At 69.1% G+C, this 56203-nt stretch carries 52 protein-coding genes and 1 tRNA gene (1 of these 53 running past the window's edge); 19 read left to right on the top strand and 34 right to left on the bottom strand.

Annotated features, from left to right (window positions below):
- The 4 genes from AC07PR_RS27940 to AC07PR_RS27925 form a co-directional block, all read left to right on the top strand.
- Window positions 1-90: the final stretch of a hypothetical protein gene (locus AC07PR_RS27940; RefSeq protein ID WP_377158016.1), read on the top strand. It extends 363 nt beyond the left edge of the window; only the last 90 of its 453 coding nucleotides appear in the window; the start codon falls outside the window, past its left edge; it ends in the stop codon at window positions 88-90.
- A 157-nt stretch (window positions 91-247) separates the two neighbouring features.
- Entirely contained in the window at window positions 248-694 is a 447-nt protein-coding gene (locus AC07PR_RS27935) for an Ohr family peroxiredoxin (protein ID WP_495137191.1), read from the top strand.
- 128 nt (window positions 695-822) lie between these two features.
- Window positions 823-1293, top strand: coding sequence for a MarR family winged helix-turn-helix transcriptional regulator (locus AC07PR_RS27930; RefSeq protein WP_377158018.1), 471 nt, complete (start codon window positions 823-825; stop codon window positions 1291-1293).
- A 138-nt stretch (window positions 1294-1431) separates the two neighbouring features.
- On the top strand, window positions 1432-3225 hold the full coding sequence (locus tag AC07PR_RS27925; protein WP_431101452.1) for a glycoside hydrolase family 15 protein: 1794 nt from the start codon (window positions 1432-1434) through the stop codon (window positions 3223-3225).
- 72 nt (window positions 3226-3297) lie between these two features.
- On the opposite strand, the gene AC07PR_RS27920 is transcribed toward AC07PR_RS27925, so the two are convergent.
- Window positions 3298-4062: an SDR family NAD(P)-dependent oxidoreductase gene (locus AC07PR_RS27920; protein ID WP_483108683.1), complete on the bottom strand. Its 765-nt coding sequence runs from the start codon at window positions 4060-4062 to the stop codon at window positions 3298-3300.
- Between the two features lie 171 nt (window positions 4063-4233).
- Here AC07PR_RS27920 and AC07PR_RS27915 point away from each other — a divergent pair, with 171 nt between their 5' ends.
- Entirely contained in the window at window positions 4234-5178 is a 945-nt protein-coding gene (locus AC07PR_RS27915; RefSeq protein WP_495137190.1) for a LysR family transcriptional regulator, read from the top strand.
- A 30-nt stretch (window positions 5179-5208) separates the two neighbouring features.
- Here AC07PR_RS27915 and tehA read toward each other — a convergent pair whose 3' ends face one another.
- The 3 genes from tehA to AC07PR_RS27900 form a co-directional block, all read right to left on the bottom strand.
- Entirely contained in the window at window positions 5209-6195 is a 987-nt protein-coding gene (gene tehA / locus AC07PR_RS27910) for a dicarboxylate transporter/tellurite-resistance protein TehA (protein WP_495137189.1), read from the bottom strand.
- A gap of 151 nt (window positions 6196-6346) precedes the next feature.
- Window positions 6347-7975 (bottom strand): 2Fe-2S iron-sulfur cluster-binding protein, encoded by a 1629-nt coding sequence (locus tag AC07PR_RS27905; RefSeq protein ID WP_495137188.1) that lies wholly within the window; start codon window positions 7973-7975, stop codon window positions 6347-6349.
- Between the two features lie 126 nt (window positions 7976-8101).
- Window positions 8102-8653, bottom strand: coding sequence for a carboxymuconolactone decarboxylase family protein (locus AC07PR_RS27900; RefSeq protein ID WP_377158028.1), 552 nt, complete (start codon window positions 8651-8653; stop codon window positions 8102-8104).
- Window positions 8654-8755: 102 nt separating this feature from the next.
- Here AC07PR_RS27900 and AC07PR_RS27895 point away from each other — a divergent pair, with 102 nt between their 5' ends.
- Window positions 8756-9652 (top strand): LysR family transcriptional regulator, encoded by an 897-nt coding sequence (locus AC07PR_RS27895; RefSeq protein WP_495137187.1) that lies wholly within the window; start codon window positions 8756-8758, stop codon window positions 9650-9652.
- A 175-nt stretch (window positions 9653-9827) separates the two neighbouring features.
- Here AC07PR_RS27895 and AC07PR_RS27890 read toward each other — a convergent pair whose 3' ends face one another.
- The gene (locus AC07PR_RS27890) at window positions 9828-10655 is read right to left on the bottom strand and encodes a ferritin-like domain-containing protein (RefSeq protein ID WP_483108678.1); all 828 of its coding nucleotides are present in this window, start codon (window positions 10653-10655) and stop codon (window positions 9828-9830) included.
- 161 nt (window positions 10656-10816) lie between these two features.
- Here AC07PR_RS27890 and AC07PR_RS27885 point away from each other — a divergent pair, with 161 nt between their 5' ends.
- Window positions 10817-11830, top strand: a complete 1014-nt coding sequence (locus tag AC07PR_RS27885) for an extracellular catalytic domain type 1 short-chain-length polyhydroxyalkanoate depolymerase (protein WP_495137186.1) — start codon at window positions 10817-10819, stop codon at window positions 11828-11830.
- A 19-nt stretch (window positions 11831-11849) separates the two neighbouring features.
- On the opposite strand, the gene AC07PR_RS27880 is transcribed toward AC07PR_RS27885, so the two are convergent.
- The 4 genes from AC07PR_RS27880 to fba form a co-directional block, all read right to left on the bottom strand.
- Complete coding sequence (locus tag AC07PR_RS27880) at window positions 11850-12995, bottom strand: hypothetical protein (RefSeq protein ID WP_495137185.1); 1146 nt, start codon at window positions 12993-12995, stop codon at window positions 11850-11852.
- 7 nt (window positions 12996-13002) lie between these two features.
- On the bottom strand, window positions 13003-13899 hold the full coding sequence (locus AC07PR_RS27875; protein ID WP_495137184.1) for a phosphoribosylaminoimidazolesuccinocarboxamide synthase: 897 nt from the start codon (window positions 13897-13899) through the stop codon (window positions 13003-13005).
- 98 nt (window positions 13900-13997) lie between these two features.
- The gene (locus AC07PR_RS27870; RefSeq protein WP_377158037.1) at window positions 13998-14423 is read right to left on the bottom strand and encodes a gamma-glutamylcyclotransferase family protein; all 426 of its coding nucleotides are present in this window, start codon (window positions 14421-14423) and stop codon (window positions 13998-14000) included.
- Window positions 14424-14509: 86 nt separating this feature from the next.
- On the bottom strand, window positions 14510-15574 hold the full coding sequence (gene fba / locus AC07PR_RS27865; RefSeq protein ID WP_377158039.1) for a class II fructose-bisphosphate aldolase: 1065 nt from the start codon (window positions 15572-15574) through the stop codon (window positions 14510-14512).
- 374 nt (window positions 15575-15948) lie between these two features.
- Here fba and AC07PR_RS27860 point away from each other — a divergent pair, with 374 nt between their 5' ends.
- The gene (locus tag AC07PR_RS27860) at window positions 15949-16968 is read left to right on the top strand and encodes an ATP-binding protein (RefSeq protein WP_431101440.1); all 1020 of its coding nucleotides are present in this window, start codon (window positions 15949-15951) and stop codon (window positions 16966-16968) included.
- Window positions 16969-17039: 71 nt separating this feature from the next.
- Here the strand turns inward: AC07PR_RS27860 and AC07PR_RS27855 are convergent, their stop codons facing one another.
- The 3 genes from AC07PR_RS27855 to AC07PR_RS27845 form a co-directional block, all read right to left on the bottom strand.
- Window positions 17040-17834 (bottom strand): substrate-binding periplasmic protein, encoded by a 795-nt coding sequence (locus AC07PR_RS27855; protein ID WP_495137183.1) that lies wholly within the window; start codon window positions 17832-17834, stop codon window positions 17040-17042.
- Window positions 17835-17862: 28 nt separating this feature from the next.
- The gene (gene pyk / locus AC07PR_RS27850; RefSeq protein ID WP_431101438.1) at window positions 17863-19293 is read right to left on the bottom strand and encodes a pyruvate kinase; all 1431 of its coding nucleotides are present in this window, start codon (window positions 19291-19293) and stop codon (window positions 17863-17865) included.
- A gap of 321 nt (window positions 19294-19614) precedes the next feature.
- Window positions 19615-21933 carry an NADP-dependent malic enzyme gene (locus AC07PR_RS27845; protein WP_377158045.1) on the bottom strand — a complete coding sequence of 773 codons (2319 nt, stop codon included), beginning with the start codon at window positions 21931-21933 and terminating at the stop codon, window positions 19615-19617.
- 402 nt (window positions 21934-22335) lie between these two features.
- Here AC07PR_RS27845 and pstS point away from each other — a divergent pair, with 402 nt between their 5' ends.
- Entirely contained in the window at window positions 22336-23388 is a 1053-nt protein-coding gene (gene pstS / locus AC07PR_RS27840) for a phosphate ABC transporter substrate-binding protein PstS (protein ID WP_495137182.1), read from the top strand.
- A 4-nt stretch (window positions 23389-23392) separates the two neighbouring features.
- Here pstS and AC07PR_RS27835 read toward each other — a convergent pair whose 3' ends face one another.
- The 9 genes from AC07PR_RS27835 to def all read right to left on the bottom strand — a co-directional run bounded on the left by AC07PR_RS27835 (window position 23393) and on the right by def (window position 31629).
- A complete protein-coding gene (locus AC07PR_RS27835) occupies window positions 23393-24955 on the bottom strand; it encodes a M48 family metallopeptidase (RefSeq protein ID WP_495137181.1) in 1563 nt (520 codons plus the stop codon).
- Window positions 24956-25048: 93 nt separating this feature from the next.
- Window positions 25049-26254 (bottom strand): phosphoglycerate kinase, encoded by a 1206-nt coding sequence (locus AC07PR_RS27830; RefSeq protein ID WP_495137180.1) that lies wholly within the window; start codon window positions 26252-26254, stop codon window positions 25049-25051.
- 176 nt (window positions 26255-26430) lie between these two features.
- Window positions 26431-26760, bottom strand: coding sequence for an AzlD domain-containing protein (locus AC07PR_RS27825; RefSeq protein WP_377161605.1), 330 nt, complete (start codon window positions 26758-26760; stop codon window positions 26431-26433).
- Window positions 26757-27530, bottom strand: a complete 774-nt coding sequence (locus AC07PR_RS27820; RefSeq protein ID WP_483108671.1) for an AzlC family ABC transporter permease — start codon at window positions 27528-27530, stop codon at window positions 26757-26759. Before AC07PR_RS27820 ends, AC07PR_RS27825 begins: the two co-directional genes overlap by 4 nt.
- A 101-nt stretch (window positions 27531-27631) precedes the next feature.
- Window positions 27632-28411 carry a head GIN domain-containing protein gene (locus AC07PR_RS27815; protein ID WP_495137179.1) on the bottom strand — a complete coding sequence of 260 codons (780 nt, stop codon included), beginning with the start codon at window positions 28409-28411 and terminating at the stop codon, window positions 27632-27634.
- A 135-nt stretch (window positions 28412-28546) separates the two neighbouring features.
- A complete protein-coding gene (locus AC07PR_RS27810) occupies window positions 28547-28987 on the bottom strand; it encodes a hypothetical protein (RefSeq protein ID WP_495137178.1) in 441 nt (146 codons plus the stop codon).
- Between the two features lie 173 nt (window positions 28988-29160).
- Entirely contained in the window at window positions 29161-30006 is an 846-nt protein-coding gene (gene htpX / locus AC07PR_RS27805) for a zinc metalloprotease HtpX (protein ID WP_377158055.1), read from the bottom strand.
- Window positions 30007-30148: 142 nt separating this feature from the next.
- On the bottom strand, window positions 30149-31105 hold the full coding sequence (gene fmt, locus AC07PR_RS27800) for a methionyl-tRNA formyltransferase (RefSeq protein ID WP_495137336.1): 957 nt from the start codon (window positions 31103-31105) through the stop codon (window positions 30149-30151).
- An 11-nt stretch (window positions 31106-31116) separates the two neighbouring features.
- Window positions 31117-31629, bottom strand: coding sequence for a peptide deformylase (def, locus tag AC07PR_RS27795; RefSeq protein WP_495137177.1), 513 nt, complete (start codon window positions 31627-31629; stop codon window positions 31117-31119).
- A 227-nt stretch (window positions 31630-31856) separates the two neighbouring features.
- Between def and AC07PR_RS27790 the strand changes: the two genes are divergently transcribed.
- The 3 genes from AC07PR_RS27790 (at window position 31857) to AC07PR_RS27780 (ending at window position 34755) form a co-directional block, all read left to right on the top strand.
- Window positions 31857-33017, top strand: a complete 1161-nt coding sequence (locus tag AC07PR_RS27790; RefSeq protein ID WP_495137176.1) for a LysM peptidoglycan-binding domain-containing protein — start codon at window positions 31857-31859, stop codon at window positions 33015-33017.
- A gap of 55 nt (window positions 33018-33072) precedes the next feature.
- The gene (gene dprA, locus AC07PR_RS27785; protein ID WP_431101427.1) at window positions 33073-34191 is read left to right on the top strand and encodes a DNA-processing protein DprA; all 1119 of its coding nucleotides are present in this window, start codon (window positions 33073-33075) and stop codon (window positions 34189-34191) included.
- Window positions 34192-34302: 111 nt separating this feature from the next.
- Entirely contained in the window at window positions 34303-34755 is a 453-nt protein-coding gene (locus AC07PR_RS27780; RefSeq protein ID WP_377158062.1) for a Smg family protein, read from the top strand.
- Between the two features lie 89 nt (window positions 34756-34844).
- On the opposite strand, the gene AC07PR_RS27775 is transcribed toward AC07PR_RS27780, so the two are convergent.
- The 4 genes from AC07PR_RS27775 to yajC all read right to left on the bottom strand — a co-directional run bounded on the left by AC07PR_RS27775 (window position 34845) and on the right by yajC (window position 40720).
- On the bottom strand, window positions 34845-37223 hold the full coding sequence (locus AC07PR_RS27775) for a DUF1631 family protein (protein WP_377158063.1): 2379 nt from the start codon (window positions 37221-37223) through the stop codon (window positions 34845-34847).
- A gap of 33 nt (window positions 37224-37256) precedes the next feature.
- Window positions 37257-38291, bottom strand: a complete 1035-nt coding sequence (gene secF / locus AC07PR_RS27770) for a protein translocase subunit SecF (RefSeq protein WP_483108665.1) — start codon at window positions 38289-38291, stop codon at window positions 37257-37259.
- A 36-nt stretch (window positions 38292-38327) separates the two neighbouring features.
- On the bottom strand, window positions 38328-40235 hold the full coding sequence (secD, locus tag AC07PR_RS27765) for a protein translocase subunit SecD (RefSeq protein WP_483108664.1): 1908 nt from the start codon (window positions 40233-40235) through the stop codon (window positions 38328-38330).
- 155 nt (window positions 40236-40390) lie between these two features.
- Window positions 40391-40720: a preprotein translocase subunit YajC gene (gene yajC / locus AC07PR_RS27760; RefSeq protein ID WP_067278751.1), complete on the bottom strand. Its 330-nt coding sequence runs from the start codon at window positions 40718-40720 to the stop codon at window positions 40391-40393.
- A 217-nt stretch (window positions 40721-40937) separates the two neighbouring features.
- On the opposite strand from yajC, the gene AC07PR_RS27755 reads away from it, so the two are divergent.
- Window positions 40938-41603, top strand: a complete 666-nt coding sequence (locus tag AC07PR_RS27755; RefSeq protein ID WP_483108663.1) for a GntR family transcriptional regulator — start codon at window positions 40938-40940, stop codon at window positions 41601-41603.
- Window positions 41604-41779: 176 nt separating this feature from the next.
- Here the strand turns inward: AC07PR_RS27755 and AC07PR_RS27750 are convergent, their stop codons facing one another.
- Entirely contained in the window at window positions 41780-42373 is a 594-nt protein-coding gene (locus tag AC07PR_RS27750) for a hypothetical protein (protein ID WP_495137175.1), read from the bottom strand.
- A 122-nt stretch (window positions 42374-42495) separates the two neighbouring features.
- The gene (locus AC07PR_RS27745) at window positions 42496-43455 is read right to left on the bottom strand and encodes a DMT family transporter (RefSeq protein WP_483108661.1); all 960 of its coding nucleotides are present in this window, start codon (window positions 43453-43455) and stop codon (window positions 42496-42498) included.
- A 99-nt stretch (window positions 43456-43554) separates the two neighbouring features.
- Here AC07PR_RS27745 and AC07PR_RS27740 point away from each other — a divergent pair, with 99 nt between their 5' ends.
- On the top strand, window positions 43555-44451 hold the full coding sequence (locus tag AC07PR_RS27740; protein ID WP_377158071.1) for a LysR family transcriptional regulator: 897 nt from the start codon (window positions 43555-43557) through the stop codon (window positions 44449-44451).
- The gene (locus AC07PR_RS27735; RefSeq protein WP_495137174.1) at window positions 44448-46052 is read left to right on the top strand and encodes a glycine betaine ABC transporter substrate-binding protein; all 1605 of its coding nucleotides are present in this window, start codon (window positions 44448-44450) and stop codon (window positions 46050-46052) included. Before AC07PR_RS27740 ends, AC07PR_RS27735 begins: the two co-directional genes overlap by 4 nt.
- 34 nt (window positions 46053-46086) lie before the next feature.
- Here AC07PR_RS27735 and AC07PR_RS27730 read toward each other — a convergent pair whose 3' ends face one another.
- From AC07PR_RS27730 to AC07PR_RS27710, 5 genes are all read right to left on the bottom strand, one after another.
- Window positions 46087-47205, bottom strand: a complete 1119-nt coding sequence (locus AC07PR_RS27730; protein WP_495137173.1) for an HDOD domain-containing protein — start codon at window positions 47203-47205, stop codon at window positions 46087-46089.
- Window positions 47206-47330: 125 nt separating this feature from the next.
- The gene (locus AC07PR_RS27725) at window positions 47331-48062 is read right to left on the bottom strand and encodes an ABC transporter ATP-binding protein (RefSeq protein ID WP_483108659.1); all 732 of its coding nucleotides are present in this window, start codon (window positions 48060-48062) and stop codon (window positions 47331-47333) included.
- 1 nt (window position 48063) lies between these two features.
- Window positions 48064-49890: a branched-chain amino acid ABC transporter ATP-binding protein/permease gene (locus AC07PR_RS27720; RefSeq protein ID WP_495137335.1), complete on the bottom strand. Its 1827-nt coding sequence runs from the start codon at window positions 49888-49890 to the stop codon at window positions 48064-48066.
- A 25-nt stretch (window positions 49891-49915) separates the two neighbouring features.
- On the bottom strand, window positions 49916-50950 hold the full coding sequence (locus AC07PR_RS27715) for a branched-chain amino acid ABC transporter permease (RefSeq protein WP_483109325.1): 1035 nt from the start codon (window positions 50948-50950) through the stop codon (window positions 49916-49918).
- Between the two features lie 246 nt (window positions 50951-51196).
- Window positions 51197-51754 (bottom strand): GAF domain-containing protein, encoded by a 558-nt coding sequence (locus AC07PR_RS27710; protein ID WP_377158077.1) that lies wholly within the window; start codon window positions 51752-51754, stop codon window positions 51197-51199.
- Between the two features lie 314 nt (window positions 51755-52068).
- Here AC07PR_RS27710 and AC07PR_RS27705 point away from each other — a divergent pair, with 314 nt between their 5' ends.
- Window positions 52069-52305: a hypothetical protein gene (locus AC07PR_RS27705; RefSeq protein ID WP_067278790.1), complete on the top strand. Its 237-nt coding sequence runs from the start codon at window positions 52069-52071 to the stop codon at window positions 52303-52305.
- A 21-nt stretch (window positions 52306-52326) separates the two neighbouring features.
- Here the strand turns inward: AC07PR_RS27705 and AC07PR_RS27700 are convergent, their stop codons facing one another.
- Window positions 52327-52887, bottom strand: a complete 561-nt coding sequence (locus AC07PR_RS27700; RefSeq protein ID WP_483108658.1) for a thymidine kinase — start codon at window positions 52885-52887, stop codon at window positions 52327-52329.
- Window positions 52888-53421: 534 nt separating this feature from the next.
- Between AC07PR_RS27700 and AC07PR_RS27695 the strand changes: the two genes are divergently transcribed.
- Genes AC07PR_RS27695 through selD form a run of 3 tightly spaced genes read left to right on the top strand, consistent with a single transcriptional unit; the run spans window position 53422 to window position 56041 of the window.
- Window positions 53422-54306 carry a ProQ/FINO family protein gene (locus AC07PR_RS27695; RefSeq protein ID WP_495137172.1) on the top strand — a complete coding sequence of 295 codons (885 nt, stop codon included), beginning with the start codon at window positions 53422-53424 and terminating at the stop codon, window positions 54304-54306.
- Between the two features lie 8 nt (window positions 54307-54314).
- Window positions 54315-54938 (top strand): tRNA-uridine aminocarboxypropyltransferase, encoded by a 624-nt coding sequence (locus AC07PR_RS27690; protein WP_495137171.1) that lies wholly within the window; start codon window positions 54315-54317, stop codon window positions 54936-54938.
- Window positions 54939-54964: 26 nt separating this feature from the next.
- Entirely contained in the window at window positions 54965-56041 is a 1077-nt protein-coding gene (gene selD / locus AC07PR_RS27685) for a selenide, water dikinase SelD (protein WP_377158084.1), read from the top strand.
- A gap of 85 nt (window positions 56042-56126) precedes the next feature.
- On the opposite strand, the gene AC07PR_RS27680 is transcribed toward selD, so the two are convergent.
- Window positions 56127-56203: transfer RNA gene (locus AC07PR_RS27680), tRNA-Met, on the bottom strand.

Genomic DNA, 56203 nt, shown 5'->3' with positions numbered 1-56203 from the left:
GACGCGCAGCTGCAGAAGGAGTCGGGCAACCGCTTCGAGTTCCGCGAGATCGGCAGCTCGATGCTGCTGCAGGAAATGAAATTCAAGTAGTCCGTCGGAGATCGCCGCACGCCGGATCGGCGCGCGGCATCTCGGCGCTTGACGTTCCTCCTCGCCTCAACTACATTAATTCCATCGCATGCGATTGAAGCGCATCCGATAGACAGTCCAACTTCCCTCAGCCTCTCCTGACTTCTAGGAATCCATCATGACCAAGATCGACAAAGTCCTCCTGACCGGCAAGACCCACACGCAAGTGGCGGGCGGCGGCTCCAAGGCCAGCCGTCACGACTACAAGGTGAACATGACCTTGACCGCCCCCGGCGCACCGACGCACCAGTTCGACGCCATCGTGCCCCATCCGACCGCGGAACAACTCTTCGCCGGCGCCTGGTCGGCCTGCTACACCGGCGCGATCGGCCTGGCCGCCGGCGCCCGCAAGCTGACCCTGCCCGACGACATGGCCGTCGACATCGAGGTGGACCTCGGCATGACCGGCAACGCCTACTTCCTGCAGGCCCGCCTGAACGTGCGGCTGCCCGGCCTCGATCAGGAAGTCGCCGAGGCGCTGGCCCGCGAAGCGGACCAGACCTGCCCCTACTCCAAGGCGGTGCACGGCAACATCGACGTGGCGTTGACGGTGACCACGGCCTGAGTCGACTTCGCTGCCCATATATATCGCATGCGATCAATACGCATGCGTTATTCATGGGCATCGAAGGCACGATAAAGTCGCATGCGATGGACGCGCCGCGTCCACGCATCCGACCACGAGGGATTTCGATGTCCGCAGCCAAGAAGCCGCCTGTCGAGGCGTTCCCGCTCGCCGAGTACCTGTGCTTCGCCGTGTACTCGGCCAACCTGGCCTTCGGCCGGGCGTACAAGCCGATGCTGGATCAGCTCGGACTCACCTACACGCAGTACATCGCCGTGGTGGCCCTCGCCGAGGAGGACGACCAGACCGTCGGCAGTCTCGGGGCCAAGCTGTTCCTCGAGTCCAACACCCTGACGCCGATGCTCAAGAAGCTCGAGGCGATGGGTTACGTCGAGCGGCAGCGCGACTCGGCGGACGAGCGCATCGTCCGCGTGCGCCTGACCCGCAGCGGCCGCAAGCTGCGCGACAAGGCGGTGGAATTGAATTCCCCGCTGCTGGCCGCCACCGGTCTGTCGCCCGACGAGTTCGCCCGTGTGCAGAAGAGCATCGCGGCATTGCGCGACAGCCTGATCGCCTCCACCGGAGAGGCCGAGGCCTGATTCCAGGCCGCCCACATTCTGTTTCCATCGCCTACCGCCCTCGTGGTGGCCGCCTCCCCCTTCACGGGAACGGTCTTTGCCTCCTGCCCGGTTCCCGTCCGTGCAACATCGCAAGAACGACGAACAAAAGGAGGACCGATGGAAGCCGCCTCTCTGAAACTGGGCCTCGTCGGCAACTGCGCCGTCAGCGCATTGATCGACGACCGCGCCCGCGTCGTCTGGTGCTGCGCCCCGCGCTTCGACGGCGATCCCGTCTTCCACGCGCTCATCGACTCTCCGGACGGCATCGGTCCTGACGGCACCTTCCAGATCGAGCTGGAAGATTTTTCCCGCAGCGAGCAGTCCTACGATCACGGCACCGCCGTGCTGCGCACCCGCCTCTACGACACGCACGGCAACGGCATCGAGATCACCGATTTCATGCCGCGCTTCTTCCTCAACGACCGGCCCTACCGGCCCATGATGCTGGTGCGGCGCATGCGCCCGATCCAGGGCCATCCGCGCATCCGCGTCATCCTGCGGCCCGTCATCCAGTGGGGTTCCGCCCATCCGGCCCGCACCCGCGGCAGCAATCACCTGCGCTTCGTCGGCCCGGAAGGCACCATCCGCCTGACCACCAACGCGCCGCTCACCTACGTGCAGGAGGAGACGCCCTTCGCGCTGGACATGCCGATGAGCTTCATCTTCGGCCCCGACGAGACGCTCGATCGCGCGGTCGAGGACACCGCCCGGCTGCTCGAGGAAAAGACCATCAGCTACTGGCGCGACTGGACGCGCCGCCTGGCCATCCCGCTCGAATGGCAGGAGGCCGTGATCCGCGCCGCGATCACGCTGAAGATGTGCCTCTTCGAGGAGACCGGCGCCATCGTCGCCGCGATGACCACCAGCGTGCCCGAGGCCCCGCACACGCAGCGGAACTGGGACTACCGCTATTGCTGGCTGCGCGACGCGTTCTTCGTCGTGCGCGCGCTCAACAGCCTGTCCGAGACCGGCACGATGGAGGACTACCTGCGCTGGATGCGCAACATCATCGGCCAGTCCAAGGACGGTCACGTGCAGCCGCTCTACGGCATCGGGCTGGAGGCCAAGCTGACCGAGTACATGGTCCCGCACCTGCGCGGCTACCGCGGCATGGGCCCGGTGCGCGCCGGCAACCAGGCCTACGAGCATTTCCAGCACGACGTCTACGGCAACATCGTGCTGGGCTCGGCGCAGTCCTTCTTCGACCACCGCCTGCACCAGCGCGCCGGCATCGACGAGTTCGCGCTGCTGGAGCGCGCCGGGGAGCAGGCCTTCGCCATCCACGACAAGCCCGACGCCAGCATGTGGGAGCTGCGCACGCGGGCCCGCGTCCACACCTCGTCGGTGCTGATGAACTGGGCCGCCTGCGACCGCCTGGCCAAGATCGCCAACGTGCTCGACCTGCCGGAGCGCGCCGCGCTCTGGACGGAACGCGCCGCGCTGATCAAGCAGAAGATCCTCGACAACGCCTGGAGCGAACAGCGCCAGGCCTTCGTCGAGAGCTTCGGCGGCAAGGACCTCGACGCCAGCGTGCTGCTGATGACCGAGGTCGGCTTCATCGATCCGATGGATCCGCGCTTCATCAAGACCGTCGATGCCTTGGAGGCCTCGCTCTGCGACGGCCCCTACATGCGCCGCTACGAGGCGCCGGACGACTTCGGCAAGCCCGAGACCTCGTTCAACATCTGCGCGTTCTGGCGCATCGACGCGCTCGCGCGCATCGGACGCGTCGAGCAGGCGCGGGAGCTGTTCGAGGCGCTGCTCGCCTCGCGCAACCACCTCGGCCTGCTGTCCGAGGACACCCACCCGGTCACCGGCGAGCTCTGGGGCAACTTCCCGCAGACCTACTCGATGGTGGGCATCATCAACGGGGCGGTGCGGCTGTCACGACCGTGGGAATCCAAGATCTGACGCGCCACGCCACACCGGCGTGAGCGCCGCGGACCGGTCGCGGCGCGGCCGCGCGGTCCGCCCCGTCGCGGCTCAGGCCTGCACCATCCCGCCGTCGACGAACAGCTCAATGCCGGTGACGAAGGACGAGGCGTCCGAGGCCAGGTAGACCGCCGCCTTCGCGATGTCCTCCGGCTGGCCGATGCGGCCGATCGGCAGCTGGGAGGTCAGGTAGTCCAGCAGGCCCTGCTGGTTGGCCGGATCGGGGCCGGCCAGCTCCACCAGACCCGGCGTGTGGATCGGGCCCGGGGACAGCGTGTTGATGCGGATGGCACGGCCCTTCAGGTCCAGGATCCAGCTGCGCGCCAGGTTGCGCACCGCCGCCTTCGTCGCGCTGTAGATGCTGAAGTTGGCCGTGCCCATCGAGCTCGTCGTCGATCCGGCCAGGATCACCGACGCGCCGTGGCTCGCCTTGTCCAGCAGCGGCAGCGCCTTCTGCACGGTGAAGATCACGCCCTTGACGTTGCGCTCGAAGGTCTCGTCGACGTGCTGCTCGGTCAGCTCGCCCAGCGGGGCCATCGTGCCGCCGCCGGCATTGGCGTAGAGCACGTCCAGGCGGCCATGGCGCTCGCCGACCTCGGCGTACAGCCGGTCGAGATCGGACAGCTTCGTCGAGTCCGCCTGCACGCCGATCGCGTTCGTGCCGATCGCCGCCACCGCGGCGTCGAGCTCCGGCTTGCGACGACCGGTGATGTAGACGACCGCGCCTTCCGACGCGAAGGCCTTTGCCGCCGCCAGGCCGATGCCGGTGGTGCCGCCGGTCACGACCGCGACCTTGCCTTCAAGTTGCTTGCTCATGTTTCGCTCCATTCAGGAAGTGGTGAAGAGGTGAGCGAAGCTTAAGAATTCGTCCTCGTCGAATAAAGTCGTCGATCACTACTTCTTTTTTCCAGATCCTGAATAATCGAGCCATTCAAGCGTCGACGTCTGTGCGCATCGACGCGCCAACACAAACGAAAGAGCCTTTCGATGGACCAGTTGCTTGCCTTGCGCGTCTTCGTGCGCATCGCTGAATCGGGCGCGTTCTCGAAAGCGGCGGACGCGATGAACATCCCGCGTCCGACCGTGACGAAGCTGGTGCAGGACCTGGAGCGCCACCTCGGCACGCGGCTGCTGCAGCGCACGACGCGGCGCGTCAGCGTGACGCCCGAAGGCGCGGCGTACTACGAGCGCGCCCGGCGCCTGATCGACGACCTGGCGGAGATGGATGAGCTGGCCGCCCGATCACGCGCGCAGGCGCGGGGCCGGCTGCGCGTGGACATCGGCTCGGTGCTGGCGAACATGATCCTGATCCCCGCCCTGCCCGACTTCCGCGCGCGCCATCCGGAACTGCACGTGGACCTGGGCGTCAGCGACCGGCCCGTCGACCTCATCGGCGAAGGCGTCGACTGCGTGATCCGCGGCGGCGAGCTGGCGGACAACACGCTGGTGGCGCGCCGCATCGCCGACCTCGACTGGGTCACCTGCGCGAGCCCGGTCTACCTGAAGGCGCGCGGTGTCCCCAAGCATCCATCCGAGTTGATCGCGCGGACCCATGGACCCGAAGATCGCGCCCGCGTGCCCGGACATGCGATCGCGGGCTACTTCTCGTCGCTGACCGGCCGGGCGTTTCCGCTGGAGTTCCACCGCGGCGACGAACACCTGTTGATCGCCGGCGAGGCGGTGATGGCCGTCAACGAGAGCACCGCGCATCTCAGCACGCTGCTGTCGGGTGCGGGGCTGGGACAGACCTTCCGCTTCGCGGCGGCGCCGCATCTGGAGACCGGCGCGCTGCGCACGGTCCTCGACGACTGGACCCGGCCGCGCCATCCGCTGCATGTGGTCTACCCGGCGTCGCGGCACCTGAGCGCGAAGCTGCGGCTGTTCGTCGACTGGGTCGCGGAGGTGTTCGCGCCTTTCGACGACCGGCGCTGAATCAGACTTCCGGCGCGGCGACCCCGTGGCTCAGCGCGTCGGCGTGCCGCCGGACGGCGTGGCCGTCGCCGGCGCTGGGGCCGGTTTCGCGCGCAGCGCCCACAGCACCGACGCGATCGACAGCCCGACGATGACGACGTTGCTCATCGCGAAGAGCACCGGCGCGAGCGTCGTGAAGATCGAATCGTCGCCGCGCTCGGCGAAGCGCATCGTGCCGGTGGAGATCGCCGTCGCGCCGAAGGTGAAGGCCCAGTACGACAGCGTGAACGGCTGCCGGATCCACGGCATCAGCCGCAGCACCATCAGGGCCTGCACGATCGCGTAGCCCAGCAGCATGCGGGCGAACACGTCCGGCGGACCGACGGTGACCGCGGCGTAGGCCAGCAGCGAGACGGCCGGCGGCGCCATCTGGATGCCGACCGTCGGCCGCAGCGCCAGGGGCATCGGCTCGACGGTCAGCAGGCGGGCCAGGATGATGGACTCCTGGACGATCCAGGCCAGCACGCCGGCGCCGAAGAACAGCTGGCCCCAGGTCGGCCAGCCGAGCGCCGACATCCCGATCGCGGACACCAGGTTGGCGCCGACCGTCGGCAGGTAGAGCACCGGCGTCGTGGCCTTGTCGTCGCGCCCCCCGCGCCATTGCCCGCCGTGGCGCCACAGCCCGAAGAGCAGCGACGCCACCGCGCCCGCGAGGATCAGCACCGTCCCCACGCCGTGCGCATGCGGCAGCACGCCGATGCCAGCGAGCATCGTCGCCACCGGCACCAGGGCGATGAAGCAGCACTGGATCGGATGCGCGGCCTCGGCCTTCGCCGCCTCGCGGACCGCGATCCACTTGATCGCGAATCGGATCAGCAGCACCGCCCACACCGCCACGGCGATCGCCATCACGGACTCGCCGATCCAGGCGGGGAAGCCCCACAGGCGCGCCGCCACGCGCCAGCCGTTGCCCAGGCCCGTCAGGCCCAGCACCATGCTGAAGTAGGAGGCGGGGACCGCCCATCGGGAAAGGTTCATCGGGGTGCTCCTGCGCGCGCGACGACCGGGGGAGCCGTCGGACGAGCGGACTGTAGGAGCGGACCCTCGGGGGATCAACAGGGCGCTGTTGGCAGCGCCCTCCAAAGGCGGCGGGGAACGGGCCCGGCGTGCGATCTGCGGAGTCGGCGGGTCAGAGGTCGAGCGTCAGCGCCTCGCCGGCGGTCCGCGACACGCAGACGCACATCAGCTGCTGCTCCGTCTTCTGCGCGTCGGTGAGCACCTCGTCGCGATGCTCGGGCGTGCCGGCGACGACACGCGTCGCGCAGGTGCCGCAGTTCCCGATGCGACACGACGCCGGCACCCGCACGCCCTGCGCCTCCGCGGCCTCGAGGATGGACCGGTTGGCGGGGACGACGATGTCCCTGCCGCTGCGGACGAGGTGGACGACGAACGCGCGGTCGTCGGGCCTGGCGGTGTCGACGCTGAATTTCTCGAAGTGCACGCGTCCGGTGGGGACGCCGGCGGATGCGGCCGCCGCCGAGACGGCGTCGATCAGGCGGGACGGGCCGCAGACATAGACGTGATCGGACTCGCCGAGGGCGAGCATCAGCGTCGCGACATCGAGGCGATCGCCCGCGTCCTTCGCATGCACCGTGACGCGATCGCCGAATGCCTCGATCAGCTGACCGAGGAACGGTGCCTCCGCGCGGGATCGGACCGCGTAATGCAGCTCGAAGGCCTCGCCCCGCGCGGCGAGCGCGTGGGCCATCGCCTTGATCGGCGTGATGCCGATGCCGCCGGCGATCAGGACGGCCTTGTGTGGCACGTCCACCAGCGCGAACGCGTTGCTCGGCAGCCCGCAGTTCAGACGGACACCGAGCGCGAAGTCCTGATGCCCGGCCGCCGACCCGCCCTTGCCCTCGGGTTCGTGCAGCACGGCGATCTCGTAGGCATCGGTACGATGCGGGCTCGACGCGATCGAGTAGCTGCGCGTCGACAGCGTGCCGTCGGCCAGCCGCACCGGCACATCGAGGTGGGCGCCCGCGACGACCGCCGGCAGCGAAGAGCCGTCGGCGGATCGCAGCTCATACGCGCGGACCGACGGCGTCAGCTGACGCACGCCGCTGATCGTCAGCGCGAGCGGGCCGTCGCCGAGCGCGAGCGGCTCAACCGGCCTGGCGGGCTCCGCACTCGCGGCGATGGCCGCCTTGGCTTCGCTCAACTGCGTCTTCAGCTTCTGCACCTGCGCGCGCATCGGCGCCATCAGCGTCGCGACCTCGGCCTCCGTGAAGCGCGGCGTGATGTGCTGCGGGCAGTTCCAGTCCCAGCCTTCGATGCGGATGAGGAAGGCGCGCTCGACCGTCGCGCCGTAGGCCGGGTCGCTCACGGCGGCGATCGCCGCGTCGCCCTGCGCGCTGTCGCCCGCCTCGACCAGCTCCACGCGACCGAGCAGCTTCAGCCGGCGGCGATTCGGATAGTCGACGACGATCATCGAGATCCGATCGTCCTTCCGCAGATTGCCCACGCTCAGATACTGCACGTTGCCGCGGAAGTCCGCGAAGCCGATCGTCTTCGCGTCCAGCACCTTGAGGAAGCCCTTCGGACCGCCGCGATGCTGCACGTAGGGCCAGCCGGTCTCGCTGACGGTGGCCTGGAAGAAGTGATCGGCGTCGGTGAGGAACTGCGACTCGCGCGGCGTCAGCACATCGCCGCGGTCGCTCATCGTGTCGAGGAACGCGTACTGCTCGCGACTCCCTCTCTCCGACTGGACCTCGCGGACTGTCGGCGTGAACGTGATGTCGGAATAGGCGCGTCCCATGATGAGCTCCCGATGAGGATGACGATGACGACGGCTGTCGCGGTGGAGGGGGCGGTGGCGGTGGCGATGGCGATGACGGCGGCAACGGCGCCGGCCGTGGCCGACGTTCCGCGCGAGCGGCGCCGCTTACGCCGCCGCCGGCAGTTCGAGCTTCACGCTCGGGAAGTCGATCTCGACCAGGCTGGCCTTGCCCAGGATGTTGGTCAGGAAGTTCATGCCGACGTGCGTGATGATCTCGACGATCTGCGCCTCGTCGACACCGGCGGCGCGGACCTGGGTCAGCTCCAGCGCGGAGATCTCGCCGCGCTTCTCCATCAGGCTCTGCGCAAACTTCAGGATCGCGGCCGAGGTGTCGTCGTCGCTGGTGCCGGCGCGGGCGGCGGCGATCTCTTCGGCGGACAGCCCCGTCTTGCGGCCGATCGCCGTGTGCGCCGACACGCAATACTGGCAGCCGTTCTGCTGCGCCAGCGCCAGCGCGATGCGCTCACGGTCCAGCGGATCGAGGCTGCCACCGTTGGCGACGCCGTACAGGCCGAGGAAGGCCTGCAGCGCCGTGGTCGAATTGGCGAAGACCTTGAGAAAGTTGGGGACCATGCCAAGCTGGCCCTGGATCGCGTCCAGCAGCGCCTTCTGCTCGGGCGTGGCGGTGGACGACTCGACGACGTGGATGCGGCTCATGGAAGTTCTCCGGTGGGTTGAAGGTGAACGAATGGTGGCCTTCATGCCCCGCGGAGAGAATCGGCGCGCCGGGGAAATGACTCTTTCTGGATCAGAAACGATATGGACAAGCTCGATGCCATGGCGATCTTCGTGGCCGTCGTCCAGGACGGCGGCTTCTCCGCGGCGGCGCGGCGGCTCGGCGTGTCCGCGCCGGTCGTCACGCGCGCGGTGAGCGAGCTCGAGGCCGCGATGAACGTGCGGCTGCTGGTACGCACGACGCGCGTCGTCAAGGTCACCGAGGTCGGCGAGCGCTATGCGCAGGACTGCCGCCGGGTGCTCGGTGAGTTGCAGGACATCGAGCAGGCAGCCAGCGGATCCCACGGCGCGGTGCGCGGGAAACTCGTCGTCAGCGCGTCGGTGATGTATGGGCGGCTCAAGCTCAACGAGGTCGTGCTCGACTACCTGAAGCGTTATCCGGAGACCGAGGTCGAGTGCCGCTTCCTCGATCGCAACGTCAACCTGCTCAACGAGGACGTCGATGTCGCGATCCGCATCGGCGACCTGCCCGATGCGTCCTTCCATGCGACACCGCTCGCGACGGTGCGGCGCGTGGTGTGCGCGTCGCCGGCCTATCTCAAGCAGAACGGGACGCCGAAACAGCCGACGGATCTCGCGAAGCACACAGTGATCTCGGCGCTCGGCGTGGAGCCGGGAACGGAATGGAAATTCCGCGAGGGGTCAGGTGTTGACGCACCGAGCGTCGCGGTCGCCGTGCGGGCGCGGCTGGCCACCAACAGCAACGACCATGCGATCCTGGCCGCGACTGAAGGACTCGGGATCACGCGCGTGCTGTCTTACATGGTCGACACGCAACTCGCGTCCGGCGAACTCGTGGAGGTGCTCGCGAAGTTCGCGCCACCGGCCGTGCCCGTGCAAGCGCTGCAGCATCAAGGGCTGCGGGCGTCGCGCAAGGTGCGGGCGTTCATCGATCTGGCGGTGGAACGCTTGCGGCGCTGATCACGGGAGCGATTGCGCAAGGCTTGGCGCGGGAATGACTGCGCAACGCCAAGCGCGGGCTCTCCACGGGGCATGGGGGATCCCTCCAGGACCCCCAAGCCCCATTCCGGCCCCAGTGAGGCCCAGGCATGCGGGCCTTGGCATCTGCATCTGTCGCGGGGGGCGGGGGGCGGGATCAGGTCAGCAGCACACGGCGGCCGAGCGCGGCGAGGGGACGCTCGACGACGCGCTGCACGCCGGGCCGCAGCAGCAGCGGCTTCAGCGTCATGCGCACGGCCAGGCCCATCGGCAGATTCGCACTGACGAGTTGGATGGCGTCCTTCGTCAATTGCTCGGCATTGGCGATGGGCGCGGGCCCGCCGTCCACACCGCCGGTGCGCAGGCGCCCGTTGACCGCGTGCCTCAACGCGATCGAAGCGTCTTCCTTACGCAGTTCCAACGCGCGACGCACAAGCGCGGCCAGCACCTGTCCGCGGTGAAGGCCCTCGATCTCGCGGTACTTGCGGAAGAAGGCGAAGAAGTTCTTGTAGTGCTGCACCTCGTCGCAGCGGATGCGCCAGAACAGGTCGCGCAGCACAGGCTCGTCCGTGGCCTCGTGCAAGGCCTGGTAGTAGGTCGTCGTGCCCATCTCGACGATGCAGCGCGCCACCATCTCCTGGCCGCGCGTGGGCTCGAGCTCGTCCATGGTGCACAGCCGCGCGTACTCCTCGAAGAAGCCGGCATAGGCCGATTCCCAGTCGAAACCCGGCCACACGTGCCGCACATAGGCCTTCAGCGCGGCACCGTGCTGCAGTTCCTCCGGCTCCCAGTGGTCGCGCAGCCAGGCGCCGACCTCGGCATCGTCGGCGAAATGCTCGATCAGGTTGCGCGTGTACATGTCGCTGCCGCTCTCGATGAACGAGGCGCTGCAGACCAGCAGGAAGAGCGCATCGTGCTCGCGCACGCGCGCAGGCTCGATGCGGGAGAGGTCCAGGTCTTGCAGGGACCAGCGGGTCGGTGACATGGGGGCGATCATGGCGCGACCTGCGGCAATCGGTGTGCGTGCAATTCGAGAACACCCAGGATCCATGGGGCATTGCAGCCCTTCATCGTTGTTTCAAGGGGTATGAGGAAGAGCACCGACACCGTCAGGCCTCAGAATGTGTCGGTCCACCCTCCCCCTCGATGCCCAAACGCTCGTCCACCGCCGCCCTGCGCAAGGCCTGGAACAAGGGCCTGCGCGCCGTGACGGGCCAGGTCATGCGCGCGGCGACCAAGGCCGCCCGCAGCGCCGCGCCTGATGTGATGCCCGGCCTGAAGAAGACGCCGCCGCATCCATCGCCCGGTCTCGGGGACTGGCTGTCCGGGCTGGCAACCGCGCGGGCGGGCATGCGGCGCTTCAAGCTGTTCCGGCCCGCGGGCCTCACGCCGGGCGAACGCCCGCCGCTGATCGTGATGCTGCACGGCTGCGGCCAGGATCCGGCCGGCTTCGCGCGCAGCACGCGGATGAACCGGCTCGCGGCGCGTGAGCGCTTGCTGGTGCTTTATCCGGAGCAGAGCCGGCTCGCCAATCCGCAGCGCTGCTGGAACTGGTTCGACACCGAGTCCGGTCGCGCGCAGGGGGAGGCCGCGCTGATCCTCGCCGCCATCGATCAGGTCTGTGCACTCCACGGCGCCGATCGCGAGCGCGTCGCGCTGGTGGGGCTGTCCGCCGGCGCGGGCATGGCCGCCTTGCTGGCGACACTGCATCCGGAGCGCTTCCGCGCCATCGCGATGCATTCGGGCGTACCTCCGGGACTGGCGAGCTCAGCAACGACGGCGCTGCGTGCCATGCGCGGCCAGGCGGAGGCAGCCGCGGTGGACGGCGGTGCGACCTGGCCGCCGTTGCTCGTCATCCAAGGCAATCAGGACCGCATCGTGGCGACGCCGAATGCGTTCGAGGCCGCGCGCCAGTGGGCACTGGCCGCCGGAGCGGCGACGGTGCAGGACCGTCGGGTGCAACGCGGCAAGCGGCTGCCGATGACGATCGTCGACTTCAAGCGCGGAAGCGCCGTCGCGGCGACGCTCGTCGAGATCGACGGCCTCGCGCATGCCTGGAGCGGCGGGCCCGCGAAGGAGCCGTTCAGCGATCCCAACGGCCCGGACGCGACGGCGATGATCTGGCGCTTCATCGCGAAGCGCTTCGCGTCCCCGCGCTGAGTGCGCGGGGACGGCCCGCTCAGGCCTGAAGCGCGCTTGCCGCGATCAGCTCACGCCATTGCTGCTGCTGTTCGGCGAACTGTCGCCACGCCTCGTCCGCCAGCGCCTGGTGGCGGTCCGCGTCCGCCGTCTCGCCGAGCAGCTGGAAGGTCTGCGCCAGCCGGCTGTGCGTGATCGCGCGGTCGTCGAGCTCGCAATCGGGATCGAGCTCGATCTCGGCCTCGCGCGCCTGATGCAGCGCGTGCTCGTGCTGTCCGAGGTTGGCCCGGCACCAGGCCAGGTCCGACAGCAGGCTGCTGCCCAGGCGCTCCAGCCCCAACGACATCGCCTGCGGCAGATGCTCCTCGTAGAGGCGTCTGGCCTCGTCGAAACCGCCCTGCATCGTCAGCACCTGCGCGCGCAGCACCGGCGTGAGCTCCGCCATCATCTGCGCGCCGACCGCCTCGTCGAAGTGGTGCATCGAGTCCACCGTCAGCAGCAGTTCGGGACCGCGCGGCGCCAGGCCCGACAGGCTCTCGCGCCGCAGCTGCGACGCGCGCATGCCGGCCATGTTGAACATCAGCGCGGACAGCGACGCGTCGTCCCCCTCGACCGACGCGTGACGCCGCGCGCGGATGTACCAGCGCTGCGCGGCTTCGATGTCGCCGGCGTAATGCCAGCCCACGCCCATCGCCATGGCCACGCGCGCCAGCGCCACGTTGTGCTCGGGCAGCGCCTCGTCGAGACAGCGCTTCGCATGCTCGACCAGCGCCGCGGGGTCGTGGCGGATGAAGGCCAGCTGCGCCAGCCAGGCCGAGGCCAGCACGCGCACCTCGACCAGCGCGGGCGTGGTGCCGGCGATCGTGTGCGCCCGCTGGATGCGGTCCCAGGCCTGCTGCGCGACGAAGCCGTTGTAGTAGCTCATCAGGCCTTCGGCCATGTGCAGCCAGGCCCCGATCTCCGGATGCGGGTGCTGGAAGGAGAGCTGATGCAGCGCCGTCAGCGCCTCGCGCGCCTCGGCCACGGCGCCGTGCCGCGCCAGCAGCATCGCGCGCTTGGCCCGCGCGGCCGCCGAGGCCATCGGCGAGGTCGCGGCGGCGATGTCCTTCTCCAGCTGCTTCAGCAGCCGGGACTTGATCACCTGGGGGGCGGCGGCGGCGGAAGGCGGGGCTGAAGCGTCGTGCATGCCGGCCTCAGCGTGTCAGCCGTTCGAGCGCTTCCTGGTACTTCGCGGACGTGTTGACGATCACGTCCTCGGGCAGCGCCGGCGGCGGCGCGACCTTGCCCCAGGGCTGGCCGTCCACGGTCGCCTGCTCCAGCCAGTCGCGCAGGAACTGCTTGTCGTAGCTCGGCGGGTTGCTGCCGACCGCGTAGCTTTCCGCCGGCCAGTAGCGCGAGGAATCGGGCGTCAGCACCTCGTCCATCAGCGTCAGGGTGCCGTCGGCGTCGAGGCCGAACTCGAACTTGGTGTCCGCGATGATGATGCCCTTGGTCAGCGCAATGTCCGCGGCGCGCTGGTACAGCCGGATCGCGATGTCGCGCACGCGCTCGGCCATCTCGCGGCCGATGATCTGCGCGCAGCGCTCGAAATCGATGTTCTCGTCGTGGTCGCCCATCTCCGCCTTGGTCGCGGGCGTGAAGATCGGCTGCGGCAGCTTGCTGGCGTTCTGCAGGCCGGCGGGCAGCTCGACACCGCAGACCTTGCCGCTGGCCTTGTATTCGGACCAGCCGCTGCCGGCCAGGTACCCGCGCACCACCGCCTCGATCGGCAGCGGCTTCAGGCGCTTGACCAGCATCGCGCGGTCGCGGACCTGCGCCTTCTCGGCCTCCGTCACCACCGACAGCGGATCGTCGCCGGTCAGGTGGTTGGGAACGATGCCGTCCAGCTTGTCGAACCAGAACAGCGCCATCTTCGTCAGCAGCGCGCCCTTGCCCGGGATGGGCTCGCTCATGATGACGTCGAAGGCCGAGATGCGGTCCGACGCGATCATCAGGATGCGGTCTTCGCCGACCGCGTAGTTCTCGCGCACCTTGCCGCGTGCGATGAGAGGAAGGGAGGTGATCGACGAGGTGTGCAGGGCGGCGGTCATGGGTGTGCAGTCGGTCGGAACAGCAAAGCGAGGATTCTAGAGGCGGCGTGGGAACCCCACCCGCCCCAGGGCGCCGCCGTCATCCGCTTTCATGCGCTTCAGATCGACGTGAATCCGACGTAGCGCGACACGAAGCGCGCCTTCCCCTCGCGCTCGAAGCGCGCCTCGTCCCAATCGCCGTCGTCCAGCGACGCGACAAGCGCCGGCTTGAACAGGTAGGTCCAGGCCCGCCGCCAACTGCCGTCGGCCAGCGTCACCAGCACCTCGTGGCGTTCGTAGTCGTCGCCCTCGAAGCGGTCCAGCCGCTCCCACGCGGCGTCGGGCACGTCGAGGTAGAGCCGGCCGACGACATGGTGGCCGGTCGCCGGGATCATCGCGGGGTAGTCGTGACCGCGGACCGGATGGCGCGCGTGGTCGGCCAGCGTGGCCGATACGGGCGTCGCGGCCGGCTCGGCGTCGGGCCCGCAGACGCGGGCCATGATGTCCGGCCACATCAGCGTGCCGTAGGTGAAAGCGTGCGCCATGGCCGGGCTCCCGAAAGACGAGGGCGGATGTGAAAGGACCGGCGCGAGGCCGGTCCGGTTCGGTTCAACGCGCTTGCGTCAGGCGCTTACTGGACGACCTGCGCCAGCTCGCCGCGCTCGTAGGCGGCGGCCACGTCGACCAGACTGCGCGGCTTGATCTTCGGGGCCTGGCCTTCGCAGCCGAACTCCAGGTAACGCGCCTTGCAGACCAGCTTGGCGGCCTCGCGGGCCGGCTTCAGCCATTCGCGGGCGTCGAACTTGTCCGGGTTCTCGAACAGGAACTTGCGCACCGCGCCGGTCATCGCCAGACGGATGTCGGTGTCGATGTTGATCTTGCGCACGCCGTGCTTGATCGCTTCCTGGATCTCCTCGACGGGCACGCCGAAGGTCTCCTTCATCTGGCCGCCATACTGGTTGATGATCGCCAGCAGTTCCTGCGGCACGCTCGACGAGCCGTGCATCACCAGATGGGTGTTGGGGATGCGCTTGTGGATCTCCTTGACCCGCGAGATCGCCAGGATGTCGCCGGTGGGCTTGCGCGAGAACTTGTAGGCGCCATGGCTGGTGCCGATGGCGATGGCCAGCGCGTCCAGCTGCGTCGCCTTGACGAAGACCGCGGCCTCTTCCGGGTCGGTCAGCATCTGGCTGTGGTCCAGCTTGACGTCGGCGCCGATGCCGTCTTCCTCGCCCGCGTCGCCGGTTTCCAGGTTGCCCAGGCAGCCCAGTTCGCCCTCGACGGTGACGCCGACCTTGTGCGCCATCTCGACGACGCGGCGGGTCACGTCCACGTTGTAGTCGAAGCTGGCCGGCGTCTTGCCGTCGTCCATCAGCGAGCCGTCCATCATCACCGAGCCGAAGCCCAGGTTGATCGCGCCTTCGCAGATCTTCGGGCTGGTGCCGTGGTCCTGGTGCATCACCAGCGGGATGTGCGGGTAGGCCTCGACCGCGGCCTGGATCAGGTGCTTGATGAAGGCTTCACCAGCGTACTTCCGGGCGCCGGCGCTGGCTTGCAGGATCACCGGGGCGCCGACCTCGTCGGCGGCGGCCATCACGGCCTGCACCTGCTCCAGGTTGTTGACGTTGAACGCTGGAATGCCGTAGCCCTGTTCGGCTGCGTGATCCAGCAGCTGGCGCATCGAGACGAGTGCCATGAGAGTTCTCCGAGATAGTGAAAAATCCTGGGCCGCGGGCCAGCGCCGAACCTCGCCGTAACCGCGCCGTAACTGGTCGGGATTCTAGCCAGCCCCCATGACCGGCTCTGTAACGAACCTGGGGCTCCCCCTGAACTGGTGCCATACCAGCACCCGTCAGGGCCGCCGGCGCCACCGTCCCGGGGGCTGTCGCGGGCGCAGACCGCATCTGCGCAAGCGCACTCCCCCCGGACAGGGGTCTGTGCGCTTGCGCGGCGGCGGAAGCGGCCGGTAGGCTGTCGCCCGGGCGTCCCGCCCCGTCGGAGCAAGCGCCGTGCCTTGCCCCGCCGCCGGCGGCGAGGACCGCCCGCGCGACCGCCGCTTCCAGGAACTTCATGACCCGCCTCGCGATCGATCAGCTGACGCTCTGGATCACCGCCGCCGCCAATGAGCACTCGCTCGACCTCCCCGCCTTCGTCGAAGAACGCACCGGGGCCAGCCACCGCGCCACGTTGGCCGCGCTGCGCCGGCTGGTCGACGCCCACTGGCTGACGCGCTCCGGCACCGCCCGCCGGCCGGTGTTCGGACCCGGCGCGCTGCGGCAGGTGGCGCGCAGCTACACGCTGCACGGCCTGATGGAGGACGTGGTCTGGCAGCGCGACTACGCGCCCCATTTCGCGCTGCCGCGCCACGTCGCGCGGATGATCCAGCACGGCTTCACCGAGCTGGTGAACAACGCCATCGACCACAGCGGCGGGACCAGCGTCACCGTGTCGCTGCGCCAGACGCCGACGCACGCGCAGCTGCTGGTGTCGGACGACGGCTGCGGCGTCTTCGACAAGATCCGCGACACCTATGAGCTGACCGATGCGCGCCACGCGATGCTGGAGCTCAGCAAGGGCCGGCTGACGACGCAGCCGCAGGCGCACACCGGGCGCGGGCTGTTCTTCAGCTCGCAGTTGGCGGACGTCTTCGACATCCACGCCAACGGCAAGGCGTTCCAGCGCCGCGCCTGGGAAGGCAACGCGTGGAAGGACGGCAAGGGCCTGCCGCGCCAGGGCAGCTCGATCTACATGGCGATGTCGCTGGACAGCACGCGCACGCTGGAGCAGGTGCTCGAGCAGTGGAGCGTCGACGGCACCGGCATCGCCTTCGACCAGACGCGGGTGATGCTGAACCTGGTGGTCGTCGCGGGGCAGATGCTGGACTCGCGCGCCCAGGCCAGGCGCGTGGCGGCGCGGCTGCCGCAGTTCAAGCGGGCGGAGGTGGACTTCGACGGCGTCACCGATGTGGGCCACGCCTTCGCGGACGAGCTGTTCCGCGTCTTCGCGCGCGCGCACCAGGAAGTGGAACTCGTGCCCCTGAACATGACACCGCGCATCGCCGCGCTGGTGCAGGCCGCGCGCAACGCCTGAGGCCGGCCACAACGCCGCGGGCGCCGCTTCGCCGTCGCCGCGGCGTCCAGTCCGCCGTCCAGGAACCGCGCTCAGAGATCGCTGTCGACCAAGGCCTGGATCGCGGCTCGCCTGCGGGCGATCGCCTCGTCCAGACGCGGCAGCAATGCGGCGGGTTCGCTGCCCTTGGCGGCGCCGAACAGGATGCCCTCTTCCACCACAGGCTTGGGCAGGACCAGGAACTGCGCCCCATTGCGCAGCGCGCGCAGCCGCCGCTCCAGCGCGGCAGCGCTGCCGCGGTGGGTCGCGAGCATCGCGTCGCAGCGCCCCGCCGTCAGCATGCGCACGCGGCCCCCGAGATCGTTGCCGCCGCCCTCGACGCGGAACAGCTGCTGCTGGCGCGCCTCCTCGAACGCGGCGCCGTAGGTCGAGCCGCGCGGCACGCACAGCGCGCGGCCGCGCAGGTCTTCGAGCTTGTCGAACCGGATCGGCTTCGCCTTCGGCACGACCAGCCAGCCGCGGCTCACGAAGGCCGGCTGGCTGTACGCGAACAGCCTGTCCCGCGCAGGGCTGCGCGACAGCCCGAAGACCAGGTGCTGACCGAGTTGCGCGCCCAGCAGCGCGCGCGGCCAGGGCAGCAGCAGCAATTCCCATTGCAGGTCGGCCGCCTCGGCGATCTGCTTGAGCAGCGGCAGGACGAAGGGCTTGTGCGTCTGCTCGCTGATCGCGAGCCGGACCGGCTCCCGGCCGTCCACGACGACCCCTGGAGCGGCATCGGCGCCGGCACCGCCGACGCCGCCCGCGCCACCTTGCGCGAGCACGGTCCCGACCGTCATCGTCGCGCCGGCGCCGACGATCAGGAGATCGCGGCGGCGCAGCGGGGTCACGGCGCGGCTCCGGATGTCCGCTGCCCCGTCAACCGACGCGGCAGACCTTCAGCATGTTGGTGCCGCCCGGGTAGCCCATCGGCTCGCCGCAGGTGATCGCATAGGTGTCGCCGGGCATCAGCACGCCGCGTTCGATCAGCAGGTCCTCGGCAGCCTTGAGCGCCTCGTCGCGATCGTTGAAGTTGGGCATCAGCAGCGGCGTCACATTGCGGTACAGCGCCATCTTGCGCAGCGTCAGGACCTGCGAGGTCAACGCGTAGATCGGCACGTGGATGCGGTGGCGGCTCATCCACAGCGCCGTGGAGCCGGACTCCGTCAGCGCCACGATCGCCTTGCAGCCCAGGTGGTGCGCGGTGAACAGCGCGCCCATCGCGATCGACTGGTCGATGCGGCCGAACTGGCGGTTCGCGAAGTCGGTGTCCAGCGTCACGAACTCGGCGTTCTCCGCCTCCAGCGCGATCGCGGCCATCTGCTGGATGGTCTCGACGGGGAAGCGGCCGGCGGCCGTCTCGGCGCTCAGCATCACGGCATCGGTGCCGTCGAGCACGGCGTTGGCGACGTCGGACACCTCGGCGCGAGTCGGCACCGGGTTCACGATCATCGACTCCATCATCTGCGTCGCGGTGATGCAGACCTTGTCGAGCTCCAGCGCCATCTTGATCATGCGCTTCTGCAGCGCGGGCACGGCGGCGTTGCCGACTTCCACGGCCAGGTCGCCGCGGGCGACCATGATGCCGTCGGAGGCCTTCAGGATCGCTTCCAGGTGCGGGATCGCTTCGTAGCGCTCGATCTTGGCGATCATCCCCGGCTTGTGGCGGAAAGGCTCGCCGGCGACATTGGCCAGTTGGCGGGCCATTTCCATGTCGGTGGCGTTCTTGGGGAAGCTCACCGCCAGGTACTCGCACTGGAAGGACATCGCGGTCTTGATGTCCTCCATGTCCTTGCCGGTCAGCGCAGGCGCCGTCAGGCCGCCGCCCTGCTTGTTGATGCCCTTGTTGTTGGACAGCTCGCCGCCCTGCTTGACGACGGTGTGCACCTGCGAGCCGCGCACCGCCTCGACCGTCAGCACCAGCAGGCCGTCGTTGAGCAGCAGCGTGTCGCCGGGCTTCACGTCGCGCGGCAGCTCCTTGTAGTCCAGGCCCACGACCATCTCGTTGCCAGGCTCGGTGCGGTCAGCGTCGAGCACGAAGGGCGTACCGTTCACCAGCTCGATCTTGCCGTTCTCGAACTTGCCGACACGGATCTTCGGACCCTGCAGGTCGGCCATGATCGCGACCTGCCGGCCAGCCCGCGCCGCCACCTCGCGCACCATGCGGGCACGGTCGATGTGATCCTGCGCCTTGCCGTGCGAGAAGTTCAGCCGCACCACGTCGACGCCGGCCTGGATCATTTTTTCCAGGACCTCGGGCGACGACGAAGCAGGACCGAGGGTGGCGACGATCTTGGTGGCACGGGACATGTCTTGTCTCTGTCTGAAATTTAGTTACAGCGGTCGATTATGAGCCGCAAGAACGACCTCGGAACAGTTTCCACGAGTTACGACACAGTTTCCAACGGCATCGGTCGCTGGGACCGAGCCTGGGTCGCCAAGACCGAGCCTCGGTGGCATGACCACCCCCCGCGACTCGGCACTCGCGAGGGGCGCCCAACTCGGTCCGCTCACCTTCGGCTCGCTGCCCTCAGACAGTCTGCGCCCAGTCAGTCATGGAAGCGCGCTCCGCGCGCCCTCGCTCAGCCTCCTCGCCGGGGGTGGCCATGCCACCTCCATGCAAGGATCAGATCAGGCCTTCGCGGCCTTGACGTCGGCCACCGCCAGCGCCGTCATGTTGACGATGCGGCGCACCGTCGCCGACGGGGTCAGGATGTGCACCGGACGCTTGGCGCCCAGCAGGATCGGACCCACCGTGACGCCCTGGCCGCCGACAACCTTCAGCACGTTGAACAGGATGTTCGCGGCGTCGAGCGTCGGCAGCACCAGCAGATTGGCGGAGCCGGAGAGCGTCGATTCGGGCAGGAAGTTGTTGCGCACGTCCTCGGACAGCGCCGCGTCGCCGTGCATTTCGCCGTCGCATTCGATGTTCGGGTAGGCGGCGGCGAACAGGTCGCGGGCGCGACGCATCTTGACCGCCGACGCGCGCTTGCTGCTGCCGAACATCGAGTGCGACAGGAACGCCACCTTCGGCGGCAGGCCGAAGCGCTGCAGTTCCTCGGCGGCCTGCCAGGCGATGTCGGCAAGCTGCTCGGCGGTCGGATCCTCGTTGACGAAGGTGTCGGCGATGAAGAGCGTGCGCTGCTCCAGCATCAGCGCGTTCATCGTCGCGAAGTTGGAAACCTCCGGCTTCAGACCGATCAGGTTCTGGATGTGCTCCAGGTGCGAGTCGAAGCGACCCACCGTGCCGCAGATCATGGCGTCGGCATCGCCGAGCTGGATCGCGAGTGCGCCGATCGTCGTGTTGGAGCGGCGCACCGCCGACTTGGCCATCTCCGGCGTGAAGCCGTTGCGGCCCATGACCTGGTGGTAGGCCTCCCAGTACTGGCGGAAGCGGTGGTCGTTCTCAGGGTCGATCACCAGGGCATCCTCGCCCAGCTTGATCCGCAGGCCGGCGCGCTTCAGGCGCATCGCGATGACTTCGGGGCGGCCGATCAGCGTGGGCTTGGCCAGGCCTTCGTCGAGCGCCACCTGCACGGCGCGCAGCACGCGTTCATCCTCGCCCTCGGCGTAGATGACGCGGGCCGGATGGGCCTTCGCCTCGGCGAAGACCGGGCGCATGAACATGCCGGTCTGGTAGACGAAGCGCGAGAGCTGCTCGCGGTAGGCGGCCATGTCCTTGATCGGACGCGTGGCGACGCCGGACTCCTCGGCCGCCTTGGCCACCGCCGGCGCGATGCGAAGGATCAGACGGCTGTCGAAGGGCTTGGGGATGATGTAGTCGGGACCGAAGGCCAGGTCTTGCCCCGCGTAGGCGGCGGCGACTTCCGGCGGCGTCTCGGCCTTGGCCAGCTCGGCGATCTCGCGCACGCAGGCGAGCTTCATCGCCTCGGTGATCTTGGTCGCGCCGCAGTCCAGCGCGCCGCGGAAGATGTACGGGAAGCACAGGACGTTGTTGACCTGGTTCGGATAGTCCGAGCGGCCGGTCGCGACGATGCAATCGGGGCGCGCTTCCTTCGCGAGCTCGGGACGGATCTCCGGCTCGGGGTTGGCCAGCGCCAGGATGATGGGCTGACGCGCCATGGTCTTGACCATCTCGGCGGTCAGCACGCCGGCGGCCGAGCAGCCCAGGAACACGTCCGCGTCCTTGACGACGTCGGCCAGCGTGCGCGCCGACGTGATCTGGCAGTAGCGGCGCTTGGACTCGTCGAGCTTGCCGGCGTCGGCGCGCTCGCTTTGGACCACGCCCTTGGAGTCGACGACGAAGACGTTCTCGCGCTTCACGCCCAGGCCGACCATCACGTCCAGGCAGGCGATGGCCGCGGCGCCGGCGCCCGACACCGCCACCTTCACCGCGCCGATGTCCTTGCCGACGAGCTCCAGGCCGTTGAGCAGCGCCGCGCTCGAGATGATCGCGGTGCCGTGCTGGTCGTCGTGGAAGACGGGGATGTTCATCCGCGCGCTCAGCTGCTTCTCGATGTAGAAGCACTCGGGCGCCTTGATGTCCTCGAGGTTGATGCCGCCCAGCGTGGGCTCCATCGCCGCGATGATCTCGACCAGCTTGTCCGGGTCGCGCTCGGCGAGCTCGATGTCGAAGACGTCGATGCCGGCAAACTTCTTGAACAGGCAGCCCTTGCCTTCCATCACCGGCTTGGCGGCCAGCGGGCCGATGTCGCCCAGGCCCAGCACCGCGGTGCCGTTGGTGATGACGCCCACCAGGTTGCCGCGCGAGGTGAAGTCCGCGGCCAGCGACGGGTCGCGCTCGATGTCGAGGCAGGGATAGGCGACGCCCGGCGAATAGGCCAGCGACAGGTCGCGCTGGTTGGCGAGCGGCTTGGTCGGCGTGACGGCGATCTTGCCGCGCGTCGGGAAGCGGTGGTAGTCCCGCGCCGCCTCGCGCAGTGCGGCCTCGGCCGGGCTCAGGTCGAGGTCGTCGTTCTTGTCGGTCATGCAAATCTCCGTCGCGATGAATGAGGCCCGGCGCCCTGTCGTCGTCGGTCTTCGCGGCGCGACATCGCGCCTTCGTAACCGCCCGGTAATGGGGCCTGGGGGGCGCAAAGCTTAATCCTCCGGCTCCGGCGGCGCGATGAATTCAGCTTTAACTCCCATGCAAAGATGGCAATCGCCGATGCGCGCAGTGGAATCCGCATCGGGATTTGCCCGCAAGTGGGAACAACCTCCCTGGATCCGCCCGCAAGTGCCGCCACCGGGCATCGATCACGGCGTGCGAAGAACGTGCTCACTAGAATGCGCCCCGCTGTCGACTACCTCTTCCGAGCTTCCGCCGTGCCTGCCTCCCGTCCCGCCTCTCCTCGTCCCGCTTGTTCTCGTCCCGCCTTTCCGCGTCGTGCCTTGCTGCGACTCACCGCCGCCCTCCCCGTCACCCTCGCCTTCGGCGCACCGCGGGTCCTGTTCGCGCAGACCGCTGCGCTGGCGGGGGCCGGGGCCTCGTTCCCCTCGCTGGTCTACGGCCGTTGGGCCTCGGCCTACGAGAAGGCCAAGGGTCAGGCCGTGAGCTACAAGCCGACCGGCTCGGGCGACGGCGTCAAGCAGATCACCGCGCGCGGCGTGGCCTTCGGCGGCAGCGACTCGCCACTGACCGCGGAGGAACTGGCCAAGCGCAAGCTCGTGCAGATCCCGATGCTGGTCGGCGGCATCGTGCCGGTGGTCAACCTGCCGGGCGTGCCGGAGGGCCGCCTGCAACTCACCGGCGACCTGCTCGCCGAGCTGATGATGGGCCGCATCGCGAAGTGGAACGACGGCCGCATCGCCGCGCTGAATCCGGGTGTCGCGTTGCCGGCGCTGCCGGTCAAGCGCATCGTGCGGGTCGACAAGTCCGGCACGACCGAGGGCTACACGCGCTACCTGGCCGCCGTGTCGCCGGCCTTCGCGAAAGACATCGGCGTGAACGCGCAGCCGAAGTGGCCCGGCGACGTCGAAGCCGCCGAAGGCAACGACGGCATGGCCAAGGCGCTGAAGGCGGCGCCCGGCACGATCGCGTACGTCAGCTACGACCGCGTGCAGCGCGACAAGCTCAACGGCGTGCGCCTGCGCAATGCCGCCGGCCAGTGGGTGGCGGCGGGCGAGAGCGGCTTCAAGTCGGCGATCGCCAACAGCGATCTCTCGCGCAAGGGCGACGACCTGGCTTCGCTGATGGACCGCGACGGCGCGGAGAGCTGGCCCATCACGATGACCAGCTTCATCCTGATCGACGCGACGCCCGCGACCAGCGCCGGCGCGGCGCCGGTGATGAGCTTCCTGTACTGGTGCTTCATGCACGGCGACGACCTGACACGCGGCACCGGCTTCGCGCCGCTGCCAGTGGCACTGCAGTCGAAGCTGGCCGCACGCTTCGCGGCCGTCAAGCCGGCCGACGGGAAGCTGCCGGCGTATCTGGGGATCTGAAGCCTCAACCCTTCAGGCGCGGCGTCACATCGACACGCGCCTGCAATTCAGGCGGCAGTCCCTCGGTAATGTAGCTGAAGCGCGGCATCCAGTCGCGTCCTGCGGGCAGCACGAATCCCATCGTCAATGCCAAGGTCGTCGCGACCTGCTCGAGAGTGAGCTTCATCGCGATCATCCGCTCGGGATCGACGCGCAACACGACGGCCACGGTCGGCGGCTCGACCGGCACGTCGAAGAGCCACGCCTGCACGATGGCCGGGTTGACCGACACCGCCCGACGGAGCGCCTCGATCTGCGACGGCGCGAGATCGCAAGGCTGAACCTGTCCGTGCTCGATCGCCGCCTGGGCCGCGGCTTGCCGGCGATGGAGACGACGCCAGGCTGCGTCGTCCGACGGCTCCGGCAACTCCGGCAGTTGCGGCAGCACGGGCCGGCCGTCCGCGTCGAGCCCGACCAGCGCCTCGTGCGCCATCGCCCAGCTCAAGCGCTCGCCGACGCCCGCCCACGGCCCTCGAGCCTGGCAGAGTTCCGGCCAGACGCCGTCCAGCCAATGGGCGGCGGCGCTCTCTTCCCAGGCGGGAGGCCGCAACTCGATCGACTCTCCGACCACGCCGAGCGCCTCCATCCGTTGGCGGTGCGGCGGATGGCTTCCCTGCGGCTGGCGATGGCGCAGCGCTTCGGCGATTTCCTCTGGCGTCGGTGGATGCGCCAGCAGCTCCTGCGCTGCGTGGTCCGCCCACTGCGCGGGTGGCTCTGCGCTCGCGCGCAGCGCATCCACGTCCAGCGAGGTGGACGCCTTGCCCTGGCGCATCACGGCAATCTCGATCAACAGCAGCGCACGCGCCAACGCCTCCGGCGACGCCCACTGCGCCGCGAGCGCGTCCGCTTCAAATTCGCAGCGTCGTGAATGCGCCTCGGAGGCGCGACTGAACCACGGAAGGAAGAGCTCCGCGAAGTTCGCGCCGGCGCGATCCCACGGGCTGCTGTCGTCCTCGTCCTCGCGAACGCTCGCGGCCCAGGCGGTCCAGGCCGCACGCGTGCGATAGAGCCAGTGCCCAAGCCGCCCATGCCGACGCGAGAAGTGCCCCAGCTCATGCGCAATGACCGCCTCCGCCGCGGCGGTATCCAGCAGGCGCAGCAGCGGCAGGCCGAGGATCAGCACGCGCCGGGTCGGCCGCAGCGAAACGCCGCGATGTTCCTCCAGCGCGCCCGCGTTGATGCTGTTGTCGATCGCGATGGCATGGAGACGCGGAGCCCCGATGGCATCGGTCATCTCGTCGACGCGGGCGTAGAGCCGCGGCGCCTGCTCGCGCGTCAGGCGGTGCGGCGACCCGTGCCAGCTCGGCTGCGCCAGCCAGGCCATCAGCACGAATGCCAACACGCCAGCGCCCCAGAAGAGCCAGTTGTCGAACACGGCGGCCGGCGCCAGGGTCACCAGCGCCGCTGGCACGAGCAGCATCAGCTGGTGGAAGAACGAGGCCGCCAGCGCGATCAGCGCCAGCCAGACCGGCGCGATGCCGGTCTCCGCACCGCGCACCGCAGGCGTCGTGCCGTCGATGTCGCTCATGATCCTCCTCCCTCTGCGCCCGTGTCCTGCGTGGGACCGGGTCGAAGAAAAGGGCGCTCGACGGCGCCCTCGATGCTCAGCCGCCGCGCGGCTTCAGCCCTGCGCGCGCTTGGCCAGGATCTCGAACGCGGGCAGCGTCTTGCCTTCCAGCACTTCGAGGAAGGCGCCGCCGCCGGTGGAGATGTAGCCCACCTGGTCTTCGATGCCGTACTTGGCGATCGCCGCGAGCGTGTCGCCGCCGCCGGCGATCGAGAACGCTTCCGACGCCGCGATGGCGCGCGCGATGGTCTCGGTGCCGTGGGCGAAGGCGTCGAACTCGAACACGCCGACCGGGCCGTTCCACACGACCGTGCCGGCCGCCTTCAGTTGCTCGGCCAGCAGGGCCGCCGTCTTCGGGCCGATGTCCAGGATCAGGTCGTCGTCGGCGACGTCGGTCGCGGCCTTCACCGTGGCCGGCGCATCGGCGGCGAAGGTCTTGGCCGTCACCACGTCCACCGGGATCGGCACCGCGGCGCCGCGCGCCTTCATCGACTCGATCACGGCCTTGGCTTCGCCGACCAGGTCGGGCTCGGCCAGCGACTTGCCGATCTTCAGGCCGGCCGCCAGCAGGAAGGTGTTGGCGATGCCGCCGCCGACGATCAGGCCGTCGACGTTCTTCGACAGCGACTGCAGGATGGTCAGCTTGGTCGACACCTTGGAGCCCGCCACGATCGCCACCAGCGGACGCTTCGGATTGGCCAGCGCCTTGCTGATCGCGTCGATCTCGGCCGCCAGCAGCGGGCCGGCGCAGGCGATCTTCGCGAACTGTGCGATGCCGTAGGTCGAGGCCTCCGCGCGATGCGCGGTGCCGAAGGCGTCGTGCACGAAGATGTCGCACAGCGCAGCCATCTTCTTGGCCAGCTCTTCGCTGTTCTTCTTCTCGCCCTTGTTGACGCGGCAGTTCTCGAGCAGCACGACCTGACCCGGCTTCACGTCAACGCCGTCGACCCAGTTCGCGACCAGCGGCACGTCGCGGCCGAGCAGTTCGCCCATCCGCTTGGCGACCGGCGCCAGCGAATCCTCGGGCTTGAATTCGCCCTCGGTCGGACGGCCCAGGTGCGAGGTGACCATCACCGCCGCGCCGGCCTTCAGCGCCATCTCGATCGCGGGGATGGAGGCGCGGACGCGGGTGTCTTCGGTGATCTGGCCGGCATCGTTGAGCGGCACATTCAGGTCGGCGCGGATGAACACGCGCTGGTCGGCCACCTTGCCGGCGGCGATCAGATCGGCGAAACGCTGGACGTTCGGCAGGACGTTCATGGGATGAGCTTCGAGTAGTTGGAAAGCGGTGCGCCGAGGTGCTCGCGCGTCGTGGCGACGCAGCGGGAGAAGCCCGGCAAATCGGGCCGCAGCTTAACAGCCGCGTGACGGCACGCCCCCTCCGAGCGGGTTACGGAACGCCGCTGAAACCGGCGACCGCCCGCCCGGCCGGCCGCTCACCAGCCGAGCCCGATCCGCAGCGTCAGCATCACCGCGGTGCCGCTGATGATGGTCCCGAGGATGCCGCGCTTCCAGAAGAAGTAGGCCGTGCCGACCGCCGCGGCATAGAGCCGCGCGTCCTTCCAGGTGTGGATCAGCTCCCCTTGCGTCATGACGATCTCCGGCACGATCACCGCCGCGAGCGCCGCCAGCGGCGCATAACGCAGGCCGTCGCGGACCCACTGCGGCAGCGGGACCTCGCGATCCGGGATCATGAAGAAGCTGCGCGTGACCATGGTGATCACCGCCATGCCGAGGATGCCCAGCGCCGCCTCCCACACGCTCATGCCGGCCTCCCCGAGGAGGAACCGGACGAGCTGGTCGGTCCGGGTCCCGGTCCCGGCGACGCCGGCGGGAGCCACTTTTCCATCAGCAGCCCCACGGCCACCGCGGCGGCGATCGCCACGAGGATGTTCAGCCGCAGCGGCAACGCGTACGCCGCCACCGCCGCGCAGCCGGCCACCGCGCCCGAGATCCAGGTGTTGCGGTCCTTCAGCAGCGAGTAGCTGAGCCCCAGCAGCGCCAGCACACCGGCGAAGCCGAGGCCCCAGTTGGTCGGGATGCGGTCGGCGAGGAGGATGCCGGCGATGGCCGGGATCTGCCACGCGGGCCAGTTGGCCGCGACGCCGCCCCAGAAGTATGGGAGCTGGTTGTCCGGATCGGGCTTCAGGTCGGGGAAGCGCTTGAGGAAGGCGACGTAGTTGAGATCGGCAGCGAAGTAGCCGATGACCAGCCGCTGCGTGCGCGGCAGCGGCCCGAAGTACAGGCGCCACTGGGCGCTGAAGATGACGAAGCGCAGGTTGACGCAGAAGGCCGTGGCCCACAGCACCCACAGCGGTGCGCCGCTGGCGAGCAGGGGCAGTGCGGCCAGCTGCGAGCTGCCGGCGAAGACCGTCAGGCTCATCAGCAGCGACAGGCCCACGCCCAGGCCACTCTTGACCATGGCCACGCCGGTCACCAGCCCCCAGGCCGAGATGCCCAGCGTGATGCCGAGCATCTCCTTCGCGCCGCGCTTGAATTCCGGGTGGCGCACCAGCGCCGAGAGTCCTTCCGCCATGGGCGCGATTGTCGTCTGCGCGGTGCCCAAACGAATCGCCCCTCGCCCGCTGTCGCGTCGAGGGGCGTCCACACAGCGCCCGAGGGCGCCGCGTCAGGCGCTCACTTCAGCTTGCGCACCGAGCCCGAGCCCGCGTTGGACATGCTGATCTCCGGGCTGCCGACGTAACCGACGTCGCCCGAACCGGCGATGCGCACGTCCAGCTTGCGCGTCGGCGCCACGGTGACGTCGCCGCTGCCGGAGATGCTGACCTTGGCCTCGTCCACGATCAGTTCGCGGGTCTTGACGTCGCCGCTGCCGGCCACCGTCACCGACAGCGCGTTGGCCTTGCCGTTGAAGAGCATGTCGCCGCTGCCGGCGACGCGCAGCGTCACATGGTCGGCCTCCAGGCCCTGCACGCGCAGGTCGCCGCTGCCGGCGATGCTGGCGTCCAGGTTGCCGGTCTTCATCGGCTCGACGCGGATGTCGCCCGAGCCCGAGATCGACAGGCTGCGCAGCTGGCGCATGTCCAGCGTGATCGTCGGCGTGCCCCGGGCGTTCAGGCTGAAGCCGCGCTTGGGCGAGATCTCCAGCGTGCGGCCCTTGCTGCCGTCGACGACCTTGGTCTCGATGTAGCTGAACAGGTTGCGGTCGGTCTTGACCTCGACCTTGTCGGCCGAGCCCTGGCGCACGAAGACCTTGAAGTCGCCGGACAACGCCACCGCGTCGAACGCGCCGACGTCGCGGGCATCGGCGGCGACGTCGCCATTGCCCTCGATGCGCTGCGAGCTGCCGAAGCTCAGCGACCAGGCCTGCGCGGTGCCGACGGCGCCCACGGACGCCAGGCTCAGCGCGGTGATGGCGAACAGACGGCGGGTGGCGCGGAAGGACGGGGTGGTCATGGACGATCTCCTGATCTTTCGGATGATCGTATCTTCCCCGCGTCGCCCCCGCCCGGCGACCGGGCGATGACGAACTGCACCATCCACGGGATCAACTGCACGGCTGGGCGATGTGCCGAATGCAGCGGGCGACGCTCAATGGCCGCCCTTGCCCTTGTCCGAGGTCTTGTCCGACGTCTTGTCGGCGGGCTTGTCCGCGGCCTTTTCGCTGACCTGCCCCTTGGCGGAGCGCGGCGATTCCTCCTCGTCGTCCGACGCGGCCGCGCCGGGCCGGCTGGCCTGCGGGTTCGCGACCAGCGGACGCGTGCCCTCGAGCTTGTTCTCGCGCATGTACTCGTCCATCTCCCGCCAGCCGTCGTAGACGGCCGCCTTCTGGGCCTTGGGGTTCAGGGCGTAGCAGTCCTCGATGGCGCGCAGCGCGTTGCGGCAGGCGCCGCCGATGGCCTTGCCCTCGGCCTGCTTGGCCGCCGCGACCTTGGCGGGATCCTCGATGCCGAGCTGATCGCAGCCGGCCAGCAGCGCGGCGGCGCCGAGCAGCGCCGCCAAGGCGGTCAGGGAACGGGAAGAGGCCTTCATGCTGTCCTTTGCGGCCGCCGGGGACAGGCGCTTGAAACAGGCGCACCAGCGGTATCGGGCCATTGTGCCGTCGACGCCATCACCCCCGATCCAATGAAAAACACCGCCCGGAGGCGGTGTTTCGTGGTTCCGGCGCCCGGGATCGCCATCGGCGTGCCCCGGCGTCGCGGTGCTCAGCGGCGGGCCATCGCCATCAGGCGCTCGATGCGCTCCTCGGTCGACGGGTGGGTGCTGAACAGCCCCCGGATGCCACCGCCCGAGAGCGGATTCATGATCATCATCTGCGCCGTTTCCGGGTGGCGCTCGGTGGTCTCCAGCGGGATGCCCTGGGCATAGCGGTGGATCTTGTCGAGCGCGGTCGCCAGCGCCTGCGGGTCGCCGGAGATCTCGGCACCGCCGCGGTCCGCCTCGAACTCGCGGGCGCGGCTGATCGCCATCTGGATCAGCGAGGCCGCGATCGGCGCCAGGATCGCCACCAGCAGGCCGACGATCGGGTTGGCCGGACGGCCTTCGCTGTCGCGCGGGCTGAAGAACATCGCGAAGTTCGCCAGCATCGAGATCGCGCCGGCCATGGTCGCGCTGATCGTCGAGATCAGGATGTCGCGGTGCTTCACGTGGGCCAGCTCGTGCGCCATCACGCCGCGCAGTTCGCGCTCGGACAGCACGCGCAGGATGCCGGTGGTCGCGGCGACCGCGGCATGCTCCGGATTGCGGCCGGTGGCGAACGCGTTGGGGGCGTTCTCCTCGATCAGGTAGACCTTGGGCATCGGCAGCTGGGCGCGCGCGGCCAGCTCCTTGACCATGTTGTAGAACTGCGGCGCGCTGCGCTCATCGACTTCCTGGGCGTTGTACATCTTCAGCACCAGCTTGTCGGAGAACCAGTAGCTGAAGAAGTTCATCCCCACCGCGACGACCAGTGCGATCAGCATGCCCGTCTGGCCACCCAGCAGGGAGCCGATCGCCATGAACAGCGCGGTGATGGCGGCCATCAGGATGGCGGTCTTCATCAGGTTGAACATTGCAATCACTCCTCGAAAACAGCGGCCGGAGCCGCGAAGGGAAACTCACCCGGACAGTACACCGTCCCGATGTCCCATGTGACGGCAAGGCGGCCCGGTTCAAGCCGGGGCCGGTCCGGTTTGACCGACGATTCAGTCAGGGTTAAGCGAAGCGGGTACCGACCTGCAGCGGCCGCGCCTGCAGGAACGCGGCGGCGGGCAGGCGCTTGCCGCCGGCACGCTGGAGGTCGGTCAGCCGGACGCTGCCCGCGCCGCAGGCGACGACCGGGCCGTCGGGCGAGACCACCAGCACCTGTCCGGGCTCGCCGAGCGCGCCTTGCGCCTCGACGACCTCGGCACGCCAGATCTTCACCGCCTCGCCGTCGACCTGCGCGACGCCGCCCGGGAAAGGATCGAACGCCCGCAGCCGGCGCGCGATCTGCGCGGCGTCGTCGGTCCAGCGGATCTGGCTCTCGGCCTTCTCGATCTTGTGGGCGTAGGTGACGCCCGCCTCGGGCTGCTTCACCGGATGGAAGCCGCCGCAGGCGGCGAGTTCCAGCGCCTCGACGATCAGCCGGCCGCCGAGCGTCGCCAGCTTGTCGTGCAGCGTCGCGGTCGTGTCCGCCGCGGCGATCGGCAGCCGCTCGAGCAGCAGCATGTCGCCGGTGTCCAGGCCCTCGTCCATCTGCATGATGGTGATGCCGGTCTCGGCGTCGCCGGCCTCGATGGCGCGGTGGATCGGCGCGGCGCCGCGCCAGCGCGGCAGGATCGAGCCGTGGATGTTCAGGCAGCCCAGTCGCGGCAGTTCCAGCACCCACGTCGGCAGGATCAGGCCGTAGGCGGCGACGATGAGCACGTCCGGGCGCGCGTCGGCCAGCGCCTGCCGGCCCGCCTCGGCCTCGTCGGGGAACTTGCCGTCGAGCCGCAGGCTGCGCGGCTGGGCCACGGCGATGCCGCGCGCCACCGCCAGCTGCTTCACCGGCGAGGCCTGCAGCTTCATGCCCCGACCGGCGGGCCGGTCGGGCTGGCTCAGCACCAGCGGGACCTCGAAGCCGGCGTCCAGCAGCGCCTGCAGCGCCACGGCGGCGAATTCGGGAGTGCCCGCGAAGGCGACGCGCAGAGCCGAGGCCATCAGTGCTTCGCGTCCTCGCGGGCCTTCTTCACCAGCTTGGTCTTGATGCGCTCGCGCTTGAGCGGGCTCAGGTACTCGACGAACACCTTGCCGGCGAGGTGGTCCATCTCATGCTGCACGCAGACGGCCAGCAGGCCTTCGGCATCGAACTGGAAGGTGTGGCCGTCGCGGTCCAGCGCCTGGACGGTGACCTTCTTGTGGCGCATGACCTTGTCGTAGATGGTCGGCACGGAGAGGCAGCCCTCCTCGCCTTCGATCATCTCCTCGCTGCGCGCGACGAGCTCCGGGTTGATCAGCACCAGCGGCTGGTTGCGCTCCTCGGAGACGTCCATCACCAGCAGGCGCTCGTGCACGTCCACCTGCGTGGCGGCCAGGCCGACGCCGTCGGCGTCGTACATCGTCTCCAGCATGTCGTCGGCCAGCGCGCGCAGGCGGTCGTCGACCGCGGCGATGGGCTTGGCCACCGTGTGCAGGCGTGGATCGGGGTATCGAAGAATGGAAAGTTTCGCCATGGTGAGGACGCGAGGCGCGGTGAGCCGCTGTGGACAGCGCACAACGCCGGTTTGTAAGGGCTTGCAAGGGAGGGCGGGCCGGTTCATTGCCGGGCCCCCTGAACCGGGGCAGAATCGCCGCCAGCGAGACGGTTGATTTTCGCCGATTTGGCGGTCAGTCTGGCCCTCGTCACAAAAGCGCCATTGGCCACGAGGGGCCTTCGATCTCGGCGCGCGGAGAACAAGTAATGACGCAAAGGCGGCCGCTGGGCTTGACGATGATTTCTGCAGCCCTGCTGGCGGGCACCTTTGCCGCCGCGCCGTCGTTCGCGGCGGGGGACTTCCCCATCACCCAGGGACAGCGCCAGACGGCGCAGCAGGTCGCCCAGGCCGGCGTGCCCCTGTCGGAGCTGGCGCCCAACGCCCCCGACACGTACACGGTCAAGGCAGGCGACACGCTCTGGGCCATCTCGGGCATCTTCCTGAAGAGCCCGTGGCGCTGGCCCGAGCTCTGGGGCATGAACAACGACCAGATCCGCAATCCCCACCTGATCTACCCCGGCCAGGTGCTGATGCTGATCAAGGCCGACGGCCGCGCCCGCCTCCAGCTGGGCCGCGACGTGGGCGCGGGCGGCCCCGGCGGCACGGTGAAGCTGTCGCCCCGCGTGCGCTCCGAGTCGCTGTACGACGGCTCCATCGCCGCGATCCCGCAACACCTGATCGAGCCCTTCCTCAACGAAGCCGTGGTGCTCAACGGCAATGATCTGGACACCGCGCCGCGGATCGTCTCGGCGCAGGAGAACCGCGTCTGGATGAGCAAGGGCGACCTGGCCTATGCCCGCGGCAACCTGCCGCCGGATGCGAATGCCTTCCGCGTCTTCCGCGAGCCGCGCGCGCTGCGCGATCCGGTGACCAAGGAAGTGCTGGGCTACGAGGCCGTCTACGTCGGCACCGCGGACCTGACCCGCGCCGGCAGTGGCGGCGGCACGAAGAACGAAGTCCCCGCGACGCTGACGATGACGCTGAACCGCATCGAGGCACAGCCGGGCGACCGCCTCGCTCCGGTGCCGGAGCGCGGCTACACGAGCTATGTGCCCCACGCGCCGCAAGGCCCGATCAACGGCTCCATCATCTCGATCTACGGCGATGCGATCACCGCCGGCCAGAACCAGATCGTGGCGCTGAACAAGGGCAAGCGCGACGGTCTCGAGCGCGGTCACGTGCTGGCGCTGTGGCATGCCGGTCGCGTCGTGCGCGACCCCACCACCGCGCGCCGCGAAGAGATCCGGCTGCCCGACGAGCGTCACGGCCAGCTGTTCGTCTTCCAGGTCTTCGACCGCGTGTCGTACGCGCTGATCCTGTCGGTCCAGGAACCGGTCGTCCCGGGCGACCGGTTCACGCAGCCGTAATCACGGCGGTCAGCGCGGCGGCTCTCCGGATCAGGTCGTCCCGAGGACCGCACGGATGAGCCACGACGAACTGCGCGACTGGCTTCATCTGCTGTCCTGCGTCTCGCGCGGCGCCGCCCGGCGGCTGCTCGCGCGCCACGGCGCACCGGGCGCCGTCCTCAGGGCCGGCCGCGCCGGCTGGGGCGCCGCACTTGCTCCGGAGGAAGCCACGCTGCTGGCGAAAGGCCCGGACCAGCTCGACCGGCTGGTCCGACGCACCGAAGACTGGCTGTCCAGCGGCGAGCGCCGCTCGATCCTGCTGCTGGGCGCACCGGACTACCCCCTGCCTCTGCTGCACACGGCCGATCCGCCGCTGATGCTCTATCTGGACGGTCGGCGCGAGCTGCTCAGCGAACGCTGCGTCGCGGTCGTCGGCAGCCGGCGTCCCAGCCCGCAAGGCGACGAGAACGCGCGGTACTTCGCCGCCGGCCTGGGCGAAGCGGGGTTCTGCGTCGTTTCCGGACTGGCCCAAGGCATCGACGGCGCCGCGCATGAGGCCGCGCTGAACACACGAGGCAGCACGATCGCGGTTCTCGGCACCGGGCCGGACCAGGTGTACCCGCTGGATCATGCGGATCTCTCCCGCCACGTCGCGCGACGCGGGCTGCTGGTGAGCGAGTACTTCGTCGGTACGCCTCCGATGGCGCCGAATTTTCCGCAACGCAACCGCATCATCGCGGGACTGTCGGAGGGTTGCCTGGTGGTCGAGGCCGCCCTGAAGTCGGGATCCCTGATCACCGCGCGGCAGGCGTCCGAGGCAGGCCGGGAGGTCTTTGCCGTCCCCGGCCCCATCCATGCGCCGCAATCCAAGGGGTGCCACTACCTGCTCAAGCAGGGCGCCTGCCTGGTCCAGGAGTTGGACGACCTGCTCAACGAGCTCCCCACCGGCGGGCTGCCCCGTACGGCGCCGCTCGACCTGGAACCCGAGAGCGCGCCGGCGCCCGAGGCCGTGGAAGCGGACGTCGATCACCCCCTCCTTCGCGCGATCGGGCGGGACACGGTGTCCCTGGAGCAGCTCTCGCAGCGCAGCGGTTGGCCGCAGGACGAGCTCAACGCGACGCTGCTGGACCTGGAGTTGGACGGTCGCGTCGCACGGCTGCCCGGCGCGCTTTTCCAACGCCGCCGCACGACGTGAATCCCGATCCCGTCAAGAACGCGTTCCGGCGTTCTGGAAGGAGGAATTCCATGCGCCGGACCGTTCATTTCGGGAGGATGGGCTTTCGGGGCGTCGGTTATCATCCCCGCCATGTTTGACGTCCTCGTCTACCTGTACGAAACCTATTGGCGGCCCGACGCCTGCCCGGATCACGCACAGCTGACCCGCAAACTGTCGGCGGTCGGGTTCGAAGACGACGAGATCCGCGACGCCCTGTCGTGGCTGGACGGCTTGGCCGGCGCTGCCGAATCCCATCACGGTGAGCCCGGCGAACGCAGCATGCGCGTCTACACGCGCGATGAGCAGGACCATCTGGGCGAGAGCTCGATGGGGTTCATCAGCTTCCTGGCCTCGGCCGGCGTGCTGCCGACCGCCATGCGAGAGATGGTGATCGATCGCGCGATGGCCATCCCCGGCGGCCCGCTCGACCTCGAAGACCTGAAGATCATCGTGCTGATGGTGTTCTGGAGCCTGGGCGAGGAGCCCGATGCGCTGATCCTCGACGAGTTGTTCGTCGCGCCGGAAGAGCGCCTGATCCACTGATACGCCTGCTTCCAGCTGGCGCAGAAAGCAGAACCGGCCCCGCATCGCGGCGCCGGTTTTTTCATGGGCGCGTGGAACGCCGGTCTGACTCAGGCCAGCAGGCGGCTCGGGTCGACTTCCAGCTTCGCGAGCGCGTTGCGCGTCGCCTTCACGGTGAGCGATTCGTCCTGCGCCGGCAGCATCAGCCCGGCTTGCAGGAACGCGGCCAGCCGGCTCAGTTGGAACAGCACGCCCCGCCCTTGAGGCGAGACGAACAGGATCAGGTGATGGCGCAGCCCGCGCCAGACAAGCTGGACCGGCTCGACCCGGCCGCGGTAGTCGAGCATGTACCAGCTGCCGACCTGCAACTCGCGCGCCCACGCCAGCATCGCCGACGTCGGTGCCGCGCCGCCCTCGGCGACCACTTCCAGCCCGTCGCATTCATGGCTGGACAGGTCGCGCACCAGCGTCTCGTTGATCTCGCCGGACTCGGGCGACGGGAGCATCGCCTCCAGCGTCTCGAGCTGGCTCATCAGGTCGTCCAGCCGCTCGCGCGGGATCGCCGCGGTCTTGGCGGTGAACGCGGCGGCCAGTGCGTTGTTCAGCGACCGGATGTGTTCGTCCTGGCGCTCATGGCTGAGGCCCGCGTGGCCCATGCCGTCGCGCAGCGTCTTCAGCAGCGGCGGCAGGCGACGGATCACCTCGGCCCGGTCCTCGCGGGACACCTTCGCGCTCGCGGACCAGATCAGGTCGGCCGCGGCGCGCTTCATCGCCTTGGTCTGCTCGGCCTGGGGACCGTAACGCACGCCCGTCACCGCCAGCACATCCGCCCAGACCTGGAACAGGAAGTCGCGCACGCCGTCCTGCACCGGGACCTCGGACAGCATCTTGCGCAGTTCGATCGTGTACTGGATCGCCAGCGTCTCGCGCTGCTCGACCTGCTGCGCGAGCGACACGCCCTTCTTCGAGACCTCGTTCTCCTGCTCGAAGTAGTGATCGAGGAATTTCTCGAACTCGGTCAGCACCGTCTGGAAGACACGTCGGCCGGTGTCGGGGTAGGCCTCGACGACCTGCACCACGCGCTTGATCTCGCGCTCCAGCGCATCGCCGATCTCGGCGGTGGAGGTGCTGAAGCCCATCACGCACGAGCCCATCCGGTCGATCAGGCGGCGCGCGGGATGGTCGTCCGTGGCGAAGAAGTCGGGCTCGCCGACGGCCACGCGCAACACCGGCATCTGCAGCCGCGCGAACCAGACGCGGATCGCCGGCGGAATGCGTTCTTCCTGCAGGATGGCCTGGAACAGCAGCGCGACCAGTTCGATCGTGGCACGCTCGGCTGGCGTGTCGGCGGCGTTCTTCAGGACCTGCTTCAGCGCCTGGTTGCGGTGGCGGATCTCGTCGAGTGCCTGCGGGGCCGTCAGTTGCTGGTCGACCGTCGCGACCTTGTCCGCGCGCCGTTGCACCGCTTCCTGCGCGTGATTGATCGCGGCGGTCAGCCGTGGCGAACCGGTCCGCGTCGCCGGACCGGCCGGATGACCGGACATCGTCGCCGGGCCGGCCGGTGCGGCGGGCAATCCGCTGCGCGTCGCCGGCCCCGCCGCCGGCATGCCGGAACGCGACGGCGCCTGGGCCTGCGGCTGCGCCAGCTCCGGCACATGCCGCGCAAGCACGCGCTGCAATTGCGCCATCACCTGCTGGGCCGACTGGCTGGCCGGCGTCCCCGCCGGACCCGCCGGGACGGCCACCTGCGCCGCCTGCGGCGCGATGCCGCCGTGCGCCTGGCCCGGACCCTGCGCCGGCCCCAGCGGCGCGGCCTGCGTCATCCCCCCCGCCGGCGCGTTGCGACGGATGAAGGGGCGCAGGTCCACCTCGGGCATCACGCCCTGCTGGATCAGCCAGTGGTTGGCCTCGTGATAGGCCTCGTTCAGGAGCTGGGAGAACTCATGGTGCAACCAGCGCTGCAGCATCTGCCAGACGGAGCTGCTCAGGCCGGCCTCGAACCAGGCATCGAGCACCAGTCGCGCCAGCACCTGCGCGCGCAGCAGATCCTGCTGCTGGAGGTCCTCGACGCGCTCCAGCGACTGCATCCGGTTGCGCAGGTCGCTGAATTCCCAGCTGGCCTTGTCCATCATCGCCAGCGCCAGGCGGGAGGCAATGATCTCGCGCTCGATCGTGTCGTCGCTGACGAGGGTCAGGTTCTGCGGGCGCGACGACAGCGAGGCCGATCGCGAATCGCCCGCACCGTGGTGGTAGGCGTGCCGCAACGACTTGCCCAGCCGCGCGTGCCAGGGGGTCGAGGCGCGCTGCCACGCCTCGAAGGCGTCGCGGCGGGCCATCTGCAGCGCGTGCTCGGCCGGCTGCGCGAGCTGGTCCTGCACCGCCGTGGTCAGGACCGCCACCATGGCGGGCAGCCCTCGCAGCAGCACCTCCGTGTGGACGCGCCGCGCTTGCGAAGCCAGGGCCTGGGATCTTGCGTCGGCGGCGGTCATCGAGCTCGAGTTTGAGGAGTGCGGATGACTCTACTACACCACCGCGCCCGCGTTGGGGTCATCCGGGTCGCCTTGCTTGGCGGGGCCGGTCTTGACCAGGTCCTCGCGCTTGACGCCCAGCCACATCGCGATCGCCGCGGCCACGAAGACCGACGAGTAGATGCCGAACAGGATGCCGATCGTCAGCGCCACCGCGAAGTAGTGCAGCGTCGGGCCGCCGAACAGCAGCATCGACAGCACCATCATCTGCGTCGAGCCGTGCGTGATGATCGTGCGGCTGATCGTGGACGTGATCGCGTGGTCGATGACCTCGTGGGTGTTGAGCTTGCGGTATTTCCGGAAGGCCTCGCGGATCCGGTCGAAGATGACCACCGACTCGTTCACCGAGTAGCCCAGCACCGCCAGGATCGCCGCCAGCACCGCCAGCGAGAACTCCCACTGGAAGTAGGCGAAGAAGCCCAGGATGATGACCACGTCGTGCAGGTTGGCGATGATGCCGGCCACGGCGAACTTCCACTCGAAGCGGAAGGCCAAGTACAGCATGATGCCGATGACGGTGAAGCCCAGCGCGTAGGCGGCGTCGTGCGCCAGCTCGGCGCCGACCGACGGGCCGACCACCTCGCTGCGGGTCAGCTTCAGCGGTTCGGCGGTGCCGACCGCGCAGGCCTGGCGGGTCACCGCCTCGCCCTGCGGCGTGACCTCCTGGTGCTCGACGACATTGCCGTTCTCGGACTTGCACAACTCGGTGAACACGCGGCTGACCAGCACGTCCTGCTTGACGTCGGGCTTGACCGGCAGCCGGATCATGACGTCGCGCGAGGTGCCGAAGTTGGTCACCTGGATCTCGCCGAAGCCCATCTGCTCGACGGTGTGACGCGTCTTGTTGATGTCGGCGGCCTGCGCGTACTGGACCTCGACCACCGTGCCGCCGGTGAACTCGATCGAGAAGTGCAGGCCCTTCGTGACCAGGAAGAACACCGCGGCGACGAAGGTGAGGAAGGACACGGCGTTGAGGATCAACGCGTGTTTCATGAACGGGATGTCCCGTTTGATTCGGAAGAATTCCATGGCGTTGTGCGCTCGCTAAGGGGGCCGCAGCCGTTGTTACTTGGCCTCGACGGCTTCGGCCGCCGATTCAGCCGGGACCGCGGTCGTGCCGGGTTTCCAGACGGTGCCGATGGACACGGACTTCAGCCGCTTGCGGCCGCCGTACCAGAGGTTGACCAGCGCGCGCGAGAACATCACCGACGAGATCATCGAGGTGATGATGCCCAGGCAGTGCACCACCGCGAAGCCCTTGATCGGCCCCGAGCCGAAGGCCAGCAGCGCCAGGCCCGCGATCAGCGTCGTCACGTTGGAGTCCAGGATGGTCGCCCAGGCGCGTTCGTAGCCGGCATGGATCGCCTGCTGCGGCGCGAGGCCGGCGCGCAGTTCCTCGCGCACCCGCTCGTTGATCAGCACGTTGGCGTCGATGGCCATGCCCAGCACCAGCGCGATCGCCGCGATGCCCGGCAGGCTCAGCGTGGCCTGCAGCATCGACAGCACCGCCAGCAGCAGCAGCAGGTTGAAGCCCAGCGCCACCGCGGAGAACACGCCGAACATCATGTAGTACAGGCACATGAAGACGGCCACCGCGACGAAGCCCCAGGTCACCGACGCGATGCCCTTGTCGATGTTGTCCTTGCCCAGCGACGGGCCGATGGTGCGTTCCTCGATGATCTCCATCGGCGCGGCCAGCGAGCCGGCGCGCAGCAGCAGCGCGGTGTCGCTGGCTTCCTGCGTGGACATGGCGCCGCCGGTGATCGAGAAACTGTTGCCCAGCTCCCCGCGGATGACCGGCGCGGTCACGACCTGCCCCTTGCCCTTCTCGAACAGCAGGATCGCCAGGCGCTTGCCGATGTTCTCGCGCGAGACGTCCTTGATGATGCGGGCGCCCTTGGCGTCCATCTTCAGCGTCACGGAGGGCTGGTGGTTCTCGTCGAAGCTCGGCTGCGCGTCGTTCAGGTTGTCGCCGGTGACGACGACCTGGCGCTTGACGATGATCGGCGTGACGCCGTCCTTCTCGGTGAAGCGCTCGGTGCCGAAGGGCACGGGGCCGGTGCCCGCCAGCGCGGCCTGGGCCTCGGCGCTGTCGTCCACCATGCGCATCTCCAGCGTCGCGGTGCGGCCGATGATGTCCTTGGCCTTGGCCGTGTCCTGCACGCCCGGCAGCTGGACGACGACGCGGTCGCGGCCCTGCTGCAGGATCACCGGCTCGGCGACGCCCAGCTCGTTGACGCGGTTGTGCAGCGTGGTGATGTTCTGCTTGATCGCGGCGTCCTGGACGGCGATCACCGCCTTGGGCGTCAGCGAGCCGGTCAGGCGCAGCTCGGTGCCGGCACCGGACGGCACCCAGGCGAAGTCGGGCACCTGGTCGCGCAGCAGGTTCTGCGCCTGCGTGCGGGTGGCCTCGTCGCGGAAGTTGATGGCGACGTCGTTGCCCTCGCGGGTGACGCCGGCATGGCGGATGGTCTTGTCGCGCAGCATCGTGCGGACGTCGGAGGCCATCGACTCGGCCTTCTTCGTCAGCGCCGACTTCATGTCGACCTGCATCAGGAAGTGCACGCCGCCGCGCAGGTCCAGGCCCAGGTACATCGGGAACGCGTGCAGCGCGGTCAGCCAGGCCGGCGAGCGCGACACCAGGTTCAACGCGACGATGTAGGTGGGGTCGGACGTCTCGCTGCCGTTCAGGGCCTTCGCGATCGCGTCCTTGGCCTTGATCTGCGCGTCGGTGTCATGGAAGCGGGCGCGGATCGAGCTGCCTTCCAGATGCACGAAGTCGGGCGTGACGCCGGCCTGCGTGATCGCCTGCTCGACGCGCTGGCGGACGGTGTCGTCGATCTTGACGACGACCTTGGCGCTGGACACCTGCACCGCCGGCGCTTCGCCGAACAGGTTGGGCAGCGTGTAGATCAGGCCGACCAGCAACGCCACGACGAGCAGCGCGTACTTCCACAGCGGATAACGGTTCATGAGGAGATCCTCTGCAAACCAGGCGCCGCGTCGGCCGATGCGGGGCATCGGGTCCGCGGGCGCCTCTGAAAACCGACCCGGCGCGTGCGTCGCACGGGCCGGGTCGTCAGGGAGCGGTCACGCCGGACGCGGCCGCCCCAGGTCGGGGTTTCGAATTATTTCGAGACGGTGCCCTTGGGCAGGACCTGCACGACGGACGTGCGCTGGACCTGGATCTCGACGCCCGAGGCGATCTCGACGGTCAGGTACTGCTCGCCGATCTTGACGACCTTGCCGAGCATGCCGCCGCCGGTGATGACCTCGTCGCCCTTGGCCAGGGCCTCGACCATCGTCTTGTGCTCCTTCTGGCGCTTCATCTGGGGACGGATCATCACGAAGTACATGACGACGAAGACGGCCACCAGGGGCAGCATCTGCAGGAAGCCGCCCGTGGGGTCGGACGAGGCAGCAGGCGCGGCCTGGGCGAAAGCGTTGGAAATAAACACGTCGATATCCCTCAGGAATTGCGTTGGCGCCGGCCAGGGGCCGGAGCGCCGCCGGACACGAGGTCCTGGCGTACGGAAGAACCGGTGATTGTATGCGGCCCATCCGGCCGGCCCGGCACCTGCCGGACGCGGATTTAACTGGGGTTGACCTGCGCAAACTCAATCCGGCCCGGACCAGGGATTGCCCGTAGGCCAGACCCTGCGATGATCCGCGCCCATGACTTCAGACACCCTTGAGCTGCAGGACGTCGACAAACGCCGCCAGGCGGACCAGGCCTACGACGCGATCGAGACGCTGATCGCGACCTTGCAGTTGCGCCCGGGCGCGCCGGTGGTGGAGACGGAACTGATCGCGCGGATCGGGCTGGGTCGGACACCGACGCGCGAAGCGCTGATGCGGCTGGTCGCCAGCGGCCTCATCGCGCAGCAGCCGCGGCGCGGCCTGCTGGTCAGCGACATGCCGCTGGCGGAACACCTGGATCTGCTGGAAGCACGCCGGCCGCTGGAGCGGTTGATCGCCTGCTGCTCCGCCCGCCGGGCGTCGCCGGCGCAGCGCTCGGAACTGCTGGCCTGCGCGGCCCTCATGGCCGAAGCCGCCGAGCGGCACGACCTGGAAGCCTACATGCGGGTGGACCAGGCGTTGGACCGGGTCAACCACACGGCTTGCCGCAACCGCTATGCGGTGGCCGCGGTGCTGCCGATGATCATCCAGTGCCGGCGCTTCTGGTACGCGTACCGGCATCTGGGCGACGTCGCCATCGGCGCTCGCGCGCATCAGCGCCTCGCGGAAGCCATCGCGGGCGGAGACGGAGAAGCGGCAGCGGCGGCCTCGGACGTCCTGATGGATCACCTGCGCGCCTTCACGCAGCAGGTGATCGCCTGAAGGGCCCGACCGTCACGACCCGCCGGATCGACGCGCGGACGGCGCGCTGAGAGGCGGCCTGCCGGAATCCTCGTCGCCAGCCGCCGCGGCGGTCGGCGGCGATGGCGCCGGCCGGGGCTTGATCCGCTTGCGAAGCAGGCCCGGTCCGCGCCTCACGGCGGTCCTGCCGGGGCTGCTCACCGGAAGCGGACGCGCGCGACGCTGATCTGCGTCGTGCCGTCCGGCAGCGGCTTCACCGACACCACGCGGAAGTTCTTCGGCAGTCCGACCTTGTAGAGCTGCCCGCCCGCATCGGGCTTGTCGTCGTCGCAGGTCAGCGGACCGCCGTCCTTCGGCTTGCCGCGCGGGGCATCGGCGGCGCCGCAATCCAACGGCGTGCCGTAGCGCGACAGCGCGCGGCGATAGAACCTGCCGACGCGATCGACCTCGTCCTTGCTCTGGAACTTGCCGGCCGCCAACTGCAAGCCGAACAGCCCGCCCCAGAGGCTCATCTGCACGCTCGACTTGTCCTCGTCGCGATCCTTGTAGGGCAAGGCGCCGGGATAGAGCGGCGTGTCGAGGTCGACGCCGTCGGCCTTGGCGTCGACGGTGATGCCGGCGCTGAAGCCCTCCGGAGCGGGCGGCGGCGGCGCGGACTGGGCACAGGCCCCCAGCGCCAGCGTGACGGCACCGACCAGCAGTAGTGCCGCACGCGACATCCGCGCGCACGGACGGCGGGTCAAGGACGAGGTCGGCGGGGAAGACAACGAGGAGATCGAAGGCTTGATCACGGGACGCTCCCTGGTTCGAAGTGCGATGCACTGTACGAACCGGTGCATCGCGCAGCGCCCGCGCGGCGACCAACTGCATCCCCGGAGGGACAGACCGCATCCATCACGGAGCGGGCGCTTCCTCAGGCGCGGCGCCGCAAGGTCCACAGCGCAGCACCGATCAGGCCCACGCCGACGATCTGCGTGAGACTCAGCGCCCGGCCGTAGACCGCCCAGTCGACCAGCACGGCCGTCCCGGGATAGACGAACTGCAACACCGCGATGCGCCCGGTGCCGAGCCGCGCCATGCCGGCGTACAGCACGACATACGCCAGCCCGGTGTGCAGCACGCCGAGTCCCGCCAACCAGCTCCAGGAGGCGCCGAACGCCGGCAGCCCGTGCATCAGCGGCCACGGCAGCAGCACGACGGCGCCCACGACGCACTGTCCCGCCGACAGCGCGAACGATCCAGCGCGTTCAGCCTCGAGCTTGGCGAGGAAGCTCGCCGCCGCGTAAGTCACCGACCCGAGCAGGCACATCCCCACCCCGAGGGCATAACCCGGCAACCGCATGGCGCCGCCCGCGCCGCCGCCGGGCGCGAACACCTCATCCGCGATGCCGGTGGCCAACGCGAGGCCACACAACGCAATGGCGGCTGCCAGCCACTGCGCGCGCGTCACGTGTTCGCGCAGCCAGAAGGCGCCCATCGCCATCAGCCAGAAGGGTTGCACATGAAAGACGACCGTCGACACGGCGATCGAGCAGCGCGGGATCGCCGCGAAGAACAGTCCCCAGTTCAAGACCGTGAGCAGTCCCACGGCGAGCACCACGCCCAGCGCGCGACCGCGCAGCCGGACGAGCTCGCCGATCTGGCCGCGCGCGGCGCCCCAGGCGAGCAGCGCCGCGAGCCCGAACACGCAACGGAACCACACGGTCGTGGCGGGGTCCTGGGCGGCTTCCTCGACGAACACGCCGATCGTGCCGAGCAGCAGTCCGCCGCCCACCATGAGCCCCTGACCTTCCCGCAGGCGCCGGGCCGCGCCGGCTGCGGTCGCCGAAGACGGGGAAGAGGATTCTGGCGAGGAGGCGAGCGACGTGGACATGGGAAGAGTCTGGGCCGCTACCCGCATTCGGCCAAGCGAATCCTCTTCACGCTTAGCATCACGGAATCGAATGGATGCCCCGGAGGGGCGGAGGACCTGATGCCCTCGACCGACCTTCAACTGGACTGGCTCCGCGCCTTCGTGGCGGCGGTGGACGGCGGCTCGCTGACGGCGGCGGGCGCCCTGGTGCATCGCTCGCAGTCGGCATTGAGCATGCAGATCGCCAAGCTGGAACGGGCTGTGGGTCAGCCGGTGCTGGTGCGCACGCCGCGACGGCTGGATCTGACGCCGGCGGGACGCGAGTTGCTCGGACACGCGCGCCGCCTGATCGCGCAGCACGACGAAGCGGTCCAGGCGCTCAAGCGCGAGACGCTGCACGGCCGCCTCACCATCGGCGTGCCGGAGGATTACGCGCTGCCCTACCTCACCCCGGTCTTGCGCGACTTCGCGGGACGGCACACGGCGGTGGAGCTGACCCTCGTCTGCCAGCAGTCGACGGTGCTCATCCCCCGGGTGTCGCGCGGCGAAGTCGACGTGGCGGTCGTCACGCGCGATCGAGCCGGTCGCGGGCAGCCGCTGTTCGACGAACCGCTGGCCTGGTTCGGCGCGCCGCGCTTCGAGGCGTGGCGGCAGACGCCCTTGCCCGTCGCGGTCTACGAATCGGGCAGTCTTGCGCGCAAGGCGGCACTGTCGGCGCTGGCGGCATTGAAGCGGCCTCACCGCATCGTCTGCGACAGCGCCAGCCCGGCCGGCATGCTGGCGGCCGTCGAGAGCGGCCTGGCGATCGCGCTGTTCACACGCTGCAGCGTGCCCGAGGGCATGGAACTGCTCGACGAGCGTCACGGCATGCCGCCGGCGACCTCGCTGCCGGCGATGTCGGTGGTGCTGATGCGCAGCAAGGCCTCGGCAGGCTCCGCGGCGGCCGACGCCTTCGCGGGCCAGGTCTTGCGCACGCTGGCGCGCAGCCGGACGGGCTCGACTATGCTGCGCCGATGATGCTGCTCCGCCGGCTGTGGCCGCTCCTTCTCCTGCTGGTCTGCGCAGCGCTCATGGGTGCGCCGCACGCCCAGGCCGCCGAGCCGCTGCGCATCGGCTCCAAGCGGTTCACGGAGAGCTACATCCTCGCCGAGGTGCTCGCACAGACCGTGCGCGCCGACGATCCGTCTGCCGAGGTGGAGGTCCGCCAGGGCCTGGGCAACACCGCCATCGTCCACGCGGCGCTGAAGGCCGGCAGCATCGACGTCTATCCCGAGTACCTCGGCACGATCGAGCGGGAGATCCTCGGCCACGCGACCACCGGCGCGCCGCTCGATCAACTGCAGGCGGAACTGCGCCCGCTCGGGCTGGCGATCGGTGTGCCGCTCGGCTTCAACAACGGCTACGCACTGGCAATGCGGTCGGCGCAGGCGCGCGAACTCGGTCTCCATGCGCTGTCGCAACTGAAGGGGCAGCCGACGTTGAAGTTCGGCCTCAGCAACGAATTCCTGGGCCGCGCGGACGGCTGGCCCGGCTTGTCGAAGCGCTATGCGCTGCCGCAGACCCCGACGGGGCTCGATCACGGGCTCGCTTACCGTGCGCTTGCCGAAGCCCAGATCGATGTCACCGACGTGTACACGACCGACGCGCAGATCGCGGCGCTTGATCTCACGGTGCTGGCCGACGACGCGCACTTCTTCCCGCGGTATGACGCGGTGTTGCTGTATCGAGTCGATCTGCCGCAGCGCCATCCGCGCGCCTGGGCGGCGCTGCAGGCGCTGCGCGGCAGGATCGACGAGACAGCGATGATCGCGATGAATGCGCGGGCCGAAGTGCAGCGGCAACCGTTCGACGCGATCGCTCGAGCGTTCGTGGCGACCCGTGGCCCCGCCTCCTCGGCCGCAGCCGCCTCCGCCTCTTCCTCCGCCTTTGTCATCGGCTCCACCCCATCGGCCCCCTCGTCTTCCCCCGGTCCGGCCGAGCCGGCCAAGTCGGACCTCTGGTCGAGATTGAGCGGTCCGGATCTCGGTCGACTCACGGTGCAGCACCTGGCGCTGGTCCTGGGATCCGTCGCGCTGGCCACGCTGATCGGCGTGCCGCTGGCGGTCGCGCTGCACCCGTGGCCGCGCTGGCGCGAAGCGCTGCTGGCCGTCTGCGCGCTGCTGCAGACCGTGCCCTCGCTGGCGATGCTGGCGCTCCTGATCTGGGCGACGAACCGGATCGGGCCGGTGCCGGCGCTGGTCGCGCTCACGCTCTACGCGTTGTTGCCGGTGCTGCGCAACTGCACGGTCGGTCTCAGCGAAGTGTCCGAGGGCCTGACCACCGCCGCGAAGGCGCTGGGCCTCACGCGGGGCCAGGTGTTGCGTTCAGTGCAGTTGCCACTGGCCTTGCCGGTCATGCTCGCGGGCCTGCGCACGGCCACCAGCCTGTCCGTCGGGACCGCCACCATGGCGGCCTTCATCGGCGCCGGAGGCTATGGGGAACGCATCGTCACCGGGCTCGCGTTGAACGATCAGACCCTGCTGCTTGCGGGCGCCTTGCCGGCCGCGGCGCTGGCCCTGCTCTTCGAAGGCGTGTTCGGACTGATGGCGTGGAGACTGGCGAGAAGCCGCGGGGCCTGAGGTCTCGCGGAGAGCGCCAGCGACGTCGGGCAGCTCAATGCTCGCCGGCGGCGAACTCGTGCTCCAGCTCGGCGTAGCAGCGCTGCTGTGCGGGGGACCAGTCGCCCAACTGCGCGGGCTGCAGCCCAGGCTGCATGAGCTGGCGCAGCGCAACCGCCTGCGCCTGCCGCACCAGGTGCGCGAGCACGACGGACTCGGCGCCACGGCCCGGGCGGGGTGCCAGCGCTTCGGCGACCTGGGGAGGGAAGCCCCAGTGCTCGACGATCTGCGCCGACCATGCGGCCGTCAACGGCAGCAATTGGCGATGCAGGCCTTCGCGGTCCAGCGGCGGCACCGAGGGCGCGGACATCCCGTCCAGCGCGCGCAGCAGCGCCATCAGGCCGAGTTGTGAGCTGAGGCCGGCCAGATAGGCGGAGAACTCGTCGTCGCCCGCATTGGCCAGACGCGCCGTGGCGAACGCGGTGCGTTCGCTGAGATCCCACAGCAGCGTCCCCGAGCGGCTGCCGTAGCGTCCCTTGCCGTGATGGAAGATGGGTCGCATCGCGACGCTCATCACCAACTGGTCCAGGCCCTGCTGGCCCAGCACCATCACCGCGCCGGCGAGATCCGTGATGTCGCGCTCGGTGCGATAACGCGGCGAGTTGGCCAGCCGCATCAGCTCTCCGACCAGGCTGGGATCGCGCGACATCAGCTGCACCAGCTCCGTCGAGGACACGTTGCTGCGTCGCACGAGTCGCATCAACTGCGGCAGCACGGCGGGCAGGCGAGGCAGCAGGTCGGCCCATTGCGAGCCACGCTGCGCCTGCAGGCGCTGCATCAGTCCCTGCTCGCCGGCCGACGGCGGCACGTCCTTCAGCCGCGACAAGCCGAACAGCCGGGTGCTGAAGTGCAGCCACTCCGGCGAGGCATCGAGCGTGGGGAAGACGATGTCGCCGCCGCTGTAGACCGCGGTCTGGGTCGAGACCATGCCGGGGCCCTGCGAGTGCGAGGACGCCGACGACAGCACGGGCGGAATCGGGATGTCGACGGCTCGGATCGGCGACGGCGCGGGCGGCGCCCCCTTCGATGCTCCGCCCTTGGCGGCGGCTCCGCCGGCCGACCTGGTGTCGGCAGAGCCGGTGAGCAGTTTGCGGAGGGAGGACAGGAGAGCCATGGCGCGAGTTCGCCGAATTATGGTCGGCCGGTTCCGCGCGGGTGTTTCGCGGGCGTCACGCTTCTCCCCCCGATTCGGGGTGTGAGCGTCGACCGTACGGCGTTTCCTTCACGCCGCGGCGCGACTCACTGCGCCTGGCGACTCGCTCCGAGGTAGGTCTCGATCACCCGGGGATCCTTCGCCAGATCGGCGGCCTGGCCTTCGAGCGCGATCTCGCCGGTCTCCAGCACGTAGCCGTAGTCGGCGACTTCGAGCGCGGCGCGCGCGTTCTGCTCGATCAGCAGGATGGAGACGCCCGCCTCGCGCAACTGCGAGACGATGCGGAACACCTCTTTCACGATCAGTGGCGCCAGGCCGAGGCTGGGCTCGTCGAGCATCAGCAGCTTGGGCCGCGCCATCAGCGCGCGGCCGACCGCGAGCATCTGGCGCTCGCCGCCGGACAGCGTCCCGGCGAGCTGGGCGCGGCGTTCCTGCAAGCGCGGGAACAGCGTGTAGACGCGCTCCAACTCGTCGCGCCAGCCCTTCACGCCCAGGCGCATCGGGCGGAAGCCGCCGAGCACCAGGTTGTCCTCGACGGACATCGTCGTGAACAGCTCCCGCTTCTCGGGCACCAGCGCCAGGCCCTTCATCACCCGGTCCTCGAGGCTCAGGCCCTGGATGTCCTCGCCGTCGAAGACGATCTGCCCGCGCGCCGGCAGCACGCCCATCAGCGCGTTCAGCGTCGTGCTCTTGCCGGCCCCGTTCGGACCGATGACGGTGACCACCTCGCCTTCCCGCAGCCGCAGGTCCAGGCCCGTCAGCACCTCGGCGCGGCCGTAGCCCGCATGCAATCCGCTGACCTTCAGCAACTCGCTCATGTCAGTGTTCCGTTCCCAGGTAGGCCGCACGCACCTCGGGGCTGGCCTGCACCTCGGCGGGCGTGCCCTCGATCAGCTTGGTGCCGAACTCCATCACGACGATCCGGTCCGTCAGCCCCATGACGAAGTCCATGTCGTGCTCGACCAGCAGGATGCTCATGCCTTCGGCGCGCAACTGGCGCAGCACGGCGGCCAAGGCCTGCTTCTCCTTGTGGCGCAAGCCCGCGGCCGGCTCGTCGAGCAGCAGCAGCGACGGGTCGCTGCACAGCGCCCGCGCGATCTCCATCAGGCGCTGCGGTCCGAGCGCCAGGTTGCCGGCGAGTTCGTGCAGGTGGTCCTGCATGCCGATGCGGCGCAACTGGTTCTCGGCCTCGGCGAAGAGGCGCTTCTCTTCCGCGCGGTCGAGGCGCAGCATCGCGTGCGCCGTGCCGCTGTGCGAGCGCAGATAGCCGCCGAGCGCGACGTTCTCCAGCACCGTCATGTCCGCGATCATCTTCACGTGCTGGAAGGTCCGCGACATGCCGCGACGCGCGATCTGACGGGCGGGCAGGCCGGTGATGGGCTCGCCGGCAAAGCGCAGGTCGCCGCTGGTCGCGGACAGCACGCCGGAAACCAGGTTGAAGGTCGTCGACTTGCCGGCGCCGTTCGGGCCGATCAGGCCCATGATCTCGCCCGCGCGCAACTCGAAGCTGACGTCGTTCACCGCGACCAGTCCGCCGAACTGCTTGCGCAGCTTGTCAACCTTGAGCAGCACCGAACCGGCCTGCGGCTTCGCGCGCGATTCGAGCGCGGGCGCGCCCTCCCAGTTCCGCTCGCGCGGCCGCGCCGGCCACCAGCGCGACAGCGCCTTCTGCAGCGACGGCCACAGTCCCTTGGGCGCGTACTTCAGCATCAGCACCAGCACGACGCCGAGCACGATGATCTCGAAGTTGCCGTTGCTGCCCAGCAGCGCCGGCAACAGCTCCTTGAGCTGGTCCTCGATGATCTTGAACACGCCCGCGCCGACGAAGGCGCCCCACACGCTCGACACCCCGCCGACGACGGCCATGAACAGGTACTCGATGCCCATCTTCAGGCCGAAGGGGCTCGGGTTCACGGTGCGCTGGACATGCGCGAACAGCCAGCCCGAGATCGACGCGAGCACCGCGGCGATCAGGAAGACGACGACCTTGTAGCGGAAGGTCGAGACGCCCATCGACTCGGCCATCACCGTCGCACCGCCGAGCGCCCGGATCGCGCGACCGGCGCGGGAGTCCAGCAGATTGCGCACGGCGATCGCGCCCAGGAGCGCGAACAGCCAGATCAGGTAGTAGATCGCGCGGCCGTCGGACAGGCTGACGCCGAACAGTTCGATCGCCGGCACGCCGAGCAGGCCGTCGTACTTGCCGAGCGACTCCATGTTGGCGATCGTGAAGTTCAGGCTGAGCGCCCAGGCGATCGTCGCCAGCGGCAGGTAATGGCCCGACATCCGCAGCGTGATCAAGGCCAGCACCAGCGCGATGACCAGCGTGATCGCGACGCCGGCGGCGAGTCCGATCCACGGCGACAGTCCGTAGCGCGCGCTCAGCAGCGCGGTCGTGTACGCACCGACACCGACGAAGGCGGCCTGTCCGAACGACGTCAGCCCACCGACGCCGGTCAGCAGCACCAGCCCCAACGCGACGAGCGCGAACATGCCGATGTAGTTCAGTTGGGTGATCCAGAACTCGGGCACCGGCAGCAGCGGCAACAGCGCGAGCGCGGCGAACAGCAACGCGGGCACGATGCGGCGCTTCCACGGCCTGGACCCGTCGGTGGAGTCCGTGGCGGGGGCCGCGGCGGCCTTCATGGCAGCGGATCGATCGGAGGTCACGTCAATGCTCCTCATGGTGCGGATCTCGCCAGCTGCGCCACAGCAGCACCGGCAGGATGGAAGTGAAGACGATGACCTCCTTGAAGGCGCTGGCCCAGAAGGAACTGAACGACTCGATCAAGCCGACCAGCAGCGCGCCCAGCGCGGCGCCCGGATAGCTCGACAGGCCTGCGAAGACGGCGGCGACGAAGCCCTTCAGGCCGATGAGGAAGCCGCTGTCGTAGAAGATCGTCGTGGTGGGGCTGATCAGGATGCCCGACAGCGCGCCGATGAAGGCGGCCAGCGTGAACGACAACCGGCCCGCGGACGTGCTGGAGATCCCCATCAACCGGGCGCCGAGCCGGTTCACCGCGGTCGCGCGCAGCGCCTTCCCGTAGAGGCTCTTCTCGAAGAACAGCCACAACGCGACGATGAGCGCCGCCGAGGCCATCACGATGATGAGCGTCTGTCCCGAGAACATGAGCGGCCCGGCCGAGTAGCTCGCCTCCCAGAAGCTCGGGTTGCGCGAGCCCTCGGCGCCGAAGAACACCAGGCCCAGCCCCGTCAGCGCGAAGTGCACGCCGACCGAGACGATCAGCAGCACCAGCACCGACGCGTCCGCCAGCGACTGGTACGCAAGCCGGTAGAGCAACCCGCCCATCGGCGTGACGATCGCCAGCGTCAGCAACGCCTGCGCCACCAGCGGCAGCTTCATCGGCGCGAGCCACAGCGCGCAGAGCCCGATCGCAACGCCTGGCAGCGCTCGCAGCGCGATCGACACCCATGCCGCTCCAAGGCGTCCCGCGCGCGCGGCCGCAATGAGGTCCAGCACCGCCGTCAGCAGCGCCATCGCGATCAGGAAGTGGATCGTGAGCGGCGTGTGACCGAGTTGCAGTCCCGCCAGGGTCAACGCGCCGAAGGCGACGAATTCCCCCTGAGGAATGAAGATCACCCGCGTGACCGCGAAGACCAGGACGAGGGCCAGTGCCAGCAGCGCGTAGATCGCGCCGTTGGTCACCCCGTCCAGCACCAGGATGCTTGCAATCGCCCCGTCCACCTTGTCTCCTGTCGTGGTGCCGGGCAAGGCCGTTGACCGCGCGTCGCCGATGCGTGCCGGCGCCGTCGCGACCGCTCCGAAGGCCATCGCCCGGGGGTTGGTCGTCCATGGGACGTGTGGCGACCGACTCTAGCGGGAAGCCTTCAGCCGTCCGTCAGTGGATGCCGCATTGACATTTCGCAAGATATTAATCCGACCGGTCGGTCGAAGTTGAATCACGCGCTGCGCAGACCTTGCGGCCGGCAGTCAGACCGTCTCGAGTTCGTTCCGCAGCGCGTGCAGGTGGAGGCAGGCTTTTGCGGTGGCGCGGCGCAGGTCCAGTTCTTCGCGCTTCGTCCAGACACGGGCGGTGTCGCGCTGTCCGAGCGCGATGACGCCAAAGGTCTTGCCGTTGATCTGCCCGGACACGTCCAGCATCGCGCGCCAGGTTGGCGGCGGTTGCAGTGCGCTCAGCCGCGGATCGGCCTGGGCGTCTGCGCAGTTGAAGACGCCCTCGGACAGCAGGGCGTCGAAGTAGCCGGGATAGGCACGTTGCTCGCAGAGCGTGCGCTGACGGCTCACGCCGTCGATCGCGTGCGCGCCGAGGCAACGCAGGCGGTAATCCCCAGGCTCGCCATCCAGCAGCCAGAGGCTGGCGTGCGAACTCCGGAAGTGGCCGCACAGGGCCTCGCTGACGGCCAGCGCGTATCGCTCGGCCAGCTCGCCGGCCGTTTCCAGGCCGCTGTCGCGGGCCTCGGTCGCCGGCCATTCCATTTCCTGACTGGCCGCCCGCATGGCGGCAAACAGCCCTTCGATCCTTTCCATCGCCGCGCTCGCTCCCTGTGTGTCCTTGTTGTTGACGCCACGGTGAAACGGCGCGGCCACATTCTAGGTGTTTTCCCTAAAACGCGCCACGCGCCTTCGGGCGGGCGTCCGCCAGAGAGGGAACGCAGCCGGCGCCTGCGGCAACGAATGTCTCTTGCAACCGATTCGGGCGACCTTCGCGCGAGGTCATTAGCGATGCCCCGGTACGGGGAAGCCCCGGCTTATAGGAAAATACGGGTTTCGCCGTCTGTCCCTGGGGGGAACTTGGGACCGTCGGCGCGGCATTTCAAACTCTTATCAGGATCAGGAACAGCGTGGCCAAGGATACGACCAAGACGACCATCGAAGCCGATGGTCTGCGCTATCGCTCTAAAGCTCCAGGTTCGCCGTTCGCGGCGACCTCCTCGTTTGGCGCGGCAACCATGTCGTGCTTCCTCTGCGGCAAGCATCGCCCTCGTGCGCTGCTGAAGTCCCGCAAGCTGCTGGGCAAGTCCCAGCCAGTCTGCGCTCCTTCCTGCAAGGAACTGGAAGAGCAGCTGACGAAGAAGTAAGCCCAGGCTTACCGGGCATCTTCAGGATGCCCTGAAGCAGCGTCCACAGACCGCGCGGTAACGGGAGTTGCCGCCGATCTCGACCTGCGCGCCTTCGGTCTGTTTGCGACCGGTGGCGTCGACACGCATGTTCATCGTGGCCTTGCGGCCGCAGTCGCAGATGGTCTTCATCTCGTCCATCTCGTCGGCGAGCGCCAGCAGGGCTGCCGAGCCGGTGAACAGCTCTCCGCGGAAGTCCGTCCGCAGGCCGTAGCAGATGACGGGCACGTGGCGCATGTGCGCGATCTCATGCAGCGCCCAGACCTGGTCTTTCGTCAGGAACTGGGCCTCGTCGACGAGGATGCAGGCGATGCCCGGCGACTGCGTGATCAGCGCGCGGAAATCCGTCTCGCCGTTGAACACTTCCGCCACCCGCTGCGGCCCCAGCCGCGACGTGACCATTCCCTTGCCGTAGCGGTCGTCGACCCCTGCGGTGAACAGGCGCACCGCATGGCCGCGCTCCTCGTAGTTGTGTGCCACCTGCAGCAGGGCGGTGGACTTGCCGGCATTCATCGCCGCGTAGCGGAAAAACAGTTTGGCCATGGTTCTCGAACGCCCGGGCTGCCGGGCAAGCGGGCGATTGTCGGCGTAAAACCCGCCGTTCGTCGGACAGCGCTTTTACCCCCGGGCAAGCGATGTAGCGGGGCGTCACACGCCCCACCTACTATTGATCACGAGGGAATCGATGCGCCGACGGGACACGAACCCGCCGGCGTGAACAAGAGCGCCAAGCGAAGCGAGACCATGAGCAAAGACACCTGCACCGCCGTTCGGGATGACGGCCTGCGCTATGCCTCCAAGCTGGGGGGGTCGCCGTTCCAGGGTAGCGGTCAAACCCGCTCCTGCTTCAAATGCGGGCGTCATCGCCCCCCAAGCAGCCTCCAGTCCAAGCGGATCCTGGGTCGGACCGAGCTGGTGTGCAAGCCCGCCTGCGAACCGAAGACCTGATTTCTCCCACGGAAGGCATCCCCAAGGCAGGACGGGCGCCCTCCGTCGATCGGCGCGAATTGCCACGCCCGCGCGGCTATGGGCACAATCCCCCTTTTTCCCGAAGGCCGGCCCCGCGCCGCTTGATGCATGTCCTCCAGCACCACGCCGCAAGGCGAAGTGACCTCCTCCGAGTTCCCCGATCAGAAGGCCCCCGCCACCGAGACGACTGAGGCCGTGCTGACGGCACCGGTGTCGGAGGCCGAAGAGCCCGTGCCGGAAGCAGATGAATCCTCCAGCGAGGCCACCGCAGACGCCGAAACGGGCGATGCCGCTCCCGCGGCGGCGACGCCCGGCCAGGCGAAGGCTGCCGAGGGCGGTCGCGTCGATGTCCAGGCCGTCGCCGCCAAGCTCAAGGAGCTCTTCCCGGCCTTGTTCGCCGGCGGCGCCAAGCCGCTGAAGCTGCGCGTTCAGTCCGACATCCAGCAACGCGCGCCGGGCCAGTTCACCAAGGCACAGCTGTCCGCATTCCTGCGCCGCTACACGGGTGGCACCGGCTACCTGATCGCGCTGACCCGCGCGAAGACGCGGTTCGATCTCGACGGGCAACCCGCTGGGGAACTCAGCGACGAACACAGAGCCGCCGCTCAGGAAGAGTTGACGCGTCGCCGCGGCATCACCGAGGCGCGTCGCGTCGAGGAAGATCGCGGCCGCCTGGAGCGTGCGCAGTTGCTGCGGGACTTCTCGCGCACGACGCTGACGCCGTCGAACTTCTGCGCGCTCAAGGGCCTGACGCAGGAACAGCTGGACGCCCAACTGAAGTTGGCACGAGAGGAAGAGGCGCAGCAGCCGCCGCGTCCGGAACGCAACGACCGCCCACCCCGCGGCGGCGAGCATCGCCGTGGTGGTCCACGGGGAGAGGGCCATCCCGGCGGTCCGGGCCAAGGCCCGCGCGGCGATCGGGGCGACCGCCCTCGCCGTGACGGCCAGGCTCGTCCGAACGACGCTCGCAAGCCCCCGCGCCCACCGCGCTGATCCTTCCCGTGTCCGCCGCCGATGGTGGCCTGAGCGGCCGTCGCCCCCTCTGCGAGGGATGTGGACGGCCGCTCGTCGCTTGTTGGTGCGCATGCGTGCATCACGTCGACAACCGCTCCGCGCTGCTCATCCTTCAAGACCCCGGCGAGGTGGGGCAGGCGAAAGGCACCGCCGCACTGCTGGCACGGTGCCTGTCACGTGTCGAGCTGCGTGTCGGCGAGCGCTTCGGGCCGCCCCGATCCGTCGAGGGCCTTGTCCTGCTGTATCCAAGGACTCCCGACCACGTGCCCGCGGGCTCGCCGACGCAAGGTTCAACGTCGATGACCGCGGACGCCGCTTCAACAACGCTCGTGGCGCTGGACGGCACCTGGCGCCGCAGTCGAAGACTGCTTGCCTTGAACCCGTGGCTGCAGACGCTACCGCGACTCGCTCTTGAGGCGCCTCCACCGTCGCGCTACAGGATCCGCCGTGCTCATGCGGATTCGCAGCGCAGCACGCTGGAGGCTTGCGCATTGGCACTGGCGGCACTCGACGATGACGAGGCCCGCTATGCGCCGCTATGGCAGGCCATGGATGCCTTTGTCGCGCTGCAGTGGCGCTTGGCGGGCAACGCCCCTCCTCCACAGGCCTGAGGCGCTGCGCGGTAAGCTGCGATGCCATGAACCCCATCACCGCCGCCCCTACCCCGGCCTCCGAGCCGCGATTGACCTCGCTGTCGCACGGCGGCGGCTGCGGCTGCAAGATCGCGCCAGGCGTGCTATCGGAGATCCTCAAGGGTACGGGCGCGTTTCCCGTGCCCAAGGAGTTGCTCGTCGGCATCGAAACCTCGGACGACGCAGCGGTCTATCGCCTCAACGACGAACAGGCTCTGGTGGCCACGACCGACTTCTTCATGCCGATCGTCGATGACCCCCATGACTTCGGCCGTATCGCCGCCACCAATGCGATCAGTGACGTCTACGCGATGGGCGCCCGCCCCATCATGGCGTTGGCACTCGTCGGGATGCCAGTGGCGGTGCTGAGCGCAGCGACGATCGGGCGCATTCTCGAAGGCGGCGCCTCGGTCTGTCGCCAGGCGGGTATCCCGATCGCCGGCGGACACACGATCGACTCCGTCGAGCCGATCTACGGGCTGGTCGCATTGGGGCTGGTTCATCCTTCCCGCGTGAAGCGCAATGCGGACGCCAAGGTCGGTGATGTGCTCGTGCTGGGCAAGGCACTCGGCGTGGGCGTGATGTCGGCGGCGCTGAAGAAAGGCCGACTCGATGACGCGTCATATAGGCGGATGCTGGACACGGCCACCTTGTTGAACACGCCGGGGCCGGAACTCGCGGCGCTCGCTGGCGTCCATGCGTTGACCGACGTGACAGGGTTCGGACTCGCCGGACATGCCCTCGAAATCGCTCGTGGGTCGCGCTGCGCGATCGAGATCGATTGGGCCGCAGTACCGCTGCTCGAGGGCGTCCGCTCGCTGGCCGCCGAGGGCCTGATCACGGGAGCGTCGGGGAGGAATTGGGCGGCCTATGGCGCCGAGATCGCGCTGGATGCTTCAGTGCCGGCGGAGACGCAGGCGCTGTTGAGCGATCCCCAGACCAGTGGCGGCTTGCTGGTGTCGTGTTCACCCGCAGCCGTCGATCAGGTGTTGGCGGTCTTCGCTCGGCACGGCTTCGGCGCCGCCAGCGTCGTTGGACGCGTCGTCGCTGAGGGCGATGGCTCGCGTCTACGCGTTGCTTGATGGGATCCGAGATCCTTTGAAATTCCCGGCGTTCCGCGCCGTGACCAAAAAACAAAGGGCCCTCGCATGAGGGCCCTTGTTCGATTGGTTGCGGGGGCAGGATTTGAACCTACGACCTTTGGGTTATGAGCCCAACGAGCTACCAGACTGCTCCACCCCGCG

The sequence above is a fragment of the Roseateles sp. GW821-FHT09H11 genome (genome assembly GCF_059415845.1).
This window is presented reverse-complemented; position numbering and strand designations above follow the sequence as displayed.

Coding starts and splice junctions, on each gene's coding strand:
- AC07PR_RS27810 (WP_495137178.1), bottom strand. CDS start 28,987: ATGAAGGCCTCTTCCCGTTCCCTGACCGCCTTGGCGGCGCTGCTCGGC.
- AC07PR_RS27720 (WP_495137335.1), bottom strand. CDS start 49,890: ATGAAGGCCGCCGCGGCCCCCGCCACGGACTCCACCGACGGGTCCAGG.
- AC07PR_RS27895 (WP_495137187.1), top strand. CDS start 8,756: ATGGACAAGCTCGATGCCATGGCGATCTTCGTGGCCGTCGTCCAGGAC.
- AC07PR_RS27710 (WP_377158077.1), bottom strand. CDS start 51,754: ATGGAAAGGATCGAAGGGCTGTTTGCCGCCATGCGGGCGGCCAGTCAG.
- AC07PR_RS27775 (WP_377158063.1), bottom strand. CDS start 37,223: ATGACCGCCGCCGACGCAAGATCCCAGGCCCTGGCTTCGCAAGCGCGG.
- AC07PR_RS27735 (WP_495137174.1), top strand. CDS start 44,448: ATGATGCTGCTCCGCCGGCTGTGGCCGCTCCTTCTCCTGCTGGTCTGC.
- AC07PR_RS27935 (WP_495137191.1), top strand. CDS start 248: ATGACCAAGATCGACAAAGTCCTCCTGACCGGCAAGACCCACACGCAA.
- AC07PR_RS27835 (WP_495137181.1), bottom strand. CDS start 24,955: ATGAGCGACATCGACGGCACGACGCCTGCGGTGCGCGGTGCGGAGACC.
- AC07PR_RS27870 (WP_377158037.1), bottom strand. CDS start 14,423: ATGGCGCACGCTTTCACCTACGGCACGCTGATGTGGCCGGACATCATG.
- tehA (WP_495137189.1), bottom strand. CDS start 6,195: ATGAACCTTTCCCGATGGGCGGTCCCCGCCTCCTACTTCAGCATGGTG.
- AC07PR_RS27860 (WP_431101440.1), top strand. CDS start 15,949: ATGACCCGCCTCGCGATCGATCAGCTGACGCTCTGGATCACCGCCGCC.
- AC07PR_RS27885 (WP_495137186.1), top strand. CDS start 10,817: ATGCCCAAACGCTCGTCCACCGCCGCCCTGCGCAAGGCCTGGAACAAG.
- AC07PR_RS27825 (WP_377161605.1), bottom strand. CDS start 26,760: ATGAGCGTGTGGGAGGCGGCGCTGGGCATCCTCGGCATGGCGGTGATC.
- AC07PR_RS27755 (WP_483108663.1), top strand. CDS start 40,938: ATGACTTCAGACACCCTTGAGCTGCAGGACGTCGACAAACGCCGCCAG.
- AC07PR_RS27830 (WP_495137180.1), bottom strand. CDS start 26,254: ATGAACGTCCTGCCGAACGTCCAGCGTTTCGCCGATCTGATCGCCGCC.
- AC07PR_RS27730 (WP_495137173.1), bottom strand. CDS start 47,205: ATGGCTCTCCTGTCCTCCCTCCGCAAACTGCTCACCGGCTCTGCCGAC.
- AC07PR_RS27905 (WP_495137188.1), bottom strand. CDS start 7,975: ATGGGACGCGCCTATTCCGACATCACGTTCACGCCGACAGTCCGCGAG.
- def (WP_495137177.1), bottom strand. CDS start 31,629: ATGGCGAAACTTTCCATTCTTCGATACCCCGATCCACGCCTGCACACG.
- AC07PR_RS27845 (WP_377158045.1), bottom strand. CDS start 21,933: ATGACCGACAAGAACGACGACCTCGACCTGAGCCCGGCCGAGGCCGCA.
- AC07PR_RS27915 (WP_495137190.1), top strand. CDS start 4,234: ATGGACCAGTTGCTTGCCTTGCGCGTCTTCGTGCGCATCGCTGAATCG.
- pyk (WP_431101438.1), bottom strand. CDS start 19,293: ATGTCCCGTGCCACCAAGATCGTCGCCACCCTCGGTCCTGCTTCGTCG.
- fba (WP_377158039.1), bottom strand. CDS start 15,574: ATGGCACTCGTCTCGATGCGCCAGCTGCTGGATCACGCAGCCGAACAG.
- AC07PR_RS27875 (WP_495137184.1), bottom strand. CDS start 13,899: ATGACCGCCGCCCTGCACACCTCGTCGATCACCTCCCTTCCTCTCATC.
- AC07PR_RS27740 (WP_377158071.1), top strand. CDS start 43,555: ATGCCCTCGACCGACCTTCAACTGGACTGGCTCCGCGCCTTCGTGGCG.
- AC07PR_RS27880 (WP_495137185.1), bottom strand. CDS start 12,995: ATGCACGACGCTTCAGCCCCGCCTTCCGCCGCCGCCGCCCCCCAGGTG.
- AC07PR_RS27920 (WP_483108683.1), bottom strand. CDS start 4,062: ATGAGCAAGCAACTTGAAGGCAAGGTCGCGGTCGTGACCGGCGGCACC.
- AC07PR_RS27925 (WP_431101452.1), top strand. CDS start 1,432: ATGGAAGCCGCCTCTCTGAAACTGGGCCTCGTCGGCAACTGCGCCGTC.
- AC07PR_RS27695 (WP_495137172.1), top strand. CDS start 53,422: ATGTCCTCCAGCACCACGCCGCAAGGCGAAGTGACCTCCTCCGAGTTC.
- AC07PR_RS27820 (WP_483108671.1), bottom strand. CDS start 27,530: ATGGCGGAAGGACTCTCGGCGCTGGTGCGCCACCCGGAATTCAAGCGC.
- selD (WP_377158084.1), top strand. CDS start 54,965: ATGAACCCCATCACCGCCGCCCCTACCCCGGCCTCCGAGCCGCGATTG.
- AC07PR_RS27890 (WP_483108678.1), bottom strand. CDS start 10,655: ATGTCACCGACCCGCTGGTCCCTGCAAGACCTGGACCTCTCCCGCATC.
- AC07PR_RS27900 (WP_377158028.1), bottom strand. CDS start 8,653: ATGAGCCGCATCCACGTCGTCGAGTCGTCCACCGCCACGCCCGAGCAG.
- AC07PR_RS27745 (WP_483108661.1), bottom strand. CDS start 43,455: ATGTCCACGTCGCTCGCCTCCTCGCCAGAATCCTCTTCCCCGTCTTCG.
- AC07PR_RS27780 (WP_377158062.1), top strand. CDS start 34,303: ATGTTTGACGTCCTCGTCTACCTGTACGAAACCTATTGGCGGCCCGAC.
- AC07PR_RS27815 (WP_495137179.1), bottom strand. CDS start 28,411: ATGACCACCCCGTCCTTCCGCGCCACCCGCCGTCTGTTCGCCATCACC.
- dprA (WP_431101427.1), top strand. CDS start 33,073: ATGAGCCACGACGAACTGCGCGACTGGCTTCATCTGCTGTCCTGCGTC.
- AC07PR_RS27725 (WP_483108659.1), bottom strand. CDS start 48,062: ATGAGCGAGTTGCTGAAGGTCAGCGGATTGCATGCGGGCTACGGCCGC.
- AC07PR_RS27790 (WP_495137176.1), top strand. CDS start 31,857: ATGACGCAAAGGCGGCCGCTGGGCTTGACGATGATTTCTGCAGCCCTG.
- htpX (WP_377158055.1), bottom strand. CDS start 30,006: ATGTTCAACCTGATGAAGACCGCCATCCTGATGGCCGCCATCACCGCG.
- AC07PR_RS27930 (WP_377158018.1), top strand. CDS start 823: ATGTCCGCAGCCAAGAAGCCGCCTGTCGAGGCGTTCCCGCTCGCCGAG.
- AC07PR_RS27700 (WP_483108658.1), bottom strand. CDS start 52,887: ATGGCCAAACTGTTTTTCCGCTACGCGGCGATGAATGCCGGCAAGTCC.
- secD (WP_483108664.1), bottom strand. CDS start 40,235: ATGAACCGTTATCCGCTGTGGAAGTACGCGCTGCTCGTCGTGGCGTTG.
- secF (WP_483108665.1), bottom strand. CDS start 38,291: ATGGAATTCTTCCGAATCAAACGGGACATCCCGTTCATGAAACACGCG.